Genomic DNA, 55,536 nt, shown 5'->3' with positions numbered 1-55,536 from the left:
GCGGAACGGGCTGACTCCGGTGGAGATCCGTGAGGTCTTCATCCAGGCGGCGGTCTACTGCGGCGTCCCGGCCGCGAACTCGGCGTTCCGCGTGGCCCAGGCAGTGATCCGCGAGGAGACGACCCCGCGCGACTAGCCTCCGCGCCGGGAGGGTGCGGGGGCGCCTGCGGCGGGCTTCCCCTACCCCCGCCCCTTCCCGGACTGGGGGCAAGCCCCCAGTCCCCCGGTCCGGGGCTCCGCCCCGGACCCGCCCCGACGCCCTTCGGGCGTGGGGCCGGCGTCCCCGGGTGCCGGGCACAGCCCGTCCGGCGTTTGAGGACGGACACGCGGGCCGACCCGACGGCACCGCACCGCAGTGTCGCGCCCCGTTGGGCCGCGGCCGCTAGGGTCGCAGGAGGGGGCCGGCCATGGCGGCCCCGAGCGGCCGCGGCACGCGAGAAGGAGGTCACCCAGGTGAGGCTCACAAAGAAGTCGCACGCCTGCATCCGGCTCGAGAAGGACGGGCGCACGCTCGTCATCGACCCCGGAGCCTTCAGCGAGGAGGACGCCGCGGCCGGTGCGGACGTCGTTCTCGTCACGCACGAGCACCCGGACCACTTCGACGAGCGGCGCCTGCGCGTGGCCCTCGACGCCGATCCGGGCGCCGAGATCTGGACCCTGCGAAGCGTCGCCGAACGGCTGTCCGCCGCCTTCCCCGGCAGGGTGCACACCGTCGGCGACGGCGACACCTTCACCGCCGCCGGGTTCGACGTCCAGGTGCACGGCGAACTCCACGCCGTGATCCACCCGGATCTGCCCAGGATCACCAATGTCGGTTTCCTCGTGGACGGTTCGGTCTTCCACCCCGGCGACGCGCTGACCGTCCCCGAGCGGCCGGTGGAGACGCTGATGCTTCCGGTGATGGCCCCCTGGAGCAAGGTCTCCGAGGTCATCGACTACGTACGCGAGGTCAAGCCGCGCCGTGCGATCGACATCCACGACGCCCTGCTGACCGAGCTCGCGCGCCCGATCTACGACACCCACATCGGCAACCTCGGCGGCGCCGAGCACAGCAGGCTCGCCTCCGGGGACTCGGCCGACGTCTGAGGGGCCCGCTGACTGTCACACCCCGCGGTTACGCTTGCGGCATGCGCATCGCCACGTTCAACGTCAATTCGATCACCGCCCGGCTGCCGCGCCTGCTCGCCTGGCTGGAGAGCAGCGGCACCGACGTGCTGTGCATCCAGGAGACCAAGTGCACCGCGGAGCAGTTCCCGGCCGACGCCCTCAAGGAGCTCGGCTACGAGTCCGCGGTCAACGCCGACGGCCGGTGGAACGGGGTGGCGGTGGTCTCCCGGGTCGGGCTCGACGACGTCGTCATGGGCCTGCCCGGCGGCCCGGCGTACGGCGGCGTGCAGGAGCCCCGCGCGCTGAGCGCCACCTGCGGCCCGGTCCGCGTCTGGTCGGTGTACGTGCCGAACGGCCGGGAGGTCGCCCACGAGCACTACGTGTACAAGCTGGCGTGGCTGGAGGCGCTGAAGGACGCCGTCGCCGAGGACGCCGCCGGCGACCGGCCGTTCGCGGTGCTCGGCGACTACAACATCGCGCCGACCGACGACGACGTGTGGGATCCCTCCTTCTTCGAGGGTATGACCCATGTGACCGCGCCGGAGCGGACCGCTCTGGAGCGCCTGCGCGAGGCCGGGCTCGCCGATGTCGTGCCACGGCCGCTCAAGTACGACCACCCGTTCACCTACTGGGACTACCGCCAGCTGTGCTTCCCGAAGAACAGGGGCATGCGCATCGACCTGGTGTACGGCAACGAGCCGTTCGCGAAGGCCGTCAAGGACAGCTATGTCGACCGTGAGGAGCGCAAGGGCAAGGGCGCGTCCGACCACGCCCCGGTCGTGGTCGATCTCGATCTCTGAGGCTCCGGGACCCCGCGGGCTCAGGCCCGCGGGTCCCGTCCCGCGCGCCATGTGGTGCGCCCGTCCATGGGAATGCGAGGCTGATCGGTATGAACATCCCTTTCTTGGACAACTGGCGCAAAAAGCATGGCGGTGAGCGGGGCGGACAGGCGCTTGCCTCCGCCGTCGGCGGCGACCCCGACGGCGTGGCCGAGCTGCTCGCCGAGTGCGAGCTGCTGAGGGTCCGGGTGGGGCAGCAGGGGCTGGAACTGGACGACACGCCCGCCTCGTTGGAGGCGCTCGACCAGCTGCCGCCGCGCTGGCGGGACGATCCGGAGGAACTGCCCTGGCTCGGCAACGACGCGGGGTTGTATCTCGGCACCGTGATCGTGCGGACCGTCCGGGGTGCCTCCTGGCATGTCTGGCCGGGCGGTCATCCGGTGGTGCGGCTCGCGTCGGGGCGCGAGATCAATGTGGTGGAGGCGGGGCTGGACTGGGCGGCGCACGGCTCTCCGGAGCTGTCCCAGGTGTACGCGGAGGCGGCCGAGGCCTGAGGGCCCCACCCGCCCGCGGATCGGTAAATACGGCTTATGCCCTATTTATGCGTGTCGCCTGTGAAGTCCCTTGTTGAGCTGGATAGTTTGCGCTGACCCGACACCGCTGAGAAATGGGGCAGGGCAGCGTATGGGCGTCGATCCGTTGATCGAGCTGCGTGACGTCAACAAGCACCACGGGCAGGTGCACGTCCTCCTGAACTTCAGTCGCAGGATCTGCGACGGCACGCGAGACCCCGGACGACTCGACTACGATGTGCCGTTCATCCCTGTGATGACGGTGGCTTTACCGATCCGCACCGGGATGCGCAGTCCCTGACACCAAGGCCGTGGATGTCGCCCCGGCCGAACCCGGACCGGCAGCAGCCGGAGATCACTTCTCGCGCAGCGGGACCGACACGTACGACGGGTCGGCCGTGGGCGAGGAGAAGGTCAGCTGCGCGCCGGACGGGTTGTGCTCGATGTAGAGCGGGTCGACAGTGTCGACGACCAGGGCAAGTCGATGGCCGGCCGGTACGTCATAGGCGGTGGAGAACAGCTCCAGGTCCACGGCGAACGGCCGGCCCGGGGTCCCGCCGTGGAACGTGTATGGGGCGTTGCTCACCAGCCTGCCGAGGCCGAGCGGGCCCACGTCGTAGAGGTACGCGACGAGGGTGCCGCTCTCCCTGGTGCTGGTGACCGTGGTGTGCAGCTTCACCGTCCCCCGGATGCGCTGCTCGGTGCCGTGTCGCTCGGACTGCCAGACCGCGGCGAACGGCCGCGGCAGCAGAGGAATCGAGGCGATCGGGGGCACCTTCAGGAACTGGTCCAAGGTGCTCGAGAGCATCACGATGCCGCCGTTGGCACCGGAGTCGACGTTCGCGCGGATCGTCTTCGTACCGCCGAGCGCCATCTTGCGGGCGTCCGCGCCGACCGACTTCCAGTCGGGGTACGTCTCGTAGCCGCCGGAGGAGCGGGACTTGATCCGGACGGGCTGCTCGCGGTCCACGCCGTTGTCGGCGCCCTTGAGATGGTGGTCGAACCAGCGCCGGGCACTGGTCCAGGTGTCGTTGGGCAGTCCGAGCAGACCGGCGGCCTCGGCCGTGGCGTGGTCGCCGGGGCGGAACTCCAGACGCTTGGGCACGGTGAGCCGCTCGTAGAACTCCGCGTACTGGTTGGGCGGGAAGATGGTGTCGCCCCACGCGTTGCCGAGCATGACGGCAGCGCCGTTCCGGTTGATGCGGTCGAGATAGGTGGCGGGGGAGCGCTTCTTCCCCCACGCGATCATCTCGTCCTCCTTGGCGAGGTTCGAGCCGAGGAAGTCCTTGGTGAACTGCTGGAGTTCGGGGCTCGGGCGCCCGGTGAGGTAGCCCGTGCCGACGAGCAGCGAGGCGGCCTGCACGTGCTGGGTACGGCCGCTGTAGATGGAGTCGGTGAGGTCGGCCCAGCCGCTGAGTGCCGCGACCACTCTGATCCGCTCGTCGTGCGCGGCGGCGAGCAGACTGATCCCGGCGGCGTACGACATACCGGCCATGCCGACCTTGGAAGGGTCCGCAGGAGTGTTCGCGAGTGTCCAGTCGATGACCTTGGACGCGTCGGCGATGTCCGGGGGCCCCGCCACCTCGATCTGTCCGCCGGACTGCCAGAAGCCGCGCACGTTGTAAGTGACCACGACATAGCCGGAGTCGGCGAGCTTCGTGGCCTGGGCGAGGTACTCGACCTGGGGCGTGGCCCAGCTGGTGGGCAGCACGATGACGGGGTACGTACGCGAGCCGTCGGAGTCCGACGGGGTGACGACATTGGCCTTGAGTACGGTGCCGCCGTCGCCCTGGATGTCGACGAACCGTACACCGGGCAGGTCGGCGGCCGCGGCCGGGACCGCCGGGGCCAGTCCGAAGGCTGCCCCGGCCAGGAGAGCGGCCGAGACGGTGCCGGTCGTGGTCGTGCGCAGGGCCTTGTGGGGGTGGGCCATCGGTCACTCCTGACTCGTGCCAGTCCGAAAGTGACCCGACGGTAACCGGATGCGTTTACCTGAAGTAACCCGTCGGTAAGTTACGCCGTCGTAACGATTGTTGGACATCGTGTCAGCGAGGGGCCGTGGTTGGGCGGCCGGCGGGAGATCGGTGGGAGGGAACAAGCGGTCAGCGAGAGGTCACCGAAGCGCGCTCTTTGCCTGCCACTCCGTCCAGCTCGTATTCCACTCCCCGTAGCCGTTGTTGAGGGCGATCGTGCCCTTCGCGTCGGCACCCGTGATCTCGAACGGATCGCCGGGCCGGACCGCGTCGTGGACCGCCTTCGCATCCGCGTCGCTCATCCCGATGCACCCGGAACCGCGGTTCGCGTGGCCGAAGTACGCGGAGTTCCACGGTGCCGCGTGCGCGTACATCCCGGACCAGGTCAGCCGCATCGAATAGTCGACCATCTTCTGGGCGCGCTGGACGCGGCTGCGGCTCAACTCAGGACCTCCGTTGCGAACTGTTCCGCCCTTACAGAGTCCGGAAAGGGGGTGTGAGGTTGCGTATATGCCGGGTATTTCCGCCGTTGACGGATGTGACATGTCGGACAGCGCGCCGGTTCTGCACTCTGGCGGTTCCGCGAACGGGGAGCCACCGTGGTCTCGTACGCACGCAGCCCGCGAACGGAGACGTCGTGACACCTTTCGTGCTTCCGCACACGCTGCTGGGTGAAGGACCGCACCGCGTCATCGCCGTGCACGGCTGGCTCGCCGACCGCGGCGCCTACGCCCCCGTGCTCCCCGATCTGGATCTGGCCTCGTTCACGTACGCGTTCGTGGACCTGCGCGGCTACGGAGAGGCGATGGGCGTCCCCGGCGCGTACACCACGGGCGAGGGAGCCGCCGATGTGCTGGCGCTCGCCGGGCGGCTCGGCTGGGACCGGTTCTCGCTCGTCGGCCACTCCATGGGCGGATCCGTCGTCCAGCGCGTGTCCGTGCTCGCACCCCACCGCGTGCGGCGGCTGGTGGGGATCTCGCCCGTGCCGGCCGGCGGGCTGCCGATGCCGCCGGACCAGTGGGGCCTCTTCGCCGACGCGGCCGACCACCCGGCGAACCGCCGCACCATCATCGACATCACGACCGGCTCGGTACGGCCCGCCGCCTGGCTGGACCGCATGGTGCAGCGGTCGCTGCGGCGCAGCGACCCCAAGGCCTTCCGCGCCTGGCTCGACTCCTGGGCGGTCGAGGACTTCCACAGCGACGTCGAGGGCTCGCTCGTCCCGGCCCTCGCCGTCGTCGGCGCCCTCGACCCCGCGCTGGGCGCCGGGCTGATGCGGGACACCTGGCTGCGCTGGTACGCGCGGGGCGAGCTCGCCGAGCTGGCGGCCGCCGGGCACTACGCGATGGACGAGACCCCGCTGCAGCTGATCCGTACCGTCGAGGACTTCCTGCGGGCGGACGCATGACCGGCCCGGTGCGATCGGCCGCGATCCCCGATGTGTTCGACCCGCGGATCTATGCGTCCGGGCTGCCCCACGACGCCTTCCGGGAACTGCGCGACCGTCACCCGGTGGCCTGGCAGGACGAGTACGAGGTGCTCGGCTGGCCGGCCGGCCCCGGCTTCTGGGCAGTCACCCGCCATGCCGACGTCGTCCGGGTGCTCAAGGACGCGGAGAGCTTCTCGTCGTGGCTCGGCGCGACGCAGATCCGCGACCCCGACCCGGCGGACCTGCCGTTCATCCGCCGCATGATGCTCAATCAGGATCCCCCGGACCACGGCCGGTTGCGGCGGCTCGTGAGCCGGGCCTTCACCCCCGGCCGGATCGACCGCTTCACGGCCGCCGCGCGGGCACGTGCCCGGGAGTTGCTCGGGGCCGCCCGGGACGCGGGCCCCGTCGTCGATCTGGTCGCCGCCGTCACCGATGACTACGCGCTGCTCAACCTCGCCGATCTGCTCGGCGTACCGGAGAGCGACCGCGGGCTGCTGCTCAAGTGGACCGAACGCGTCATCGCCTATCAGGACCCGGACGAGCCGCCCGTGCTGGACGGCGAAGGCAAGCCGGTCAATCCGCGCTCGCCCGCGATGCTCCGCGAGATGTTCGACTACGCACAGGAACTCGCTGCGTACAAACGACGCCGACCCGCCGACGACGTCATGACCTCGCTCGCGGCGCCTGGACTGTCCGACGCCGAGCTGGAGATGTTCTTCTTCCTGCTCACCGTCGCCGGGAACGACACGGTCCGCAGCGCCGCCCCGGGCGGGCTCCTGGCGCTCGCCGCGCACCCGGACGAGCAGCGGCGGCTCAGGGCGGGGGAGGTGGGCGTGGACACGGCCGTCGACGAGCTGCTCCGCTGGCATCCGCCGGTGCTGTCGTTCCGCCGCACGGCCGCCCGCGACCTGACCCTCGGCGGCCGGGCGGTACGCGCCGGCGACAAGGTCGTCGTCCTCCACGCCTCCGCCAACTACGACGAGCGCGTCTTCGCCGACCCGCACCGGCTCGATCTGTCCCGGTCGCCGAACCCGCACGTGTCCTTCGGGGACGGCCCTCACGTGTGTCTGGGCGCGCACTTCGCGCGCCATCAACTCCGCGTGCTGCACGAGGAGGTGCGGGAGATCCTGCCCTTCCTCACCCTCGCGGAGCCGCCGCGGCGACTCGTGTCCAACTTCATCAACGGAATCAAGTCGCTGCCGGTCGGCCTCAGCGGTTCCGGCACTTCCTAGCTCGTGGCGCGGTGCGAGGTGCGGACGGCGGGCGCCGGGGCCTGTGCCGCCTTGGTGACATCCGCGACGAGCTCGACGACATCGGGCCCGTACGCCTGCGTGTTGACGACCTTCAGCAGCAGGACGAAGGAGTTCGTGCCGTGCTTGCGGGCGAGCTTCTCGTGGTGACGGGCCAGATAGCGGGTCGCGGCCTGGTTCGTGATCGCCCGCTGACCGCAGAAGAGGAAGACGGGCCGCGCGCCCTCGCCCACCGTGAGCCGCGCGAGGAGGACGTACTCCGTGGTGCCCGCCTCCAGGCGGTACCGCTCGGAGCCGATCTGGAACGCGCCTCGGTCCGGACCCGGCTCCACGTCCGTGTTTATCTTCACGCCGGGGAGCAGCGAGGAGAGATGTGCGGCCATCCGGCGGTTCGAGTACGGGCCGCCGACGCAGAACTCCGTGCGCTCGCCGAAGCCCTGCTGGGCGACGTCGTGCTGGATGATCTGGGCATGCGCGCCGCAGTCCTTGACGAGCGCGGAGAGTTCGAGGAGCGCGAACACGTCGTAGCGGTGCACCGCGCCCTCGCTGCCCGCCTCGCGGTTGACGACGAGCAGACACTCGGAATTCCGCGGCAGACCGAAGAAGGCCTGCTTCCGGCGGAGCCTGCGGCGCCAGAGGTAATTACGGGCGAACCAGCCGAACGAGGCGCTGATACCGGCGGCCAAGACGCCGAGCACGATGTTGCGCAGGTCTTCATTCATGGGCGCGCATGCTAGCGGGCCGGGCGGAACGGTGTTCGATGCGGTCCTGACGGGAAGGCTGAGGTGTAGTTACGCTGCGCGGACGTTCTTCGCCTGGAGGTACGGATGCGTCGTAGTACTGCCGCACGTCTTGTCACGATCCCCGCCGTAACGCTGGCGGTTCTGGCGGCGGGAGGTGCGGCCGCGCCACCGGCGGCCCCGCCCTCAGCGTCGAAGGGACCGCTCCCGGTCAAGGAGCCGGTGGCCGTCGGCTACGGGGGAGCGGTCGCGAGCGTCGACGCGGACGCCTCCGCGGCGGGCATCGAGGTGCTGCGGGGCGGCGGAAACGCGGTCGACGCGGCGGTGGCGACGGCCGCGGCGCTCGGGGTGACCGAGCCGTACTCCGCGGGCATCGGGGGAGGCGGCTTCTTCGTCTACTACGACGCGAAGTCGCGGAAGGTCCACACGATCGACGGCCGCGAGACCGCGCCCGGCTCGGCGGACGCGTCCCTCTTCCTCGAGTACGGCAAGCCCATCCCCTTCGAGGAGGGCATGACCAGCGGCCTCGGCGTCGGCACGCCCGGCACTCCGGCGACGTGGGACGCGGCACTCGACGCGTGGGGGAGCCGGCCGCTGCGGCAGTTGCTGAAGCTGGCCGAGCGGCTGGCGAAGGACGGCTTCACCGTGGACGCGACGTTCCGTTCCCAGACCCAGGCGAACGAGGCGCGCTTCCGCGACTTCCCGGCGACGGCCGAGCTGTTCCTGCCGGGCGGGCAGCTGCCGGTGGTCGGTTCCGTGTTCAAGAACCCGGAGCTCGCCCGTACGTACGACGAGATCGGACGCAAGGGCACCGGAACCCTGTACCAGGGCGCGATCGCGCGGGACATCGTGAACACCGTGCGCAAGCCGGTCGTGCGCGAGGGCGCGACGCGGGTCGTGCGGCCCGGCGATCTGACGCTGCGCGACCTGGCGGCGTACGGGACGGAGCAGCGGCGGCCCACGAAGGTGTCGTACCGGGGGCTGGACGTGTACGGCATGGGCCCGGCGTCCTCGGGCGGTACGAGCGTGGGCGAGGCGCTGAACATTCTGGAGCGGACGGATCTGTCCGGCCTCTCGCAGGCGAAGTACCTGCACCGCTTCGTCGAGGCGAGCCGGATCGCGTTCGCGGACCGGGGGCGGTGGGTCGGCGACCCGGCGTTCGAGGACGTGCCGGTGCGGGAGCTGCTGTCGCAGCGGTTCGCCGACTCGCGGGAGTGCCTGATCCGCGACGACGGCGTACTGACGAGCCCGCTCGCCCCCGGTGACCCGTGGAACCCGGCGGCGTGCGCGAGCGGCGGTACGGCGGCGCCGACGACGTACGAGGGCGAGAACACGACGCACCTGACCGCGTCCGACAAGTGGGGCAACGTCGTCGCGTACACCCTCACCATCGAGTCGACCGGCGGCAGCGGAATCACCGTGCCCGGGCGGGGCTTCCTGCTCAACAACGAGCTGACGGACTTCTCGTTCGCGCCGGCCAATCCGGCGGTCCACGACCCGAACCTGCCGGGACCGGGCAAGCGCCCCCGCTCCTCCATCTCCCCGACGATCGTCCTGGACGACCGCGACCTGCCGGTGCTGGCGCTCGGCTCCCCGGGTGGCGCGACGATCATCACCACGGTGCTCCAGACGCTGACGGGCGTCGTCGACCGCGGCCTGCCGCTGGTGGACGCGATCGCCGCGCCGCGCGCGAGCCAGCGCAACCAGCCGACGACGGAGCTGGAACCGGCGCTGTGGAACAGCCCGCTGCGGGCGGAGCTGGAGGCGCTGGGCCACGCGTTCCGTCAGAACCCGGAGATCGGGGCGGCGACGGGCATCCAGCGGCTGCCGGACGGCCGCTGGCTCGCGGCGGCGGAGAAGGTGCGGCGCGGCGGCGGCTCGGCGATGGTGGTGCGCCCGGCGGCGTGACGCCGCCGCGCACGAACAACCCGTTCGGCCGGTCCACCGACAGGGAACGCCCCGGAACTCGATCGGTCCGGGGCGTTCCGCCCGTTCGGGCAAGGAGCCGCACCTCCTGCAGTGGCAGCACCTCCCGGGTGCCCTCCGGCACCGAATCGGCGACTGTCCGCGCCGCCTGTCATGGCCATGTAAGAGAGCGTCGGTGAACTGGGTCACGGGAGTCGATCACGGCCGCGGTCGGCACTGGGCCACGCCCGTCGGCCAGACGCGCACGTTCACGCAGCGCTGCGTGGATCCGGCACCACGCCCGCGCGCAGGTCCACCGGCGGAACAGGGCGTAGACGGTCTGGTGCGGGGGACGTCGGTCGGCAGGGCCCGCCAGGCGATCCCGCCGCGGACCAGGTAGAAGATCGCGTCCAGGACCAGGCGCCGGTCCCACTTCTCGGGCCTGCTCCCGCGCCTGCCGGTGCTTCCCGCCGCCGCGAGCAGCGGCCCCCACTGCCCGTCGGTCATCGTCGAACCGGCTAGAAGTGCCGCCGCGAGGGACGATCACCACCCCGGCTATGAGCAGGGCATGACGAGTACTGGCACTTGGACGATCCGTGCACCCGGACTCCCGGTAGGACTGGCAAGCCCAGAAAGCCCCTCTCCTGGCAGGAGTCCTTCACCTTCCGGGCGAACCGCCCACCGATCGAGCGCGCGGGCGCCGTTCGCATCGTCCGGAGGTTCCGCCCGGCACCTGACTTCTTTTGCCTACGCCGTCGACGAAGGCGCGTCAGTGGTGGTGGCCGTGCCGGCCGAGGGTCTCCACGGGGGTCGCGCCGGGGCGGGTCCACTGCGGCACTGGCCGGCTGGTCGGGCCCCAGGTGGCGACGCCGTCGGCGTCCGAGCGCCAGTACCAGCAGGCCTGGCGGCCCTCGGACGGGTACCCCTCGCGGACATCGCCGATCACGGGCCGGCCCTCCGGGTTGTCCTCCCACGCCTCGCCGCGGCCGTAGGGCGTCATGTCGAGCAGGGCGAGGGACCCGTTGACCGGCTCGTTGCCACGGCCCGTCGTGGAGTAGGTGAGGAACACGCGGTCGCCGTCGCGCAGGAAACAGACGATGTGCCCCATTCCTTCGCCGACCGGCGCCTCCACGCCCCGCACCGAGTACCAGGGCTGGGTGTAACCCATGAATTCGACGTAGGGAGCCACCTCGTCCCACGGGCCCGAGGTCAGGACGGCGAACGAGACGCCCCGGGCGTTGAGGTAGACGGCGTCCTTCACGTGCCAGGCCGTGGTGGTGCAGCCCTCGCACTGCCCCTGGTGCGGCGCGCCGTCGTACCACATGTGCTTGTAGACCACGAGCTCGTCGCGACCCTGGAACAGGTCGAGGAACGGGACCGGCCCGTCAGCGCCGGTGACCTCGACCGCGCCGTCGAGCTCGACCATCGGCAGCCGCCGCCGGGCCGCGGCGATCGCGTCGCCTTCACGGGTGTGCGCCTTCTCGCGGACCAGCAGCTCCTCGCGCGCCGCCTGCCAGGTGGCCAGGTCGACGACTGGCGGCTTGCCGGGGAGGTCGCCGCTCGCGTTGCCGGGCGTGGTCGTCATGGTGTCCTCCGTGGTGTCTCGTGCCGGGCTGCGTCGCACGACGTCCTACGACGCTCACCAGAACAGACTCGCGACCCGGCCGGAACTCATCGCGGCAGGGGGCGCCCTCGGCCGAGCCTGCACGGACCACGTCGGGCTGACACGTTCACAGACGCGCTGTATGAGCCGGTGCGCCCCCCACCCCAGGGCGTGCCGAGCGAGGGTCACCCTCACGCGCCGTCCCGGTGGCGCTCGGCGGGGGTGGGCGGCTTCCTGGGAAGGGAGAGAAAGCGAGCGGTCCATGGAGCCGAAGAGGGAGCGGCTGGAGACGCCGCGTGCCGCGGGGCTTGCGGGGATTGTGTTTGCGCTGCTGCTGGCGTCCGCGATCGTGCTCATGCGGGTGGCGATTCCCGCGAGCGAGGCCGCCGCCGACGACGTGGGCCCCATCAATCCCGGCACCAAATGGGCGGTGAGCGCCGCGCTGGAACTCGTTCCCTTCGCAGGGCTGTTCTTCCTCTGGTTCATGGGTGCCCTGCGCGCTCAGGTCGGGGAGGCGGAGGACAAGTTCGTCGCCACGGTGTTCCTGGGCAGCGGATTCGTCTTCGTGGCCGCGATGTTCGGCGCCGCCGCGGCGGCGGGCACCGTGCTGGACGAGGACGCCCCCTCGGACTTCGGCCGTCAGTTCGCGTACGTGCTGCTCACTACCTATGCGATGAGGATGGCCGCCGTCTTCATCTTCGCGACCTCGACCATCGGTTTCCGGCTCGGCGTCTTTCCGCGCCCACTCGCCCTGCTGGGCTACGCCGCCGGCCTTGTGCTGCTCTTCGCCGGGCCTGCCGTGCCGTGGTGCGAGCTGGTCTTTCCGGCCTGGTCCCTGCTGGTCGGCGTCTACATCCTCAGGGTCGGTCTGCGCGCCGGGCGCCACCCCGCGGAGGCGGTCTGACGCCGGCCCCGACGCTCGTCCGGGCCGCCTCGGCAGGCGCGGCCACGCCTCTTCTCTCATGCTGGTGTGAGGAAAAGACCAGGCCACGGGAAAGGCTGATCCGGGATGAGGCTCGTCGTCGATCTCAACCGCTGTCAGGGGTACGCCCAGTGTGCGTTCCTCGCCCCCGATGTCTTTGCCATGCACGGCGACGAGGGGTTGTTGTACCACCCGGAGCCCGACGAGACACAGCGGGAGTTCGTGGCGCAAGCCGCCGCAGCCTGCCCGGTCCAGGCCATCCTCGTCGATCAATTGGACGAGGTCGCCCCGGGCAAGGAGACGTCCCGTGAACAGTGATGCATACCTGGAATCGTTCAAACGTGAAGGACGAATCGTCGTCGTGGGCGCCTCCCTTGCCGGTCTCAGGGGCGCGGAAACCCTGCGGGAGAAGGGCTTCACCGGTTCACTCACCTTGATCGGCGACGAGCCGTACGAACCGTACGACCGGCCCCCGTTGTCCAAGCAGGTCCTCCTGGACGTGACGTCCGCGGAACGCACCGCCCTGCCCCGCCGCCGGGCGATCGACGCGAAGTGGCGGCTCGGCGTGGCTGCCACGGGGCTGGACATGAGCGCCAAGCGGGTGCGGCTTGCCGACGGCGACGAGGTCGAGTACGACCGGCTGCTCATCGCCACCGGCGTACGGGCGCGGCCGTGGCCGAAAAGGGAGGAAGCCGAGCTCGACGGGGTGTTCCTGCTGCGGACCCGCGACGACGCGGCGGCGCTGCACCGGCGGCTCAGGGCGGGACCGCGTCGGGTGTTCGTGATCGGTGCCGGTTTCACCGGCTCGGAGATCGCCTCCGCCTGCCGTGAGCAGGACATTCCCGTCACCGTCGCCGAACGGGGCAGCGCGCCCCTGGTCGGCGCACTCGGCGGTGTCGTCGGTGAGGTGGCCGCCGCGCTGCAGCGCGAGCACGGCGTGGACCTGCGGACCGGAGTCATGGTCACGGGGCTGGAGGGCGACTCGGCGGGCCGGGTACGCTCGGTGCACCTGTCCGACGGCAGTCCCGTCGAGGCCGATGTCGTGGTCGTGTCACTGGGCGCGACCCGCAACACCGAATGGCTCGAAGGATCCGGCCTTGGTGCAGGTCCCCGGGGAATCGCGTGCGACGCCGGCTGCCGGGCCTTCGACTTCCGGGGCATCGTCACGGACGACGTCTTCGTGGCGGGCGATGTGGCACGGTCTCCGCACCCGCTGTTCAACTACCAGTTCCTGTCCTTGGAACACTGGGGCAACGCGGTCGTCCAGGCCGAGATCGCGGCGCACAACATGCTCAGTCCGAGTACCGAACGCCTCCCGCACATGTGGGTGCCGGCCTTCTGGTCCACGCAGTTCGGGGTGAACATCAAGTCGGTCGGCGTGCCGTCCATGGGCACGGAGATCCTCATTTCGCAGGGCTCGCTCGCCGAGCGCAGATTCGTCGGGGTGTACGGATACCAGGGGCGCGTCATCGCCGCGGTCACGTTCGACCATGCGAAGTGGTTGCCGTTCTACCAGGAGCAGATCGAGACGACCGCGCCGTTCCCGCCGCCGTTCGCCGCGGCCCAGGGGCTGACCCCGGTCCCGTCGGAGTTCCCGGACCCTTCGGTGCCCACTCACGGTCCGACCGTCACCCTCAGCGGTTACGCGCCGGCCGACAAGCGGATCACCTTCACCCCCGCCCGGCACTGACCCCCGCGCCCGCAAGGACTCACTCACCAAGGACCCGTCATGACGCAGACCTCGTTCCTGCGGCAGATCAGTGATCACGCCGTCCGCGCGAACCCGTATCCCCTGTATACGGAGCTCCGCAGGACGCCGGTCACGTACGAGGGGAACAACACGTACATCGTCAGTACGTACTGGGAGATCCTGAGCCTCCTCCACGACCCGCGGATCAGTTCGGACTCCCGCAACATCGAGTCGCCGACGCCTTACGCCGTGGCGGACGCGGGCGAGGACACGGCACTGCCGCGCAACTTCCTGCATCTCGACCCTCCGGAGCACGACCGGTTCCGCCGCATCACCAACCGCCCCTTCGGACCGCCGCACAGCCCGCACCGGATCAGCGACATGCGCGGCGGAATGAGCGAGATGATCTCCGGCCTCATCGACGGCATCGAGAGCACGGACCGGATCGACCTGGTGGACCAGTTCGCCTATCCGCTTCCCGTGAGCGTGATCTGCCGGCTGCTCGGTGTGCCGCGCGAGGACGAAGCGCGCTTCCACGTCTGGGCCGACACCGTCGTCGCCGGCCTGGACACCGACCCCGACACGGACCGCACGGAGCTGATGCGCAAGGTCCACGCAGCGCGGTTGGAGCTGGGCACGTATCTGAACAGCCTGATCGAGGCGCGGCGCGGCAGCCCCGGCGACGACATGCTCTCCCAGCCGGCGACCAGTCATGGACCGGACGGAGCCATGACGACGCCCGAGCTGATGAGCACCTCGGTCCTGCTGCTGATCGCCGGCCATGAGACGACGGTCAATCTGATCACCAACGGGATGCTCACGCTGCTGCGCCACCCGGAAGTTCTCCAGCGGCTGCGGGACGACCCGCACCTGGCCGTCCCCCTGGTGGAGGAGCTGCTGCGCTACGAGCCGCCGGTGCACTTCGTGGTCCCGCGCGCGACTCTCGCGGACATCGAGGTAGGAGGGGTCACGATCCCCAAGGGCGCGACGGTCTTCCTCGCCGTGGCCGCCGGAAGTCGTGACCCCCAGCGCTTCTCCGACCCCGACACGTTCATCCCCGACCGCGAGGACAACCAGCACCTGGGCTTCGGCAGCGGCATCCACAACTGCTTCGGCGCGCCGCTCGCCCGGTTGGACGCAACTCGCTCTCACCGCACTGGTCGACCGGCTCGACAACCCCCGTCTCCTGGAGGATCCGCCTCCGTACCGGCGCAACGCGATCCTGCGCGGCCCCCGCCATCTGTACATCGCCTGCGACGGCATCCGCCCCTGAGACGCCCTGTCGAATCACCGTCACCCCCGGCCGGCACCGACCCGCGCGCGACCCCACAAGGACTCGTCATGACGACCCGAACCACCCTCCTGCGGCAGATCATCGACTACTCCAACCGCGCGAACCCGTACCCCCTGTACGCGGAGCTCCGCAAGACACCGGTGCTCGACGAGGGTGACGGTGCGTACGTCGTGAGCACGTACTGGAAGATCCTGAGTCTCCTGCACGATCCGCGGGTCAGCTCCGACGCCCGCAACCGGACCGCGCAGGGCGGCCCCGAACTGGAGCCGGAGGGGGAGGAGACGGGCCTGCCACCCAGCTTCATCAGGCTCGACCCACCGGAGCACGACCGGCTGCGCCGCATGACGAACGCGTCCTTCGGCCCGCCCCACAAGCCGCGCCGGGTGCATGACATGCGCGGCGAACTCGGCGGGATCGTCTCCGGGCTCATCGACGGCATCGGGAACACGGACCGGATCGACTTGGTCGAGCAGTTCTCGTACCCCTTCCCGGTGACCGTGATCTGCCGGCTGCTCGGCGTGCCGCGCGAGGACGAAGCACGCTTCCACACCTGGGCGGACACCCTTGCCGCCAGCCTCGACCCGACCCCGGGCGAGGACCCGACGGAGCGCAACCGGATCGCCCATGAGGCCAGGACCCAGCTCGGCATGTATCTGGCCGGGCTGATCGAGGAGCGCCGCAAGAGCCCCCGCGACGACATGCTCTCCGAGCTGGCGACCTCCCAGGGCCCGGACGGCTCGATGTCGACCATGGAGCTGCTCAGCACTGCCGCCCTGCTGCTGATCGCCGGTCATGAGACCACCGTCAATCTGATCACCAACGGGATGCTCACCCTGTTGCGCAACCCGGACGTGCTCCAGCGGCTGCGCGAGAACCCGAAGCTGGCGGTCCCCGTCGTGGAGGAGCTGCTGCGCTTCGAGCCGCCGGTGCAGCTGGTGCCGAACCGCACCACGCTCACGGACATCGACATCGACGGCGTCACCATCCCCAAGGGTGCGTCGCTGTGGCTCGTCGTGGCCGCCGGCAATCGCGACCCGAAGCGCTTCGAGAACCCCGACCGCTTCGACCCGGACCGCAAGGACATCCAGCACCTGGGCTTCGGCAGCGGCGTCCACAGCTGCTTCGGTGCGCCGCTCGCCAGGATGGAGGCGCAGCTCGCACTGAGCGAGCTGGCCCGCAGGCTCGTGAACCCCCGGCTGCTGGAGGATCCGCCCGAGTACCGGCAGAACGCGGTCCTGCGCGGCCCCCGCCATCTGCCCATCGCCTGCGACGACATCCGGGCGTGAGCGCCCGGCGCCGAGTGCTCAGAGGGCGGTAAGAATGCGCGGGCCCTCGTCCGTGATCGCCACCGTGTGCTCCGCGTGGGACGCACGGGAGCCGTCCGACGTACGGAGCGTCCAGCCGTCGCGATCGGTGTAGTAGCCGTCGCCGCCGCCCCCGATCAGCATCGGCTCGATCGCGAGCACCATCCCGTGGCGCAGCGGCATTCCGCGGCCCGGGCGGCCCTCGTTCGGGACGCTCGGGTCCTCGTGCATGGTGCGGCCCACGCCGTGGCCGCCGTAGCCGGACGGGATGCCGTACCCCGCGGCCCGGCAGACGCGGCCGATCGCATGGGCGATGTCCCCGATGCGGTTGCCCACGACCGCCGCGGCGATGCCCGCCTCCAGGGCCTCGTACGCGGTGTCGACGAGGCGTACGTCCTCGGGACGGGGGCGGCCGACGGTGAAGCTGACGGCCGAGTCGCCTACCCAGCCGTCCAGGACCGCGCCGCAGTCGATGCTCACGAGGTCGCCGTCGCGGAGCCGGTGGCCGCCCGGGATGCCGTGCACGATCGCGTCGTTGACGGACGCGCAGACGACGGCGGGGAAGGGGGTGGGGGCCCAGTCGGGCCGGTAGTTCAGGAAGGGCGATCCCGCGCCGGCCTCGCGCAGGACGGCCCGGGCGGTCTGGTCCAGGGCCCGGAGCGTGACACCCACGGCCGCGGCCTCCCGCACCGCCGCGAGGGCCTGCGCGACGATCCGGCCGGCGGCCCGCATGGCGTCCAGGGATGCGTCTGTCTTGATCTCCACCATGCCAATTACTATACCGGTTGAAGTGGTATTACAATGACGGCATGGTTCGTACGCCCCTGACCCCCGAAGAGCGCGAACGCGGCGAGCGGCTCGGCCGGTTGCTCCGCGAGGCGCGCGGCTCCCGGAGCATGGTGGAGGTCGCCGCGGCCGCCGGACTCTCCCCCGAGACCCTCCGCAAGATCGAGACGGGCCGCGCCCCGACCCCGGCCTTCTTCACCGTGGCCGCGCTGGCCGGGACGCTCGGCCTGTCCATGGACGACCTCGTGACGCGCTGCGCGCTCGTGCCCATGTGAACGCGTGATCTCGTAGCCGCATAGCTGCGTCGCCCCGCAGCCCCGCAGCCGTGCGCGCGTCACCGCGTGCCTACGCGGCGACCGCCAGCTGCACCCGGCTGTGGCGCGGCGACTCGATCTCGTCCAGCAGCGCGATCGCCAGATCCGCGTGCGAGATACGGCCCGGACCGTCCGGCACCGTGCCGATCGCCGTCCGGTAGCCCCCGGTCCGCGGGGCCTCGGCGTCGAGCTGCATGGGCGGCACGACCATCAGCCAGTCCAGTGCCGCCGGATCCGCCGTGGACAGCACCTCGAACTCGGCGACATGGCCCTGCGAGAACGCCCGGTACTCCGCCGGGAAGTCCGGCGCGTCCATGATCCGTACGCCGGGCGAGGTCTCCAGCGTCGTCGCGATGCCCAGCACCAGCAGGCGCCGGACGCCTGCCTCGCCCAGGCCCGCGACCAGGGCCTTCGCCGCCGCGGTGAAGTACGCGTCGGACGGGATGTCCAGCCGCGCCGATGCGTTGATCGCGGCGTCGTGGCCGGCCGCGAGTGCCGCCACCGACGCCGCATCGGTCGCGTCGCCCCGTACGACCGTGATGCCGTCTCCGCCCAGGGCCGGGTACTTCGCGGGGTCGCGCACCACCGCCGTCACCCGGTGGCCGCGCGCGACCGCCTCCGTCACGGCCGCCCGGCCGACCCGTCCACCTGCTCCGAAGATGATGATGTCGCTCATGTCCCGGACGGTAGAACGGACATGCCTGGTTACTTCAACGGTACTGGGCTAGCGTCTGAGGGCATGTCCCACACCCGCGAGCCCCTGAGCGCAGACATGTTCCCCGGGGCCGACTGCTTCGCCGAGCCCGGTTCGCGGCCGTTCCGGGTGGGCGACAAGTGGTCCGCATGGGTGCTGCGCTGCCTGGAGGACGGGCCGCGCCGCTTCTCCGAACTGCGCGTACCGCTCCACTGGATCACCCCCAAGGTGCTCACCGAGACCCTGCGGTCGATGGAGCGCAACGGCTTCCTCGCGAGGACGGCGTACGACGAGAACCCTCCGCGCGTCGAATACGAACTCACCGCACTCGGCCGCTCGCTGCTCGGCCCGCTCGACACCGCCTGCGCCTGGACACGGGCCCATGCGGCCGCGCTGGCGGAGGCGAGGGCGGCCTTCGATTCCCACTCGGCACGGTGAGGCGTAGTCTCGCGCCCGTGGATCTCCAGGAGCTCGACCGCGCGAAGTACATCAGCCTCACCACCTTCCGGAAGGACGGGACGGGCGTCGCGACACCCGTGTGGTTCGCCGTCGAGGGCCGTGAGCTGTACGTCTGGACCCGCTCCGACTCATGGAAGGTCAAGCGGCTGCGCAGGGACGGCCGTGTCACCGTGGCCGCGTGCGACGTGCGCGGACGGGTCGCGGAGGGCGCCGAGGCCGTGGAGGGAACGGCGCGGCTGCTGGACGACGCGGACCTGAAGAAGGTCCGGAAGCTCCTGGCCCGCAAGTACACCTGGCAGTTCTGGCTCGTCGACCGGCCCGCCGCCGTCGTACGCCTCGGCAGACGCCCGCACACGGGCATCGCAGTGGCGCTCGGCCCGTGTTGAGCCTTCCGCTCCGCCGCCGAAAACTCCGCGTAGCCGTCCCGTAACACGGTTGAGGTCGAATGCCTGCCAACCGGTTGCGGAGGGCGGGCGGAGATGGTGGTGCATCAACTCCCCGTGGAAGTAGGGGTTTTCGCGCGATATCTGAGGCAGCTGGCCGGGCGCCTCGACCGGGGCGGCGGCTGGTACGGCGTCTTCTGGCAGCGCGACCCCGACGGACTGGCCGCCTGTCTGCAGGGCGCGGAGATCCCGCCCTGGGACGTGGTGGAGTCGCTCCTCCAGGACCTCCCGGCCGACGGCGGCGAGACGGTCCGCGCCCGGGCCCTGCACTCGGCCGCGGCCGCCGCGCACGACCGGCTGTCCGGGGGGCCGGAGGCCCTCCAGGAGCGCCTGGAGCTGATGCGCCGCGAGCAGGCGTACGCGGAGGACCGCGCCCAGGAACTCCTGCACCGGCTTGCCGCCCTGCCCGAGGGCACCCCCCAGTACCAGCACCTCGCCAACGAACTGTCCTGGACGAACGACGACCACACCCGTGCGACGGCTCGCTGTGCGGAGCTGTCCGCCCGCCTCGCGGCCCTGACGCCGGCCGCCGCGGCGGGGGAGCGGGCCGAAGGGGCGGCGCACGCCCCGGGCGGGCGGCCTGCGTCGGCCCTGCCTGCCGCATGGTTCCGGCTGGAGGACGCAGACACAGGTGCTCCCGCGGCGTCCCCGGTCGGAGCCCCCGGGGTCGCGCACGGCCCTTCCGGCGGCGGCCGTGGCGAAGAGCGGAAGCGGCCAGGAAGGAAGCGGCGGCCGCGAGGGGCCCGGTACGCGTGGCTGGACGAGGGCGGCGACGGGGATGAGGGCGAGGACGAGGCCGTCGGCCTCCCCGGACTGCCCGTCGCCGAAGAGCGGCCGCGGGGGGCGCGGTTCGGCGGGGGCGAGGACCGGCAGGAGCTGCCGCCCCAGCGCGTCGCACGCGGGCGCCCGGGAGCGGAGGCGGTGGACGCCGAGTCGCGACGCGCCGCCGCCGAGACCGTCGTCGCCCTTGTGCAGCTGCGCGCCGAGGGGCGGGGCGGCGAGGCGCACGCCGTGCTGTGCGAAGCCGCGGCCCGCCCCGCCGCCTGGCTGCCAGTGCTGGCGTCGGAGCTGCACCGGGCGGGTCTCGGAGCCGACTGGGCCACCCTGCTCTGGGAGGCCGCGTCGCTGCCGCCGGGGCAGCTCGCCGCCGCCGCGGGTGCCCTCGCCGCGGCCGGGAGGGCTGAGGACTGCGGTCATCTGCTGCGCCAGGGCGTCGCCCGCCCCGCCGCCGAGATCGCCGACGCCGTGCTCGCCCTCGGCGAGGCGGGCGGCCACAGCGAGGCGGAGGCCCTGCTCAGGGCCTTCGTCCGGGCCCGTAGTCCGGAGGACGCCGCACAGCTCGCCGCCCCCGACCCCCGCAGGCTCGTACCGCAACTGCTCCTCGCCGCCCGCGCCGTGTCCCCCGAGCGGGAGCGCGATCTGGTGCACGCCCTGCGTGTCGCAGGGATCATGAACGGCTGAAAAAGTACGGTATACGCTGTTTGTCGACCGCTCAGGTGCGAAACATGATCGACACTGCGGGTTGACGACGATGGTCTTGCCCCAGTGTGTGACGGGGCTTACTTTCTCCTCCTACGCATCGTGTCTACGTGCGTAGAGGCTCTCTGACGTCCTGTCGAAGGAGCAGCTCATGACCAACGTCGTACGCGCCGCACTCGTCCAGGCGACCTGGACGGGCGACACGGAATCCATGATCGCCAAGCATGAGGAGCACGCCCGCGAGGCGGCCCGGCAGGGCGCCGAGGTCATCGGATTCCAGGAGGTCTTCAACGCGCCGTACTTCTGCCAGGTGCAGGAGCCGGAGCACTACCGCTGGGCCGAGCCGGTCCCGGACGGTCCGACGGTCCTGCGCATGCGCGACCTCGCCCGGGAGACCGGCATGGTGATCGTCGTCCCCGTCTTCGAGGTCGAGGGCTCGGGCTTCTACTACAACACGGCCGCGGTCATCGACGCCGACGGCACCTACCTCGGGAAGTACCGCAAGCACCACATCCCGCAGGTCAAGGGCTTCTGGGAGAAGTACTACTTCAAGCCGGGCAACGCCGGCTGGCCCGTCTTCGACACCGCCGTCGGCAAGGTCGGCGTATACATCTGCTACGACCGCCACTTCCCCGAGGGCTGGCGCCAGCTCGGCCTCAACGGCGCCCAGTTGGTGTACAACCCGTCCGCCACCTCGCGCGGTCTCTCCTCCTACCTCTGGCAGCTGGAGCAGCCCGCGGCGGCCGTCGCCAACGAGTACTTCATCGCCGCGATCAACCGCGTCGGCCAGGAGGAGTACGGCGACAACGACTTCTACGGCACCAGCTACTTCGTCGACCCGCGCGGCCAGTTCGTCGGCGACGTGGCCAGCGACAAGGAGGAGGAACTGATCGTCAGGGACCTCGACTTCGGACTCATCGAGCAGGTCCGCCAGCAGTGGGCCTTCTACCGCGATCGCAGGCCCGACGCCTACGAGGGGCTGGTGCAGCCGTGAGCGATCTGTACGACCGGCACCGGGCCGTCATCCCCGACTGGGTCGCCCTCTACTACCAGCAGCCCATCGAGATCACCCACGGCGAGGGCCGCCACGTCTGGGACGCGGTCGGCAACCGCTACCTCGACTTCTTCGGCGGCATCCTCACCACCATGACCGCCCACGCGCTTCCCGAGGTCACCAAGGCGGTGAGCGAACAGGCCGGGCGGATCATCCACTCCTCCACGCTCTACCTCAACCGCCCCATGGTCGAGCTCGCCGAGCGCATCGCCTCCCTCTCCGGAATCCCCGACGCCCGCGTCTTCTTCACCACCTCCGGCACCGAGGCCAACGACACCGCCCTGCTCCTGGCCACCGCGTACCGCAGGTCGGGGCAGATCCTCGCGATGCGCAACAGCTACCACGGTCGCTCCTTCTCGGCCGTGTCCATCACCGGCAACCGGGCCTGGTCCCCGACCGGCCTGTCCCCGCTGCAGACGCTGTACGTGCACGGCGGCGTCCGCACCCGGGGCCCGTACGCCCACCTGTCGGACGCGCAGTTCATCGAGGCCTGCGTCGCCGACCTGGAGGATCTGCTCGGCCACACCCACGACGTCGCCGCGCTGATCGCCGAGCCCATCCAGGGCGTCGGCGGTTTCACCTCCCCGCCCGAGGGGCTGTACGCCGCGTTCCGCGAGGTGCTGAACCGGCGCGGCATCCTGTGGATCTCCGACGAGGTGCAGACCGGCTGGGGCAGGACCGGCGACCACTTCTGGGGCTGGCAGGCCCACGCCGCGAGCGGCCCGCCGGACATCCTCACGTTCGCCAAGGGCATCGGCAACGGCATGTCCGTCGGCGGAGTCGTCGCCCGCGCCGAGGTCATGAACTGCATCGACGCCAACTCCATCTCCACCTTCGGCGGTTCGCCCGTCACCATGGCGGCGGGCCTCGCGAACCTCACCTACCTCCTCGAGCACGACCTGCAGGGCAACGCGCGCCGGGTCGGCGGACTGCTGATCGAGCGGCTGCGGGCCATCACCGCCGCCGTCCCGGCCGTCCGCGAAGTGCGCGGCCGCGGACTGATGATCGGCGTGGAGCTCGTGAAGCCCGGCACGGACGAGGCGAGCCCCGAAGCCGCTGCCGCCGTACTGGAAGCGGCCCGCGAAGGCGGCCTGCTCATCGGCAAGGGCGGCGCGCACAACACCAGCGTGCTGCGGATCGCACCGCCGCTGTCGCTCACCGTCGCGGAGGCCGAGGAAGGGGCCGCGATCCTCGAAGGGGCCCTGCGCAGCGTCTAGTCCGTCCCATGCGTTCGTCCCATGCGAGGGAGACCGGGAAACCATGAGCAACCGCACCCTGATCCGCGGCGGACTCGTCATCACCGCCGCCGACGAGACCCACGCCGACGTACTCATCGAGGACGGACGCGTCGCCGCACTGGCGGCCCACGGCTCCACCGTGGCCGAGAGCTGGACCGCCGACCGCACCATCGACGCCACCGGGAAGTACGTCGTCCCGGGCGGCGTCGACGCCCACACGCACATGGAGCTGCCGTTCGGCGGCACGTTCGCCTCCGACACCTTCGAGACCGGCACCCGGGCCGCCGCCTGGGGCGGCACCACCACCATCGTGGACTTCGCCGTCCAGTCGGTCGGCCACGGCCTGCGCGAAGGACTCGACGCCTGGTACGCGAAGGCCGACGGCAACTGCGCCATCGACTACGCCTTCCACATGATCCTCTCCGACGTCAACGAGTCGTCGCTCAAGGAGATGGACCTGCTCGTCGAGGAGGGCGTCACGTCCTTCAAGCTCTTCATGGCCTACCCCGGCGTCTTCTACAGCGACGACGGACAGATCCTGCGGGCCATGCAGCGCGGCACCGCCAACGGCGGGCTGATCATGATGCACGCCGAGAACGGCATCGCGATCGACGTCCTCGTCGAACAGGCCCTGGCCCGCGGCGAGACCGACCCCCGCTACCACGGCGAAGTACGGAAGGTGCTGCTGGAGGCCGAGGCCACGCACCGGGCCATCCAGCTCGCCCGCGTCGCCGGCGCGCCGCTGTACGTCGTCCATGTCTCCGCCGAGGAGGCCGTCGCCGAGCTCGCCGCCGCCCGCGACAAGGGGCTCAACGTCTTCGGCGAGACCTGCCCGCAGTACCTCTTCCTCTCGACCGACAACCTTGCCGAGCCCGACTTCGAAGGCGCGAAGTACGTGTGCAGTACGCCGCTGAGGCCCAAGGAGCACCAGGCGGCGCTCTGGCGCGGGCTGCGCACCAACGACCTCCAGGTCGTCTCCACCGACCACTGCCCCTTCTGCTTCGTCGGCCAGAAGGAGCTCGGCCGGGGCGACTTCTCCAAGATCCCCAACGGGCTGCCGGGCGTGGAGAACCGCATGGACCTGCTCCACCAGGCGGTGCTCGACGGGCACATCAGCAGGCGGAGGTGGATCGAGATCGCCTGCGCGACGCCCGCCCGGATGTTCGGGCTCTACCCGAAGAAGGGCACGATCGCGCCCGGAGCCGACGCCGACGTCGTCGTCTACGACCCCCACGCCGAGCAGACCCTGTCGGCCGCGACCCACCACATGAACGTCGACTACTCGGCCTACGAGGGCAAACGGATCACCGGACAGGTCGAGACCGTCCTCTCGCGCGGCGAAGTCGTCATCGACCAGCGGGAGTTCACCGGCCGGGCCGGCCACGGCGTGTACACCCCCCGCTCCACCTGTCAGTACCTGAACTAGGAGGTCCCGGTGGACTTCGGACTCGTCCTGCAGACCGATCCGCCCGCCTCGGCGGTCGTCGGCCTGATGCGGCGCGCGGAACGCAACGGCTTCCGTTACGGCTGGACCTTCGACTCCGTGGTGCTCTGGCAGGAGCCGTTCGTCATCTACAGCCAGATCCTGGAACACACCCGGAAGATGCACGTCGGCCCCATGGTCACCAACCCCGGCACCAGGACGTGGGAGGTCACCGCGTCGACCTTCGCCACGCTCAACGACATGTACGGCAACCGGACGGTGTGCGGCATCGGACGCGGCGACTCCGCGATGCGCGTCGCCGGCCGCAAGCCCAACACCCTGGCACGTCTGGGCGAGGCCATCCCCGCCATCCGCGACCTGGCCGAGGGCCGGGAAGCCGTCGTCGACGGACAGCCGGTGCGGATCCCCTGGGTGCGGGACGGAAAGCTGCCGGTGTGGATGGCGGCGTACGGACCGAAGGCGCTGGCACTCGCCGGGCAGAAGGCCGACGGGTTCATCCTGCAGCTCGCCGACCTCTACCTGACCGAATGGATGGTGAAGGCGGTACGCGACGCGGCGGCACAGGCCGGGCGCGACCCGGACGCGGTCACGATCTGCGTCGCGGCGCCCGCGTACGTCGGCGACGACCTGGCACACGCGCGGGAACAGTGCCGCTGGTTCGGCGGGATGGTCGGCAACCACGTCGCCGATCTCGTCGCCCGGTACGGCGAGCACTCGGACATGGTGCCCGAGGCGCTCACCGCGTACATCAAGGAGCGCCACGGGTACGACTACAGCCACCACGGGCGCGCCGGGAACCCGTCGACTGACTTCGTGCCCGACGAGATCGTGGACCGCTTCTGCCTGCTCGGGCCCGCGTCCGCGCACATCGAGAAGCTGAAGGCGCTGCGCGAGCTGGGCGTGGACCAGTTCGCGGTGTACGCGATGCACGACGCGAAGGAAGCGACGATCGACGCGTACGGGGAGCACGTCATCCCTGCCCTTGGCTGACCCCGTGGGGGCTTCGCCCCAGGCCCCGCGTGCCCTTCGGGCGGGCTTCGAAGCGCACCGGTTCCGTCCGGTCGGCCCGCGTGTCCGTCCTCGAACGCCGGACGGGCTCCACAGGAGCCCGTCCGCACACGCAACCCCCAGCGAAAGGTCCGCCCGTGACCGACACCACCGCCATACCGCCGACCCCCGCCCACATCACCCACGCCGACGGCCGCGTCGAGCCGGCGCCCGGTGCCGTGCCCGACGACAGCCCGTTCGTCAACGCCGACCTGCTCCCCGTCCCCGTCGCGCGCCGCCGCTGGACGACCTACAACTTCGCCGCGCTCTGGGTCGGCATGGCCCACAACATCCCGTCCTGGCTGCTCGCCTCCGGACTCATCGCACTCGGCATGGACTGGAAGCAGGCCGTCTTCACGATCGGCCTGGCCAATGTGATCGTGCTGCTGCCGATGCTGCTCACGGGGCATGCCGGGCCGAAGTACGGCATCCCCTTCCCGGTGCTCGCCCGCGCCTCCTTCGGACTGCGCGGGGCCAACCTTCCCGCACTGATCAGGGCCGGCGTGGCCTGCGCCTGGTTCGGCATCCAGACATGGATCGGCGGGCAGGGGATCTTCGTCCTGCTCGGCAAGATCTTCGGCGGCTGGACGGACGTGGCGGTCGTCGGCGGCCAGCCGTGGACCCTCTGGCTCTGCTTCGTGGTCTTCTGGGTGCTCGAACTGGCCATCATCTACCGGGGGATGGAGACCCTGCGGCGGTTCGAGAACTGGGCGGCGCCGTTCGTCATCGTCGGCGCTGTGGTGCTGCTCGTGTGGATCGCGATCAAGGCGGGCGGTTTCGGCCCGCTGCTCGACCAGCCGTCCAAGCTGGGCTGGGGGGCCGACTTCTGGACGGTCTTCTTCCCCTCCCTCATGGGCATGATCGCCTTCTGGTCCACGCTCTCGCTGAACATCCCGGACTTCACCCGCTTCGGTGCCGGCCAGCGGGCCCAGATCTGGGGCCAGACGCTCGGGCTGCCGACGACCATGACGCTGTTCGCCCTGCTGTCCGTGTTCGTCACCTCCGGATCCCAGGCGGTGTACGGGGCGCCGATCTGGGACCCGGTCCAGCTCGCCGCCAAGACCGACAACGTCTTCGGGCTGCTGTTCGCCCTCGTCACCGTGCTGATCGCGACGATCTCGGTGAACATCGCGGCGAACGTCGTGTCGCCCGCGTACGACCTCGCGAACCTCGCCCCGCGCTTCATCAACTTCCGCAGGGGCGCGCTGATCACGGGAGTCGTCGGCGTCCTCATCATGCCGTGGAAGCTGACCGAGACCCCCGAGCTCTACATCTTCACCTGGCTGGGCCTGGTCGGCGGCCTCCTCGGCACGGTCGCCGGCATCCTCATCGCCGACTACTGGGTCGTCCGCCGCACCCGGCTCGAGCCTGCGGACCTCTACCACCCGGGCGGCCGCTACTGGTACGCGTCCGGCTGGAACTGGCGGGCCGTGGCCGCCTTCGTGGTCGGCGGCGTCCTGGCCGTGGGCGGCTCCCACTCCCAGCCGGGCAAGGGGCCGTTCCCGGAGGACGGGCTGATCCCCTTCCTGAAGCCGCTGGCGGACTACGGATGGGCGGTGGGGCTCGCGGCGTCACTGCTGCTGTACACGCTGCTGATGCTGCCCGAGCGCAGAGGTCTCACCGACCGCTGAACACCGGCCCGACGCCGGTCGACGGTTCGACATCGACAGGTCCGCTCCGCCCATGCCCGGCGGAGCGGACCTGTCGGTCTGTGCGCCCGGCCCCGACCACCTCACCCACCTCACCGCCGGCCTCGCGTCCCGGCATGGTGCGCGACGGCGTCGACACCGGGGCGCCGCATCCCATGTGACGGACGTCACCATGGATTCAACGTGCATCCTCAGGTCATCATATGACCCGATCGCCGCAGGGATCACGAGCCGGGCAGTGCCCGGACGGCAGAGCGAGACGAGGATGGGCATGAACGACCAGGACAGGCCGGCATGGCCGCGCGTGGGCGTGGTGGGACTCGGGGCCATGGGCCTCGGTATGGCCCGCAGCCTGCGCAACGCCGGCCACGACGTGGACGTCCACGACCTGCGGCCGGAGGTGGCCGCGGCTTTCGCCCGTGACGGCGGTACGGCGTACGCCTCGGCCGGCGAACTGGCGGCCGCGGTGGACGTTCTGGTCGGCGTCGTGGTCAACGCGGCGCAGGTCGAGTCGGTGCTGTTCGGTACCGGCGGGGCGGCCGAGCGGCTCCGCCCGGGCGCCGTCTTCGTGATGTGCTCCACGGTCGATCCCGCCTGGTCCGCCGGGCTCGAGGAGCGCCTGGCCGAGAAGGGCGTGCTCTACCTGGACGCCCCCGTCTCCGGCGGCGCCGTACGTGCCGCGGCCGGGGAGCTCACCATGATGACCTCGGGCTCCGCCGCCGCGTACGCGGTCGCCGACCCGGTGCTGGAGGCCATGAGCAGTACCGTCTACCGCCTGGGTGATCGCGCGGGACTCGGCTCGAAGGTCAAGATCGTGAACCAGCTGCTCGCGGGCGTGCACATCGCGGCGGCGGCCGAGGCGATGGCCCTGGGCATCAAGGCCGGGGTTCCGGCCGAGGCGCTCTACGAGGTCATCACGCACAGCGCCGGGAACTCGTGGATGTTCGAGAACCGCATGGCGCACGTGCTCGCCGGTGACTACACGCCCCTCTCCGCGGTCGACATCTTCGTGAAGGACCTGGGCATCGTGCTCGACTCGGCCCGGCCGGAGCGGTTCCCGCTTCCCCTCGCCGCCACCGCGCACCAGATGTTCCTCCAGGCATCGGCGTCCGGTCTGGGGGCCGAGGACGACAGCGCGGTCATCAAGATCTTCCCGGGGATCGACCTGCCCCACTCGGCGGAGGCCTGACATGGGAATCCGACTCGGCTGCATCGCCGACGACTTCACCGGCGCCACGGACCTGGCCAGCAACCTGGTGCGCGCGGGCATGCGCGTGGTCCAGCTGATCGACGTGCCGCAGGCCGGCGCCGCGCAGGAGGTGGACGCGGACGCCGTGGTCATCGCGCTCAAGTCGCGGACCGTCCCGGCCGCCGACGCCGTCGAGGCGTCGCTGCGGGCACTCGCCTGGCTGCGGTCCGCGGGCGCGGAGCAGCTCTACTTCAAGTACTGCTCCACCTTCGACTCGACGCCGGCCGGCAACATCGGGCCGGTCACCGAGGCCCTGATGGACGCGCTGGGCGCCGACTTCACGATCGCGACGCCGGCGTTTCCCGACAACGGACGCACGGTCTTCAAGGGTCACCTCTTCGTCGGCGACGTGCTGCTCAGCGACAGCGGCATGCGTCAACACCCCCTCACCCCGATGACCGACCCCAACCTGGTCTCCGTCCTCGGCGCGCAGACCACACGACCGGTCGGGCTCATCGACCACACGGTCGTCGCCGCCGGCGCGGAGGCGATCGGGGCCCGCATCGACGCCCTGCGCGAGGAGGGCGTCGCCATCGCCATCGCCGACGCCGTCACCAATGGCGACCTCGTGCGCCTGGGGGCCGCGGTCCAGGGGCTGTCCCTGGTGACCGCCGGCTCGGGCCTGGCGATCGGTCTGCCCGCGAACTGGGGCTTCGAGCCGTCCCCTGCCGCGGCACAGCTGCCGCCGGCCGGTGGCCACCGGGCGATCGTGTCCGGATCGGTCTCCGTCGCCACGAACGGCCAGGTCCAGCATTTCCTGCGCAGCGGCCGGCCCGCGTTCAGCGTGGACCCGTTGCGCATCGCGGCCGGCGAGGACATGGCCGGCCAGGCCCTGGCCTTCGCCGAGTCGCACCTGGCCGACGGCCCGGTCCTCATCTACTCCACCGAGTCGCCCGACACGGTGCGGACCGTCCAGGGCCGGCTCGGCGCCGCCGAGGCCGGTGAGCTCGTGGAGCGGACCCTGGCCCGCGTTGCGCAGGGGCTCGTGGAGCGTGGTGTCCGCCGGCTCGTCGTCGCGGGCGGCGAGACCTCGGGAGCGGTCGTCCAGGCGCTCGGCATCACCGGGCTCCGGATCGGACCGCAGATCGACCCCGGTGTGCCCTGGTGCGCCGCGGCCCTTCCCGACGGGGACACACTCCACATCACGCTCAAGTCCGGCAATTTCGGGAGTCCCGGCTTCTTCACGGACTCCTTCGCCCTCCTGGACGGGGAGGCCTCGTGACCGGGCTCCTCGACACCGCCGTCGACAGGGCACGCAAGGAGATCGTCCGGGTGGGCACGAGCCTGTTCGCCCGGGGCTACGTCCACGCCAGCGCCGGAAACATCAGCGCCAGGGTCGGCGAATCCCACCTGATCACCCCCACCGACGCCGCTCTGGGCTTCCTCGAACCCGACCGCCTCGCGCTGGTCGACGCCCGTGGCGAACAGATCGCGGGCGACCGTGCCAGCAAGACCCTGACGCTCCACCGACGCATCTACGAGGCCGACCCCACGGCCCGGTTCGTCGTCCACACCCACTCCACACACCTGGTCGCGCTCACCCTGGCCGGCGTGTGGAGCCGGGACGACGTGCTCCCGCCCCTCACTCCCTACTACGTGATGAAGGTCGGGCACGTCCCGCTCGTCCCCTACCACCGGCCCGGCGACCCGCGCGTGGCCGACCTGGTGACCGCCCGTATCGCCGACCGCCGGGCGAGCCGCACGCCGATCAGGGCCGTCCTGCTCGACCGGCTGGGCCCCGTGGTCTGGGGCCCCGACGCGGCCACCGCCCTCGCCGTCCTCGAAGAACTCGAGGAGACGGCACGACTCTGGCTCCTGACCGACCGTCGCCCCGAGCCGCTCCCCGCCCACGCCATCGACGAACTGAGGTCCGCGTTCGGCGCCGCGTGGTGACCAGCACGTCCCCTGTCGGAGAATCCCCTGAGCCGCAAGAAGGATTCCGCCATGTCTCTGCCCATATCAACGGCCGAGGTCCCCGGCCTCGCCCGTGAGAACGCCGTCTTCCGCAAGGTCGTGCGACGTATCGTTCCCTTTCTGATCCTCTGCTACGTCGTCTCCTACCTCGACCGGGTCAACGTCGGCTTCGCGAAGCTGCAGATGTCCGACGACCTCGGGTTCAGCGAGGCGGCGTACGGCCTCGGCGCCGGCCTGTTCTTCATCGGCTACTTCATCTTCGAGGTCCCCTCGAACCTCGTACTGCAGCGTGTCGGCGCCCGCACCTGGATCGCCCGGATCATGATCACCTGGGGTCTGGTCTCGGCCTCGTTCATGTTCGTCACCAACGAGGCCACGTTCTACGTGCTCAGGTTCCTCCTCGGTGCCGCGGAGGCGGGCTTCTACCCGGGTGTGATCCTCTACTGCACCTACTGGTTCCCCTCGCACCGCCGTGCCCGGGTGATCGCGATGTTCATGTCGGCCATCCCGGTGGCCGGCATCTTCGGAAACCCGCTCTCCGGCTGGATCATGGACCGGTTCCAGGGCGTGAACGGCTGGCAGGGCTGGCAGTGGATGTTCCTGCTCGAGGCGATCCCCGCGCTGGCCATCGGTGTGGCCACGCTGTTCTACCTCGACAACGACGTGCGCAGCGCGAAGTGGCTCACCGACGACGAGAAGGCCGTCGTCGAGCGGGCGATAGCCGACGACGCCACGCACCAGACCGTGCACGGCCGGGTCTGGGACGCCTTCCGCGAGCCCAAGGTGTGGCTGATGTGCCTCATCTACTTCTGCTTCGTGATGGGCCAGTACGCCCTGACCTTCTGGATGCCCACCTTCGTCGAGTCCACCGGCATCACGGGCAATCTCATGATCGGCGTGCTCAGCGCCGTCCCGTACCTGGCCGCACTCGTCGCGATGAACCTGTTCGGGTACTCGGCGGACAAGCGCCGCGAGCGCCGCTGGCACCTGGTCGTCCCGTCCCTCATGGGCGCCGTCGGGTTCTCGCTGGCCGCCGGCTGGTCCGGGTCGACCGCGCTGTCCCTGGTCGCGCTGTCCTTCGCCGCGGCCGGTGTGCTGACCTGCGCGCCGCTGTTCTGGTCGCTGCCCACCGCCTTCCTCGGCGGCACCGCCGCCGCGGCCGGCCTCGCCGCGATCAACTCGGTGGGCAACCTCGCCGGCTTCGTCAGTCCGTACATGATCGGCTCGCTCAAGGACGCCACCGGCTCGACGGCCATCCCCATGTACGTCCTGGCGCTCAGCCTCGTCATCGGCGCCGGCGCGGTGCTCGCCACCAACAAGCAGGTCGTCAACCGCTGACCGGGTCCGGCCCGGGTCCGATCACAGGAGCCAGCATGCCGAGGTTCGCCGCGAACCTGTCCATGATGTACACGGAGCACGACTTCCTCGACCGCTTCGCAGCGGCCTCGGCAGACGGCTTCGAGGCCGTCGAGTACCTCTTTCCCTACGAGTACGACGCCGCCGAGCTGCGCCGCCGGCTCGACGACCACGGCCTGAGGCAGGTGCTCTTCAACGCGCCTCCCGGAGCGTGGGAGTCCGGGGAGCGCGGGATCGCGGCGCTGCCCGGACGCGAGGCGGAGGTGCGCTCCGCGATCGACCGGGCCCTTGAGTACGCCGCGGCGCTGGGCTGCCCGCGCGTGCACATGATGGCCGGGCTGGTGCGGCCGGACGCGACTCCGGAGGACCTGGCCGAACACCGCGGCACCTACCTGGCCACCCTCGCCCGGGCCGCGGAGCGGGCCGCCGCGGTGGGTGTCGACATCCTGGTCGAGCCCATCAACGGCCGCGACATGCCGGGCTACTTCCTGAACCGGCAGGCCGACGCCCACGCCGTGGTGCAGGAGGTGGGAGCGCCGAATCTCAAGGTGCAGCTCGACGTCTACCACTGCCAGATCGTCGAGGGCGACCTCACCGTGACCCTGCGCCGCGACCTGCCGACCGGCCGGGTCGGTCATCTGCAGATCGCGGGCGTGCCCGACCGCCACGAGCCCGACCGGGGCGAGCTCGACTACCGCCACCTGTTCGACGTCGTCGACGAGCTGGACTTCGACGGGTGGATCGGCTGCGAGTACCGCCCCCGCGCCGGCACGAGCGAGGGTCTCGGCTGGCTGAAGAACTACCAAGGAGAAGACGCATGAGGATCGTCATCACGGGCGGCTTCGGCTTCCTCGGCCGGCAGGTCGCCGGCGCACTGCTGGAGGCGCGGACGTTTCGCGGTGTGCCCATCGACCGGCTGGTGCTCGCCGACCGGTTCGTGCCGTCCGGGTCGCCGGTGTCGCACGACCCGCTCGTGGACATCGTGCAGGGCGATCTGACCGACCGCCTCGACGAGCTGTTCGCGGAGCAAGTGGATGTGCTGATCCACCTCGCCTCCGCCGTCTCGGCCGAGTGCGAGGCCGACTTCGACCTCGGCATGAGCGCCAACGTCGACACGACCCGCGCGCTGCTGGAAGCCGCCCGGGCACAGTCGGCGACCGGCGGGCCGGCCCCGAGGATGGTGTTCTCCAGCAGCGTCGCCGTCTACGGCAGCGACCCGGCGCTGCCGCTCCCGCCGGTGGTCAGCGAGTCGACGCTGCCCACACCGCGGTCGAGCTACGGGGCCCAGAAACTCGTCTGTGAGCAGCTGGTCGCGGAGTACACCCGCCGGGGCTTCGTCGACGGACGCGTCGCCCGCCTGATGACCGTGTCGGTGCGGCCGGGCAAGCCGAACGCGGCCGCCTCCGGCTTCCTGTCCGGCATCATCCGCGAGCCGCTCGCGGGCCTCCCGGCGGTCTGCCCCGTCAGTCCCGACCTGCGGGTGGCCCTGGCCTCGCCGAGGCGCACGGTCGAGGGAATCCTCCGCGTCGCCGGGGCCGAGCGGGGCTCCGGACCGGGCCGGATCGACGGCGGTGTGCCGGTCAATCTCCCGGCACTCACCGTCTCGGTCGCCGAGATGCTGGCCACGCTGCGGCGGGTGGCGGGTGACGAAGTCGCCGACCTGGTCACGATCGCGCCGGATCCCGCTGTCGAGGCCATCGTGGGCTCGTGGCCCGCCGTCTTCGACAACGCGCGCGCCGCCGCGCTCGGACTGGAGCCCGACCCGAGCTTCGAATCGGTGGTGCGGGACTACGTTGCCGACCACACCGACGCGGTCGTGGCCGGCGCGCGCCTCGCAGCCGCGGCAGCCGGGCCTGCACCGATAGACTGAAAATCATGTTTTCCAAGGTGAGCGGTCCCGTCCGGCTCGCGGATCAGGTCGCCGCGATCCTCGCGGAGGAGATCGAGTCCGGGCGGCTGGCCGAGGGCGACAAGCTGCCGACCGAGGTCGCGCTGGTCAAGCAGCTGGGCGTCAGCCGCACGGTGGTGCGCGAGGCCGTGTCGCGGCTCCGCAACGCGGGCCTGGTCGAACCGCGCCAGGGTCTCGGGGTGTTCGTCATGCCCCGGCGAACGCGGCCGCTCGACCTCGAGGCCGAGAGCGCCGACACCAAGGCCAAGGTCCTGCAGATCGTCGAGGTTCGCCGCGCCATGGAGGGTGAGGCCGCCAGTCTCGCCGCCGCCCGCGCCACGCAGGACGACCTCGCCCGGATGCGACAGACCCTGGACGCGATCGACGCAGCGGTCGCGTCCGGCGGTGACGGCGTGGACGAGGACCTCGCCTTCCACCGGTCCATCGCCGAGTCGACCGGGAACGCGGTGCTGGTCTCGACGCTGCGGTACCTCGGCGAGGTGCTGCGCAGCGGCATCCGCGTAACGCGCGCGAACGAGGCGCGACGGGGCGACTTCATCGAAGCGGTCCGGCAGGAGCACCACGCCATCCTGGCCGCCGTCGAGGCGGGCGACGCCGAGGCGGCACGCACCGCCGCGCGCCTCCACCTGAAGCACGCCGCCTCCCGGCTCCAGGACGCGGACGACGGGTTCTGGACCGAGACCGAGGACCTCGACGTGGATCTCGACGCCGCTCCCTGACGCGCTCGTCACGGAAGTCGTCGGCGTCCTCGTCATGCCGTGGAAGCTGCGGGGCACGCTCCTGACGCTGCCCGAAACGGAGCGGTGTCACCGCCCGCCGAACACCGGCCCGAGCGCCCGGGCCAGCCGCTCCCGCAGCTGGTCCGGGTCGCCCGGGCAGGACGCGCCGTCGACCCGCCAGCCCCGTACCGTGCCGGGCCCGAAGTCCGCAGCGTGCTCGCCGAGCACCCGGCGCAGCAGGCGCGGGCTGAGCCGGGTCCCGGAGCACTCGGCGAGCAGGACGGCGTCGTACAGATCCTTGCCGCGGCCGACGCGGTCCTTCGCGCAATCGGTGCACAGCCACAGCAGCTTCCAGGCGAGGGACAGTTCCCGGCTCGCGGTGCGCACCGGAGTGGGCGGGCCGCCGTCGCCGCGGGGGACTGCCGTCCACACCGGCGGGTCGGGTACGGCCTCGTCGAGCGTGAAGTCCAGCTGGATCTCGCCCCGCACTCCACCGCGCTCGTCCCCGGACGCGCGCCACGGGAGAAAGATCCGCAGCCCGGGCAGTTCGTACTCCCAGGTGCTCAGGGTCTCGTCATCGTCGTAGCGATCGTCGTCGTAGTCGCCGAACCGTTCCTGCCGGACGGAGTCCGGGTCGAAGGTGACGCCGCCGGGAGCCGTGGGGCTGCTGCGGATCTCCTCGACCAGATCGTCCAGGGACGCCAGGCTCTCGAAGGACCGGCCGTCCAGCCAGCGCAGCCCCTCGGGCGGGAGCACGGGCCGCGCCCCGAACGTCGAGAACTCCTCCTCGCCCCAGATCTCGTACCGCGCCGCGCCCTCCGCCGCCTCCGGCCACTGCTGCACCGCTTCGATGCCGTCGACGTACGGATACGGGCTGAGCCAGTCCGGGAACGAGCCCGGACCGGGGGCGTGGACGATCCAGTCCAGGTCGGCGGGCTCGCGCGCCTCGGGTCCGAGCCAGGCCTGCAGGGGCATGCTGCCGCGCAGCACCAGTCCGTCGCTCCACGGCGCTTCGGCGATCAGCCGCAGCACATGGTCGAGTGCGGCCCTCCGCAGCGGCGGCTCCACGCCCGTCATCGCCCCGCGCCGACGATCCAGCCCGCGTCGACCGACGGACGGTCGTCGTGGACGACGAACTCCTCCTCCACCTCCACGTACCGGAAACCGGCGGCCGAGAGCGCCGCGAGGAGCGCCTCGAGCCTGCGGCGCGCCTCGGGGCGGCCGACGCCGTGGCAGCGCTGCGTGACGAACCGCTCGTGCCGGCCGTTCCGGGGCCCGCGGCGGGCGTTGCGGGAGACATGGGCGTCGTGTGCCTCGGCCACGCTCCGGACGGCCGCGACCGCTTCCTCTTCGTCCAGCAGCAGCTTCACATGGTGCTCGAAGCCGCAGTGCGGCGGCAGTTGAAGGGCCTCGGCCGCGGTGCGTGGCACGTCCTCGTTCCAGGGAGCCGCCTCGATCTTGGTGCGTATCACCGGGAAGCCCGCCGCATCCAGCTGCCGGGCCGTACGGCGTGCGGCAGCCAGTTGACCGCCGAGCCCGCCGCTGCCCCTGCCGGTGAGCATCGGCTGGTCGGGGGCCGCACCCCGGTCGAGGACGATGCGGGTCAGCTTCAGCCCGTGGTCGGCGGCCCACGCGCCGAGCCGCTCGTCCTCGGCCCGCGTTCCGGGCGGGCGCACCGTCAGATGCGTCTCGAAGTCCCCGGTGAATTCCCGTACTGCGAACATGCGGCCGACCGTAGCAAGGGCCTCCGACACTCCCGCCCGGCGGGACGAGACGGTCAGCGGCTGCCGCGCTGGGCCTCCACGATGCGGCGGAGCGTGCGCTCGGCGCCGCTCGCGCGGCGCTGGACGCGCTCGGAGAAGCCCGGGAACTGGCCGCCGATCGCGGTGAGGACCTTCATCTCGACGGGGGCCACGTTGATCTCGGCGCGATCGCGCTCGACGGCCCGGACGACGCCCGCGACGACCTGGCGGGGCGAGACCGTGCGCAGTCCGGCCGGTGCCTCGGCACCCGTCGCCGCGAACATGCCCGCGTCGCGCACGAAACCGGGCTGGACGAGGGAGACCCCGACGCCGTGCTCGTGGAGGTCCTGGCGCAGCGAGAGCGCGAAGCCCCGCAGCCCGAACTTGGTGGCGTCGTACAGCGCGGAGTACTTGGTCGCCGTCTTGCCGGACATCGAGCCGACGAAGGCCAGATGACCGCGGCCCGCCTCGACCATGGCCGGCGCCAGCAGGCGGGCCAGCATGGCGGGGGCGCGGAGGTTGACCGCGAGGGCGCGGTCGATCTGGTCCGGGGTGTAGTCGAGGAGTTCGCCGCTGGAGGGCAGGGCCGCGTTGGCGACGAGGATCTCGGTGCCGGCCGCCTCGTGGACGAGCCGTTCGACATCGTCGGGGTCGGCCAGGTCGGCGACGACGCCCCGGGCGTCGTAGCGCGCCACGAAAGGTTCGAGAGCCTCGGCGCGTCGCCCGGTGAGGATCAACTTCGCGCCGCGTGCGGCGAGTTCGGCGGCCAGGGCCGCGCCGATACCACCGGTGACACCGGTGAGCAGAACAGTTGATCCGGTGATGCGCATCTGGTTACCCTCCAGTTCTGTTCGTTCGAACGAACAATAAGGAGCGCAGGGTGGGCATGTCCACAGCAGATTTCTCGGGACTCGCCGAGCAGGCGAGGAAGTTGAGGGAGGGCCAGGTCACCGCGCGCGAGCTCGTCGCCGCGTCGCTCGAGCGGATCGAGGCGAGCGGGCCGGTGCTCAATGCCTTCCGCCACGTACGCACCGAGGCCGCGCTCGCCGAGGCCGAGGCCGCCGACCTGCGGCTCGCCGCGGGGGAGCGAATGCCCCTGCTCGGGGTCCCCCTCGCCGTCAAGGATGACACCGATGTGGCCGGGCTGCCCACGCTGTTCGGCTGCCGGGGCGAGCTCGCCCCGGCGCCCGCCGACGGCGAATCCGTACGGCGACTTCGCGCAGCAGGGGCCGTCATCGTCGGCAAGACCAACGCCTGCGAGCTGGGCCAGTGGCCGTTCACCGAGGGACCAGCCTTCGGGGCCACGCGCAACCCCTGGTCGCCCGGACACACTCCCGGCGGCTCGTCCGGCGGCTCGGCGGCCGCCGTCGCCGCCGGGCTCGTGCCCGCCGCGCTCGGCTCCGACGGAGCCGGCTCCATCCGGATCCCCGCCGCCTGGACGCATCTCGTCGGCATCAAACCCCAGCGCGGCCGGGTCTCGCTCCACCCGCACCTCGACGCGTTCCAGGGCCTCGCCGTCAACGGCCCCCTGGCCCGCACCGTCGCCGACGCCGCCCTGCTCCTCGACGTCGTCCAGGGCGCGCACCCGGAGGACCTCCACCGGCCCGACGCCATCGACGCCTCAGCCGCCGCCCGCCGCGACCCCGGCAGGCTGCGCATCGCCCTCGCCTGGCGGCCCCCGCTCACCCTCACCGGAGCCAGGCCCCACCCGGACGTACGCCGCGCCGTGACCGAGCTCGCCGAGGCCCTCGCCCGCCTCGGCCACCACGTCGAAGAGGCCAGGCCGCGCTACGGCCTCATCGGGCTCGGATTCGTCCCCCGCGGCACGGCGGGCGTCGCCGAGGTCGCCGCCCTGCACCCCGAGCCCGCACTCCTCGACCCGCGCACCCGCACCGCCATGCGCAACGGCCGCCTCCTCGGCGGCCGGATCGTGCGCGCCGCCCGCGCCCGCGAAGCCCGCCAGCACCTGCGCATCGGCGCCATCTTCGACACGTACGACGTCGTCCTCACCCCGACCACCGCGGCGCCCCCGCCCGCCATCGGCACCTTCGACGGGCTCAGCACCTGGCGCACCAACGCCACGATGGCGGCGGCCTGTCCGTACGCCTGGCCGTGGAACGTCCTCGGCTGGCCCGGCGTGAACGTCCCCGCCGGATTCACCGCCGACGGACTGCCCGTCGGCGCGCAGCTCCTCGGCCCCGCGGGCGGTGAGGAGCGGCTGATCTCCCTGGCCGCCCAGCTCGAGGCCGACCGCCGCTGGTACGAGAAGTGCCCCGACCCCCTGATCACCTGGAGCGCGCCGGTGGAACAATGACGCGCATGTCCAGCGAGCCCGCCGCGCCCGTCATATCCCCAGCCGCGATATCCCCGGCCGCCACCTCCGCCGCCGTCACCTCCCCGCTCCCGACCCGGCAGCGCATCATCGGTGCCGTCCTGCGCATCATCGGCCGGGACGGCATCGCCGCGGTCACCAACCGGCGGATCGCCAAGGAGGCCGGGGTCTCGCTCGGTTCGGTCACCTACCACTTCGCCAGCCAGCACGAGCTGCTGCGCGAATCGCTGCTCCACTTCGTCCGCGAGGAGACCCGGCGGCTGACCGAACTCGCCGACGCGGGCCAGGCCGACGGCGTCGACATCGACGGCGCGGCCGCCCTCGCGGCACAGGTCGCCGGCGGCACCGCCTTCGACAGCGAGCACATCGCGCCCTTCGAGCTGTACGTCCAGGCGGGCCGCGACGAGCGGCTGCGCGAGGCCGCGGCGGAGTGCTTCGCGGCGTACGACCGGCTGGCCGCGCAGATCCTCATCGCCCTCGGCGTCCCGGACGCCGAGCGTCTCGCCGCGACGACCGTCGCCCTCGTCACGGGCCTCCAACTCCGCCGCCTGGCGACGGGTTCCCCGGCGGAGGACCTCACGGATGCACTGCTGCTGCTCGTACGCGGCTCGGCCTGATCACCGGCCGGCCGATCGGCGCACGGTCCGGGCCCGTGGCCGTCACGACGACATCGCCGCGATCCTTACGGAGATCACCGGCCGCCCGGTGGCCCACCGCCGGCTGACCTACGAGCAGATGCGTGACCGCCTGACGGCACAGGTGCCGCTGGAGTTCGCCGCGATGCCGGCCGGCATGGACCGCGCCATCGCCGCAGGAGTCGAGGACCGTACCACCGACACCGTGGCTGCCAGGCCCGCCCATTCCGGGTCCCGTCGGCCTGCCCCGCAGGGCGGCGGCCCCACCCCGGCGAGCATCACCCGGCATCTCGCAGCGGATGCTCACACTGGCCCTGCGCAACCTTGAACGGGACGGGCTCGTCTCCCGCACCGCCTACGCGGAGGTTCCGCCGCGTGTCGAGTACGCGCTCATTGCCATGGGGAAAAGCGTCATACCGCCCGCCCTGGCGCTCGCGGGCCGGGCCATCGAGCACAACGCACAGATCCAGGCCGGCAGAGCTGTGTACGTACGCCCCGGCAGAGTGACCGTTTCCCCGCTGCCGGGTGGGAGCCGGTCCGGTCCTGCACGGCATGCGGAAACTGAACTGCGCCGCTACGGAACGCGTGCGGTCCACTCCTGGGTCGCGAACTTCGTCGCCACCAACTCCCGTGCCCGCGCCATCTCCTCGTCCGTCACCTTGCCCTCCGCCAGTCCGTACCGGCCCCGGAACGAGTCGATCATCCGCTCGATGACGGCCTCGCGCGGCAGACCGGTCTGCCGGCGCAGCGGATCCACCCGTTTCTTCGCGCTCTTCGTGCCCTTGTCGGAGAGCTTCTCGCGGCCGATGCGCAGCACGTCGAGCATCTTGTCGGCATCGATGTCGTACGCCATCGTCACGTGGTGGAGCACCGCCTCGCCGTCCACCACCCGCTTCTGCGCCGCACCGGCGATCTTGCCGGCCTCGGTGGCGATGTCGTTGAGCGGCTGGTACCAGGCCTTGATGCCCATGTCGCCGAGCGCGCCGAGCACCCAGTCGTCCAGACAGGCGTAACTGTCCGCGAAGGACAGCCCGGAGACGAGCGATCCGGGCACGGACAGGGAGTACGTGATGGTGTTGCCCGGCTCGATGAACATCGCGCCGCCGCCGGAGATCCGCCGCACCACCGTGATCCCGTGACGCTCGGCCGCGGCCGGGTCGACCTCGTTGCGCAGCGACTGGAAGCTGCCGATGACCACGGCCGGGGCGCCCCACTCCCACACCCGCAGCGTCGGCGGGCGCCGCCCGGCCGCGACCTCCGCGGTGAGGACCTCGTCGAGGGCCATGTGGAGCGCGGGCGGCTGCGGATCGTCGTGGATGAGCTGCCAGGCGTGGTCGGTCCAGTCGGTGGCGTGCGCGACGGCGCGGCGCACGGCGACGCCGATGCCCTCGGTCGTCAGTCCGTACATCTCGGTGCCGGGCGGCAGCGCCGCGTCGACACGCAGCGCGAGCCCGGCCGCGTCGGTGTCGGCCGGGGCGCCCTCCAGGGCGCGGTCGATGGCGAGGAGCGCGTCGTCGGGTTCGAGGAAGAAGTCGCCCGAGACCCGGACGTCGCGCAGGGCGCCGTCCACGACGTCGAGATCGACGACGACGAGCTTGCCGCCCGGAACCTTGTACTCACCGTGCACCGCGCCGCCTCCAGCCTCTGCGTACCGTCAGCAGAACGCCGGCCGAGCGGTCGGCGATTCCCTCGCATCCTCGCGTATTCCACGGCACACGAGTACACCCCTTACACAGGCGCGGCACGCGCGCGTACGCTGCCCGGAGGCGCCGCATCCGCTTCCGCGAGCCGAGGGAGTCCCCGCACATGTTCACCACCCGGCCGACCCTTCAGGGCACCTTCGGCATGGAGGCCCCGAGGCCGGGCCGCTGACCTGGGCTTTTGGCACCGGTTGAGTCCCTGACCTGCGGCAACGTGTCTTTCTGTGTCTTTCGGCGGGGTACCGGCTTATGCTGCCCGAACTCCCCAGAGCCTCCCCCGGCGACGAGAAACTCCCCAGCCACTCCCCAGGGGAAGCGGCTGGGGAAGACCCAGCGGAATGCCGCTCGCCTGCGGCTTTGGGGTGTCGAGGGGTGGACGTGGGGGCGGAGCCCACGGGGCCACGGCAGACTCCGATGGCGACGGCGTGACTGTCGCTAGGCAAGTGAGGAAGCCGCCAGCAGGTTTTTCGTCCGCGGCCCGGATCTTGGTCTGAGGGCTGCCGAGGGGACGGTGAGCGAGACCGTGCTGCTCTGTCGCGAATGAGACGGCCGCTGAGGCAATGCTGCGGGTTTGCGGACGAAGCGGCATCCGCCGAGAAGGCGCTTGCAGCTCCGACATCACCTGTTCCCGATGACGCATCATGTGGAGTGCGTTGCCATCCTTGAGCCGGTGGCTAAGGGTTCCTGACCTGCGGTTTTGCGCATGCGCGTTATGTGCGGTGTGGGCGTTACGGGCGATATCTTGACGCTGAAATGACGCTCAAATGACGCTCGTTCTGACGGGGCGTCACCTGACTGATCGTGCAGGTCACGTTGGCTGGGAGGCGCGCTCCCGAGGGCTGGTTTTGCGGGAACTTGAAGAAAATTCGGCTGGGATCCGGCGCCGCTGATTGCGGTGGCAGGCGCGCTGCCGCCGTACTTCGGCGGGCCGGACGTTTGGCGGAGCGGGCGTCAGCAGGTGGGACCGTAGGGGCTCCAGTGCCCGAGGAAGGGCTTCAGGTCGTCGGGGCGTGGCTCGGGAATGTCGGTCAGCCGGGGCGGTGTGTTCAGTGGGTCGAGGCGCTCCACGGTGGCCGCTGCCCAGCTGATCCATGCTTCGGCGTCGGTTCTGGCCTGGCCCGGCGGCATGGCGTCGACTCGCGTGCGCACAGTGCTCACGTACTCGGTCAATCGGGTGGCGTGGCGCCAAGCCGCTTCCTGCGCTTCGAAGTGCCTGACGCGGTACGCCTCGGCATACCGGATGCGGGCTTCTTCCATGGCGGCTTCCCAGCGGATGCGCTTCTGGCGTGCGGCTTCGATCTCGTCGAGGCGTCTGCGTTCGGCGGCTTCGCCGCGGAGGGTGACCTCTTGGGCGATCTCGGCGAGCTGGTCTTCCAGGGGGCGGCCGGGGGTGTCGGACCATTCGCTCGCCCGGTGCGGTTGGCCGCCGCTGAGGACGAAGCGGAGACGCTCGGACGGGGTGTAGTCGAAGCGGGGGATCCTGATCCAGGAGTTCTTCTTGGCGTCGGCGAGTTCCTTCTCGGTGGCGACGTGCTCGGTCCGGTCTTGCTCCTGGAGGACGAGGAACCCCACGGTCTGGCCCTGTGCGGTGGTGGTGAAGTGGGGAGATGCCCTGCGGCGGCGATGAGACGGGGGTGCGAAGCCGGTCTGTCCTGCCGAACTGGAGTGTCCTTCGGTCTCGGCAGCGGTGATCAGCGCCTGGATGAGCCGGAGGGCACGTCCTTGGACGGGCTTTGTGAGGCCCAGTGGCTGTTGTTCGTTCTGCATGGCCCGGACCACGGTGTGCGGCCGCGTGAGCCGGGAGGGAACGGGGACGGGTTCGAGGACGGCGAGGCGCCAGGCGGGGATGTCGACGAGCTTGATCTCGTACCCGCCATGGCACCAATCCCCGTACAGTTCCTTCGTCTCCGGGACCCTTCCGGACCTGCGTGCCGCGGCGACGCGGGATCGGCCACTTCTCCAGGTCCGGACCGTTGCCGCTCTTGACGATCCTGCCGCTGGCCTCCGCGAGCTCTTGCAGCAGCTGTTCCGTGAACGTCACGCGAGGCTGTGATGGAGGGCTTGGCTTTCGCGCGGAGGTCGGAGTTTCCTGCGCTCGGGTGGACTGGGGTCGTGGAGCGGCGGCTTGGGTCTTCCGCGGGCGTGACCCGCGGGGAGGGTATGTGCCGTGCGCCAGGTAGTGCCGGCCTGCGCTCGTCAGGGCGACGCTCCACTGCCCGGCCTTCCGGGAGACCGTGACCAGGCCCCGGTTCTGCAGTGCCTGACAGGTGGTCTTGTAAGAGCTGGTCTCCCAGACACCGGCAGGACACCCGGCTCCCACCCACTTCAGCACCGAGAGTTGCCGCTCATTGACCTGCCGCTCCAATGGCCCGCCTTCGACTCGAGGTTGACGTACGACGGCGGCATGCTGTCAGTTCCGTTTGTCAGCGACGGGTGGTTCGAGGCAATGCGCTCAAACCAGCGGGCTGACGTGGCCGGAGGTCGCGCCCAGGTGCGCTTCGGCCCCGGGACCGGCGGCTTCCAAGGCCGAACTCACCACCGACTAGGTTAGCGATGTCGCCCGCATCGCCACCGAGACCGCCCGCCGTACTGCCGAACGCTTCCACTGCGAAGGGACCTTGGGGCCTCCGACAGGATCGATGCGACCAGAGCCGCGAAACGGCCGGTAGCCGAGGCATGCAAGACCTGCCGCGGAGTGCGACGTGAACCTGCGGCAAGGCGGGCCACGTACGTATCAACGGCTACTACGGCCCCTCCGCCCAGCAGGAGATGTACCTGGACACACGCTACCCCGGCAGCATCGTCGGCATCGTCACCCGCTCCCAAGCCTGCCCCGGCGCCCTCGGCGCGGCGTACGCCAAAGTCACACCACCCACGCTGTCCTGCGGCCGGCGCGCCCCGCTCGACGCCTCGAAGCGCAAGGCCCTGAACGAACTCCTCACGGCCTTCGCCACGACCTCAGGAACGCGCCACGGCTGCTCCATCCGCTGACAGGCGAGCCCGGACGGCAGCCGCCCAGGAACCGAGGCAACGGAAGACGCCTCCAGACGCAGGCCCATTCGCCGTCCCGGTATGGTCAGCTGCCGCTGAGTACTCTGCGGAACCGATCGGGCGCTGTGTAGTTGAAGCGGGGGATTCTGCCTCCAGAAGGACTTCTTGGCCTCGGTGAGTTGCTTCTCGGCGGCGGTGTGCTCTTTCCGGCGCCCCGGCCGTGAAGGGGATTGGGCTCTGCCCGCCAGCCCCTTCCGCGAGGACGAGTGAAGCTGTCGATTCGCCGGCGACGAAGGTGCCGAGCATCGAGCCCGCTTCTACGGACGACGGCTCTGTTCCGGACGAGCACCCCACCTTCTTCAAAACGACAGACCAGTCGAACAGCTCCGGACGACCGCTCGGTGGCACTCCATCTGCCGCGCACTCTTGTGACGGCCGCGCACCCGTGGGACATTCGTCCACGCTCCAAGGCCGCCCATCACGCCTCTCGTCAACGAGAGTGTGCGGGGGATGCGGCGGTCTTGCTGTGCACGGCGCGGACTGACCAGCCGTCACCGGCGTCCACTCGGCGACCCCGAGGGACCGCAGCATCCGCACGGCCCGAATTGCCCGTACCACGGACAACGAAAGGTCTGGTTACCGAGAATGAGATCCCCCGCGCGTCGGATACGTGCGCTCATCCCCGCCGCTGTCCTCGCCGCCGGCTTGTTGGCGGCCTCCCCCGCCCACGGGGCCGATCGTCCCGACGTCCGCCTCGCGCCCGCTGAAACGGCGATCGCGGGGAGCTGGATCGTCGTCCTCAAGGACACCGCTCCCACCTCGGTCCGCCCGGCCGCCGAGAGCCTGGCCGGCCGGTACGACGTCCTGACCCATGTGTACAGCTCGTCGCTGCGCGGCTTCTCCGTGAAGGCGTCGGCTGCCCAGGCTCGCAGCCTGGCCTCCGATCCCAGGGTCGCCTACGTCGAGCAGGACGCCCGCGTCGCGCTCAACGCCACCCAGTCCAACGCGACCTGGGGCCTGGACCGCATCGACCAGCGCCAGCTGCCGCTGGACACCTCGTACACGTACAACACCACGGCCTCCAACGTCAGCATCTACGTCATCGACACCGGAGTCCGCACCGCCCACCAGGAGTTCGGGGGCCGCGCCGTCATCGGCACCGACACCATCGGCGACGGGCAGAACGGCAACGACTGCAACGGCCACGGCACCCACGTCTCGGGGACCACGGCCGGATCGACGTACGGCGTCGCCAAGGGCGCCACGATCGTCGGCGTACGCGTCCTGAACTGCCAGGGCTCGGGCACGACCTCCGGTGTCGTCGCCGGCATCGACTGGGTGACCGCCAACGCCGTCAAGCCGGCCGTGGCCAACATGAGCCTCGGCGGCGGCGCCAGCACCTCCCTCGACGACGCGGTCAAGCGCTCGGTCGCCTCCGGCGTGAGCTACGCCGTGGCCGCCGGCAACGGCAACCAGGGAGGCAGGGCCCAGGACGCCTGCAACTACTCCCCCGCCCGAGTGCCCGAAGCGATCACCGTCGGTGCCACGGACAAGACCGACACCAAGGCGTCCTGGTCCAACTACGGCACCTGCGTCGACCTCTTCGCGCCGGGCGTGGGCATCACCTCGTCCTGGAACACCAGCAACACCGCCACTAACACCATCAGCGGCACCTCGATGGCCACCCCGCACGTGGCGGGCGTCGCGGCGCTCTACCTCTCGGGGCACCCCTCCGCCACTCCCGCGCAGGTCAGGGACGCGATGGTGGCCGCCACGACGAGCGGCGTGGTGAAGAGCGCGGGTACCGGTTCGCCGAACCGGCTGCTCTACTCCCTCTTCTGATCCGGTTGATCTGGTGAACGCCGGTGGCCGTCCCGCCCCGTGGGGGAACGGCCACCGGCGGTCGTCTGCGCGAAGCGTCAGGCGGTCCAGCGGGCGAAGCCGGTGCTCTGCCAGGTGGCGCCGGTGGCGGTCGTCGCCAGGCCCTCGGCGTCCGGCTGCTGCTCCAGCCAGGAGCGGGCGGCATCGCCCATGGCGTAGGCGGCGGTGGCGAAGGCGTCGGCGATCGTGAGCGAGGACCCGACGACCGTCATCGCCGCGAGCGCGTGCCCAGGCGGCTCGCCCGTGTGCGGGTCGAGGATGTGGCAGCCGCGTTCCGCGGGGCCCGAGGTGGCCACGGCCGCCTCCGGCACGTCGGCGCCCACCTCCACCACCGTGGCCAGAGCGCCCGGGGCCAGGGGGTCGGCGAGGCCGATGCGCCAGGGCCCGCCGAGCAGTTGGATGTCACCGCCGCCGTTGACGCACACGGCGTCGACGCCGGCCGCCGAGGCCAGCATGCGCGCCGCGCGCTCCGTCGCCCAGCCCTTCACCAGCCCGGTCGGATCCCATCCGCCGACGCTTCCCGCGTACCAGGGGGAGAACCAGCCCTCGGTGCGCCGCACCATGTCCTCGCACAGGCGCGTCACCTCCTGGACGTCCGGACCGCACTGCTCACGGGTGAGCTCTCCGCGCGCCAGGCGGCTGACCTCGCTGTCCTCGCGGTACGGGGAGAAGACCCGGTCCACGTGGTGCAGGAAGTCCACCGCCTCGGCGAGTGCCTCGCGCGTACGGGAGAGGTCGGAGCACCCGCGGACGTCGAAGGAGAACACCGTGCCCATCACGTGTTCCACATGCCGTACGCGCGGCTCAGACACCCGCCCTGTCCAGGGCGCTCTGGAGCGACTGGCGGTAGCCGGCGCTGGTGTAGGTGGCTCCCGAGACGGAGTCGATGTTCGCGCTCTGCGCCGCCAGTGTCCGCTGGTTGAGCTGGGGGATGGCGTCGGCGGATATCTCCCTGCTCCGGGGTGTGGAGGACGGCGACTTCACGGCGGTGGCCCCGGTGATCGTGCTCCCCTTGAGCGTGATCTGCACCTGGACGGCGCCGTATTGCGTACTGATCGTGGCTCCGGCGACGGACCGGGTGGTGGACCCGCCAGAAGTGCTGCCCGAGGTGCTGGTGGTGCCCGACGGGGTCCGGGACGCGGTGGGGGCACTCGTCTTCGCCGGAGCGGTGGTCGTACGAGACGCCGACGGAACGGCCGACGGCGACGCGCTCTCGGAGGCGGCGGAGGCCGAGGCGCTCACCGAGGCCGACGGCGAAGTGGTGGCGGAGGAAGCGGCGCCGGTGCCGGCCGGAACCGCGGACGCGATGGGAGTGCCCAGGCCCGCCGCGTCCTGGGCGAGCGACGGATCCGTGGTCGGCTTGAGCGCGAGCAGCAGCACGACGGCGGAAACGGTGCCCGCGCCGGCGAGCACCGCGCGGCGGAGCGGGTGTGTCTTCCTCATACCCGGCTCAGCGTCACGGAGCCCCCAGGCGTCACACCCCGGACCAGACGGCCGGCGGTCCGGCGGCTCAGAAGGCGAAGGACTCGTGGTGGATCCGCCGGTCCGGTACGCCCGCCTCACGCAGTGCGGCGTACGACTCCTCCGCGAGCCCCTGCGGCCCGCACACGAACACGTCGTGCCGGGCGATGTCCGGCAGGATCCGGCGGAGCATCTCGGCGCTGATCGCCGGCCGTCTGCCGTCCGGCCCGTTGACCGCGTACAGCAGCTGCGCCCCGCGGTCGTCCGCGATCGCCTCCAGTTCCGCGCGCAGCGCGAGGTCGTCCGCCGTACGGGCCCGGTACAGCAGCGTCAGATCGCTCCCGGCGCCCGGGAGGGTCTCGAACAGTGCGCGCAGCGGAGTTATGCCCGCGCCTCCCGCGATCAGCAGCACCTTGCCGCGGCTGCGGCGGGCCGCGGTCAGCGACCCGTACGGGCCCTCGGCCCACACGCGGGTCCCCGGCCTCAGCCCGACGAGGGCCGCGCTGTGCCCGCCGACGGCCTTGACCGTGATCCGCAGCAGGTCGGGCCGGGGCGGCGCGGAGAGCGAGTACGGGTTCGCCGTCCAGCGCAGCCCCTTCGTGAGGAACCGCCAGCGGAAGAACTGTCCCGCCTCCGCCCCGAGACGGTGCAGCCGGCGCCCGCGGACGAGCACGGACACCACACCCGGGGCCTCGGGCACCACCTCCTCCACCCTCATGCGGTGGACGAGGTTGAGCCGTACCGGAGTCAGCACCCGGTACCAGACGAGCAGCGCGCCGACCGCTCCGTACAGCACGTACCAGACCGTGCGCGCACCCCGGTCGGCGATGAACTCCGCCCCTGTGGCGAGCTGATGCCAGAAGGCGAGGTAGACGGCGAGGTAGGTGAGCAGATGCAGGTAGTACCAGACCTCGTAGCGCACCCGGCGCCGTATCGCGCCGGCCGACACGAGCCCGACGAGCAGCAGGAGCAGCGTGCCGATCGTCGCCTTGCCCATCTCCGGGTACTCGGTCACCAGCGACACCGTCTGCTCCACGACGCCGATCCGGCCCTGCAGCGCGTACCCGTACACCGTCAGCACCACGTGCGCCAGGGTGAGGGAGAGCGTGTACCGGCCGGTCGTCGCGTGCCAGCGCGACACGCGATCGGAGCCGACCCGCCGCTCCAGGGCAGGGACCCGTGCCATCTGCACCACGACCAGGGCGATCACGTATCCGGCGAGCAGGCCGGTGATCCGTCCCGCGTGGATCAGCCGGTCCCCGGCGTCGGCGAGCACGGCCGGCGTGTTGAGCCACCACATCCACACGACGGCAGCCGCGCCGGCCCAGGCGAGGACGATCAAGGGGACGGCGGGGGAACGCCTGGGGCGGATACGGCGCTGGGCCTGCCGTCTGCCCGCCCTGCTGTGCTGGATCGTCGTCACGTGCTGAGCCCTCCGGTCGGCCTGGTGCCCGCGCACCTTACCGGTCTTGGAGAGGGGCAAGGAGAGCACCGAGGCGGTTCCCGCACCGGGAGCGCTGTCGAAATCGGCAGTCATGCAGCGGCGACCACGCCATCGGTTCCTCTTCTCCCATGGGACCGTTCCTGGCTGCAACGGTCCCGGATGTCGTACCGCGTCGGTGAGCGTGCATTCGATGATCGGTGGCGCGGGTAGGCGGACGCGGTGCGGCCCTCCGGAGGGTTCGTCTTCCGAGGCCGGTGCGGCGGAGTGAATCAGACCTTCTCTGCGGTCACGCGGGGGTGGTCCGCGGTGAGCATGGTGATGTCCTCGACGTCGGACGTCAGGATCGTGACGCGGCCGGGCTGGGCGAGGGCGGTGGCGCAGAGCATGGCGTCGATGGCGTACTTGTGGCCGTGCAGTCCCGCCGCTCGCAGCAGAGCGGCGGCGGACTGGGCGAGGAGCTGGGTGACCGGTTCGACGCGCAGCCGGGACAGCGTCCACTTCAATGCGGCGTCGCTGATGCGGGGGTGGATCACCTCGACGAGGACCGCGGCCGAGGTGATCACGGGAAGGTCGGCGTCGCGTGCGGCGGTGAGCCACTCGTGGACGTCGCGGTCGCGTCGCACGGCCTTGGCCAGGCCCTCGCTGTCCAGGATGAGGGCGCCGCTCACGCGGCCGCCCCCGTATCGGAGGTGGTGCCGCCGGTGAGCTTGGCCCGCTTGGTGGCGACGGCTTCCGGGTCGGCGGGGCCGTGGGTCTTGTCGAAGTCGGCGATCAGCTCGTCCAGGTTGTCGCGCTCGATCTGCCGCTGGGCGGCCTTCTCCAGGTACGCGGACACACCCCGCTTGCCGACCCGCTCACGGATCGCTTGCAGGGTGCCGGCCGTGAGGGAGACGGAGATGCCGCTGCTGGGGCCGTCGCCGGGAGGGAAGTCGGTGTCGTCGTCAACCATGAGACGACTATAGCATTTCGAATGCTATACAGCGAGATCCTTGCCGGTGGCGGTGCCTCGGGGCCCCTGGAGCGGGCCGCGGCGTGCGTCGAGAGACCCCACGTAGCGCCCATAGTGCCCACAATGCATATTGATCCTGAGTCCGATTTGCGTTACGCATGCCCCTGACCTGCGGTTTCCTTCGACATGTTTTGCATAGACCTGTTTCTTGTGACGCATCATGTGGAGTGCGTTGCCATCCTTGAGCCGGTGGCTAAGGGTTCCTGACCTGCGGTTTTGTGTGTGCGCGTTATGTGCGGTGTGGGCGTTACGGGCGATATCTTGACGCTGAAATGACGCTCGTGACGCTCAAATGACGCTCGTTCTGACGGGGCGTCACCTGACTGATCGTGCAGGTCACGTTGGCTGGGAGGCGCGCTCCCGAGGGCTGGTTTTGCGGGAACTTGAAGAAAATTCGGCTGGGATCCGGCGCCGCTGATTGCGGTGGCAGGCGCGCTGCCGCCGTACTTCGGCGGGCCGGACGTTTGGCGGAGCGGGCGTCAGCAGGTGGGACCGTAGGGGCTCCAGTGCCCGAGGAAGGGCTTCAGGTCGTCGGCGCGTGGCTCGGGAATGTCGGTCAGCCGGGGCGGTGTGTTCAGTGGGCCGAGGCGCTCCACGGTGGCCGCTGCCCAGCTGATCCATGCTTCGGCGTCGGTTCTGGCCTGCCCCGGCGGCATGGCGTCGACTCGCGTGCGCACAGCGCTCACGTACTCGGTCAATCGGGTGGCGTGGCGCCAAGCCGCTTCCTGCGCTTCGAAGTGCCTGACGCGGTACGCCTCGGCATACCGGATGCGGGCTCCTTCCATGGCGGCTTCCCAGCGGATGCGCTTCTGGCGTGCCGCTTCGATCTCGTCGAGGCGTCTGCGTTCGGCGGCTTCGCCGCGGAGGGTGACCTCTTGGGCGATCTCGGCGAGCTGGTCCTCCAGGGGGTGGCTGTGAACGACTTCTCTGGCTCCAGCGGAACGAACCTTTGGGCCCCAGGAGCTTGATCGCAGTTTGAGTGTTCGTTAGAAGTGGCCCCAGGGGCGGTCTTGCAGTGGGAGCATCGATGTGCTTCCGACAGTCAGGGGGCCCGCATGGATGGCCCGAGAACCAAGGTTGAGCTCTTCGCGGCGATCCGCCGCGACTCCCGTACCGAGAAGCTGTCGATCCACGAACTCTCGCGCCGCTACGGCGTCCACCGGCGTCTGGTGCGCGAAGCTCTGACGTCCCCGTGGCCAGCGCCCCGCAAGCCGATGCCTCCGCGGCCTTCGGTGATCGACCCCTACAAGCCTCTGATCGACGCGATTCTGCGTGCTGATCTGGATGCCCCGCGCAAGCAGCGCCATACGGCCAAGCGGGTCTTCGACCGGCTGGTGGACGAGCAGGGGATGGACAACGTCTCCTACGGCCGGGTCCGCGACTACATCAGGCGCCGCAAGCCCGAGATCTGGGTCGAGGAGGGCCGCGGACCACCCAGCGTGTTCATCCCGCAGACGCACCGCCCCGGCGAGGAGGCCGAGGTCGACTTCGGAGACGTCTACATCACGCTCGACGGCGTGCGCACCCTGTGCTACCTGTTCGTTTTCCGGCTCTCGTTCTCCGGGAAGGCCGTGCACCACGTGTCGGCCTCGCAGGGGCAGGAAGCCTTCTTCGAGGGCCATGTCCACGCCTTCCAGGTGCTGGGCGGCATACCCAGGGGCAAGGTCCGCTATGACAACCTCACCTCCGCGGTGGCCCGGGTGCTCGGCTTCACCCGGGCCCGGGTGGAGACAGACCGCTGGACCGCGTTCCGCTCCTGGGCGGGCCTGGACGCCTTCTACTGCCAACCGGGCATCGACGGCGCCCATGAGAAGGGCGGCGTCGAGGGCGAAGTCGGCCGCTTCCGCCGCAACCACCTGGTCCCCGTCCCCGATGTCACCACCCTGGCCGAGCTCAACGCCCGGATCGACGAGTGGGACCGGCAGGACGACCAGCGCCGGATCGGCGAGCGCCCGCGCACCGTCGGCGAGTACTTCGCCATCGAAAGACCCCTGCTCCAACCGCTGCCCGAGGACCACTTCGAGACCGGGCGGCTCCTGACCCCGAGGGTGGACCGCTACGCGCAGATCACCGTGCGGCAGAACCACTACTCGGTGCCGGTACGGCTGATCGGCCGCCAGGTCCGCGTCCTGCTGCACGCCTCCGAGGTAGTGGTCTACGACGGCCGCACCGAAGTCGCCCGGCACGAGCGCCTCGTCACACGCGGCGGGAGCCGCCTGGATCTGGACCACTACCTGGAAGGGCTGCTGCGCAAGCCGGGCGCGCTGCCTGGGGCGACCGCGCTGGACCAGGCCCGCGCGGCGGGGAAGTTCACCCCGGTGCACGACGCCTGGTGGGAGGCCGCCAGCCGCGCACACGGCGACGCGGCCGGCACCCGTGCGCTGATCGAGGTTCTGCTGTTGCACCGGCACATGAGCCACGACCACGTCGTCGCCGGGATCGCCGCCGCACTGCGGGCCGGGGCCCTGACCTCGGACGCAGTGGCCCTGGAAGCCCGCCTGGCCGCCGAACGCGAAACTCCCGCCGAGGCGGGCCCGGACACGGCGCTGGGCCGTATCGCCTCTCCGGTGGTGTCGCTGACCGCGCGCAGGCTCGCCGCGCTGCCCCCGGACCCCAGGCCGCTGCCCTCGGTGGCCGCCTACGACCAGCTCCTTCGCCATACCCGGCCGTCGGCCGGACGTCCCCCCAGCCAAGGGAGTCCCCTGCCATGAACGCCACTCGTCCCCGTGGTCTGACCGAGCCCGCCGCCGACGCGGCCATCGACGCGGCCTGCCGCAACCTGCGCCTGCCCACCATGCGGGGCCAGTTCTCCGAACTCGCCGACGCCGCAGCCCGCGACCAGATGACCTACCGCGGGTTCCTGGCCGAGCTGCTGATGGCCGAATGCGACGACCGCAACCGCCGCCGCTCCGAACGCCGGATCAAGGCCGCGGGCTTTCCCCGCGAGAAGGCGCTTCGCACGTTCGACTTCGACGCGAACTCTGCCATCGACCCGGCGGCCATCCATACCCTGGCCTCGTGCGACTGGGTGCGCAAAGGGCTGCCGCTGTGTCTGATCGGCGACAGCGGCACCGGCAAGTCACACCTGCTGATCGCGCTGGGCACCGAGGCCGCGATGGCCGGCTTCCGGGTCAAGTACGTCCTGGCCACCAAACTCGTCAACGAGCTCGTCGAGGCGGCCGACGAGAAGCTGCTGACCAAGACTATCGCTCGCTACGGACGGGTCGATCTTCTCTGTATTGACGAGCTGGGCTATATGGAGCTGGACCGGCGCGGCGCTGAGCTGCTGTTCCAGGTTCTGACCGAGCGCGAGGAGAAGAACAGCATGGCCATCGCCTCGAACGAGTCCTTCTCTTCGTGGACCAAGACGTTCACCGACCCCAGGCTCTGCGCGGCCATCGTGGACCGCCTCACTTTCGGAGGCAACATCATCGAAACCGGCAGCGACTCCTACCGCCTCGCCCACACCAAAGCCCAGCAGAGCGGTGGCTGACCGATGACGAACAGAGGAATCACCGGAGCGCGAACGACGCCCGCTGCTGCCACCTTGTTCCGTCGTGGACGATCAGATCGACCGACGACACGCGGGCAGTGACGGGAAGCCGGCCGCGAAGGTCGGCCTCGGTCTCCTCCAGCACGGCATCGTCTTGCCCCTGGGCGATGGTCAGATGCGGGACGACCTCGTCAAACTGCCCGCCGAACGGCGGGGCCTCTGGCCACCGGTCCGCTATCGCCTCGGTGAGCCGACGGAACGGGAGGTCCGGTTCGGGGACGAGATACAAGATCCCCGGGAATCGCCCGCAGTGCTCGAACCGGGCCTCGAAGGGCCGGTGACGCCCGATCACTTCTCCGATGGCAGCACAAGCACCGTCGTCGATGCGGCTCTCGTCGAGAAACGGGAAAAGGACAGTGACATGGGCCGGAACACCCGCACGGGCTGAGGGATCCAGCCGGTCACGCCACGCTCGAACAGCAGGTTCTGCCTCGGGGACCCTCACGATGAGCCCCGACTGCCCTGCCTGAAACTCACCGGAATCGTCGCCTGCCATCGCACATATGTATCAGCGAGCCCAGAACAACAGCGACCCGATTACGATCGCGGGCGGTTGAACCGGCGGTCGACACCCAACGCGATCGCTCAGGTGGGGCCAATCGACTCGTTCACGACGAGCGCCCAAGATCGCTAATTGGGGCCAGCGAACTCGTTCCCCTGGGGCCAATGGACTCGTTCGAAGCCAAGGGGGCGGCCGGGGGTGTCGGACCATTCGCTCGCCCGGTGCGGTTGGCCGCCGCTGAGGACGAAGCGGAGCCGTTCGGACGGGGTGTAGTCGTAGCGGGGGATCCTGATCCAGGAGTTCTTCTTGGCGTCGGCGAGTTCCTTCTCGGTGGCGACGTGCTCGGTCCGGTCTTGCTCCTGGAGGACGAGGAACCCCACGGTCTGGCCCTGTGCGGTGGTGGTGAAGTGGGGAGATGCCCTGCGGCGGCGATGAGACGGGGGTGCGAAGCCGGTCTGTCCTGCCGAACTGGAGTGTCCTTCGGTCTCGGCAGCGGTGATCAGCGCCTGGATGAGCCGGAGGGCACGTCCTTGGACGGGCTTTGTGAGGCCCAGTGGCTGTTGTTCGTTCTGCATGGCCCGGACCACGGTGTGCGGCCGCGTGAGCCGGGAGGGAACGGGGATGGGTTCGAGGACGGCGAGGCGCCAGGCGGGGATGTCGACGAGCTTGATCTCGTACCCGCCATGGCACCAATCCCCGTACAGTTCCTTCGTCTCCGGGACCCTTCCGGACCTGCGTGCCGCGGCGACGCGGGATCGGCCACTTCTCCAGGTCCGGACCGTTGCCGCTCTTGACGATCTGGCCGCTGGCCTCCGCGAGCTCTTGCAGCAGCTGTTCCGTGAACGTCACGCGAGGCTGTGATGGAGGGCTTGGCTTTCGCGCGGAGGTCGGAGTTTCCTGTGCTCGGGTGGACGGGGGTTGTGTAGCGGCGGCTTGGGTCTTCCGCGGGCGCGATCCACGGGGAGGGTATGTGCCGTGCGCCAGGTAGTGCCGGCCTGCACTCGTCAGGGCGACGCTTCACTGCCCGGCCTTCCGGGAGACCGTGACCAGGCCCCGGTTCTGCAGTGCCTGACAGGTGGTCTTGTAGGAGTTGGTCTCTCAAACGCCGGCAGGAGGTCCGTCTTCCACCCACTGCAGAACCGAGAGTTGCCGCTCATTGACCTGCCGGTCCAATGGCCCGCCTTCGACTCGAGGTTGACGTGCGACGGCGGCATGTTGTCAGTTCCGTTTGTCAGCGACGGGTGGTTCGAGGCAATGCGCTCGAACGAGTGGGGAGTGACGTGGACCGCGTCTACGCGGCGATGGCGCGTAACGCCGACCGGTGCGCGGCCGGCTCTTCGCCGAAGGGAGTGATGAGCTGCCATTGTGCGGGCGAACTGGGTGTCCCGCGCGGGCGGAGTCTTCGCCGGTGCCGTCGCTCGGCCGATGGTGTCCCGCCGAGTGGTGTAGCAGCGATCACTGCATAGGCCCTGGTCATGGGGCGGCCATCGCGCAACTCTCCGAGTAGCGAAGCTCGTTGAGAGAGGTGCCACGATGGCCTTGTCCCAGCATGACTTACTCCGGCTGATGGAGTCACTGCGTACGGCGGACGGAATCGAGTTGGTCCGGGTCCTGGCCCAGCGGATCCTGCAGGAACTGATCGAGGCCGAGGCCACCACGTTCATCGGGGCGGAGCCCGGCGAGCACACCGAGGCCCGCACCAACATGCGCAACGGCCACCGCGGCAAGACGCTGACCACGCAGGCCGGGGATCTGGACCTGGCGATCCCCAAGGTCCGCACCGGCAGCTTCTTCCCCAGCCTGCTGGAACGCCGCCGCCGGATCGACCGGGCCCTCTACGCGGTCATCGTCGAGGCATACGTCCATGGGGTGTCCACCCGTAGCGTGGACGACCTGGTCAGGGCCCTGGGAGCGGACACCGGGATCTCCAAGAGCGAGGTCTCGCGGCTCTGCGCCGGGCT

At 70.8% G+C, this 55,536-nt stretch carries 54 protein-coding genes and 4 pseudogenes (1 of these 58 only partly in view); 38 read left to right on the top strand and 20 right to left on the bottom strand.

The window, feature by feature from the left end:
* The 5 genes from pcaC to ACFV9O_RS22220 form a co-directional block, all read left to right on the top strand.
* A protein-coding gene (gene pcaC, locus ACFV9O_RS22240; RefSeq protein WP_385420455.1) for a 4-carboxymuconolactone decarboxylase crosses the window boundary here: on the top strand, positions 1 to 136 show its final stretch. Its footprint begins 1,142 nt before the window's first position; the window shows 136 of its 1,278 coding nt (coding positions 1,143-1,278); the start codon falls outside the window, past its left edge; it ends in the stop codon at positions 134 to 136.
* A 317-nt stretch (positions 137 to 453) separates the two neighbouring features.
* Positions 454 to 1,086 (top strand): MBL fold metallo-hydrolase, encoded by a 633-nt coding sequence (locus ACFV9O_RS22235; RefSeq protein ID WP_385420453.1) that lies wholly within the window; start codon positions 454 to 456, stop codon positions 1,084 to 1,086.
* Between the two features lie 41 nt (positions 1,087 to 1,127).
* Positions 1,128 to 1,907 carry an exodeoxyribonuclease III gene (locus ACFV9O_RS22230; RefSeq protein WP_385420451.1) on the top strand — a complete coding sequence of 260 codons (780 nt, stop codon included), beginning with the start codon at positions 1,128 to 1,130 and terminating at the stop codon, positions 1,905 to 1,907.
* Positions 1,908 to 1,996: 89 nt separating this feature from the next.
* Positions 1,997 to 2,440: a DUF6278 family protein gene (locus tag ACFV9O_RS22225; protein WP_385420449.1), complete on the top strand. Its 444-nt coding sequence runs from the start codon at positions 1,997 to 1,999 to the stop codon at positions 2,438 to 2,440.
* A gap of 130 nt (positions 2,441 to 2,570) precedes the next feature.
* Positions 2,571 to 2,759: a hypothetical protein gene (locus ACFV9O_RS22220; RefSeq protein ID WP_385420447.1), complete on the top strand. Its 189-nt coding sequence runs from the start codon at positions 2,571 to 2,573 to the stop codon at positions 2,757 to 2,759.
* Positions 2,760 to 2,813: 54 nt separating this feature from the next.
* On the opposite strand, the gene ACFV9O_RS22215 is transcribed toward ACFV9O_RS22220, so the two are convergent.
* Positions 2,814 to 4,391 (bottom strand): CocE/NonD family hydrolase, encoded by a 1,578-nt coding sequence (locus ACFV9O_RS22215; protein WP_385420445.1) that lies wholly within the window; start codon positions 4,389 to 4,391, stop codon positions 2,814 to 2,816.
* A gap of 180 nt (positions 4,392 to 4,571) precedes the next feature.
* A pseudogene (locus tag ACFV9O_RS22210) lies at positions 4,572 to 4,844 on the bottom strand (L,D-transpeptidase); the annotation flags it as partial.
* A gap of 224 nt (positions 4,845 to 5,068) precedes the next feature.
* On the opposite strand from ACFV9O_RS22210, the gene ACFV9O_RS22205 reads away from it, so the two are divergent.
* On the top strand, positions 5,069 to 5,839 hold the full coding sequence (locus ACFV9O_RS22205) for an alpha/beta fold hydrolase (RefSeq protein ID WP_385420442.1): 771 nt from the start codon (positions 5,069 to 5,071) through the stop codon (positions 5,837 to 5,839).
* Complete coding sequence (locus tag ACFV9O_RS22200) at positions 5,836 to 7,095, top strand: cytochrome P450 (protein ID WP_385420440.1); 1,260 nt, start codon at positions 5,836 to 5,838, stop codon at positions 7,093 to 7,095. The genes ACFV9O_RS22205 and ACFV9O_RS22200 overlap by 4 nt, the downstream gene beginning before the upstream one ends.
* Here the strand turns inward: ACFV9O_RS22200 and ACFV9O_RS22195 are convergent.
* Positions 7,092 to 7,835 (bottom strand): hypothetical protein, encoded by a 744-nt coding sequence (locus tag ACFV9O_RS22195; RefSeq protein ID WP_385420438.1) that lies wholly within the window; start codon positions 7,833 to 7,835, stop codon positions 7,092 to 7,094. The two genes, ACFV9O_RS22200 and ACFV9O_RS22195, sit on opposite strands and share 4 nt — an antisense overlap.
* Positions 7,836 to 7,940: 105 nt before the next feature.
* Between ACFV9O_RS22195 and ggt the strand changes: the two genes are divergently transcribed.
* The gene (gene ggt / locus ACFV9O_RS22190; protein WP_385420436.1) at positions 7,941 to 9,761 is read left to right on the top strand and encodes a gamma-glutamyltransferase; all 1,821 of its coding nucleotides are present in this window, start codon (positions 7,941 to 7,943) and stop codon (positions 9,759 to 9,761) included.
* 216 nt (positions 9,762 to 9,977) lie between these two features.
* On the opposite strand, the gene ACFV9O_RS22185 is transcribed toward ggt, so the two are convergent.
* The gene (locus ACFV9O_RS22185; RefSeq protein ID WP_385420434.1) at positions 9,978 to 10,265 is read right to left on the bottom strand and encodes a transposase; all 288 of its coding nucleotides are present in this window, start codon (positions 10,263 to 10,265) and stop codon (positions 9,978 to 9,980) included.
* A 262-nt stretch (positions 10,266 to 10,527) separates the two neighbouring features.
* Positions 10,528 to 11,343 (bottom strand): DUF899 domain-containing protein, encoded by an 816-nt coding sequence (locus ACFV9O_RS22180; RefSeq protein WP_385420432.1) that lies wholly within the window; start codon positions 11,341 to 11,343, stop codon positions 10,528 to 10,530.
* Between the two features lie 280 nt (positions 11,344 to 11,623).
* On the opposite strand from ACFV9O_RS22180, the gene ACFV9O_RS22175 reads away from it, so the two are divergent.
* From ACFV9O_RS22175 to ACFV9O_RS22155, 5 genes and pseudogenes are all read left to right on the top strand, one after another.
* Positions 11,624 to 12,265 carry a hypothetical protein gene (locus ACFV9O_RS22175; protein WP_385420430.1) on the top strand — a complete coding sequence of 214 codons (642 nt, stop codon included), beginning with the start codon at positions 11,624 to 11,626 and terminating at the stop codon, positions 12,263 to 12,265.
* Between the two features lie 105 nt (positions 12,266 to 12,370).
* The gene (locus ACFV9O_RS22170) at positions 12,371 to 12,601 is read left to right on the top strand and encodes a ferredoxin (protein WP_385420428.1); all 231 of its coding nucleotides are present in this window, start codon (positions 12,371 to 12,373) and stop codon (positions 12,599 to 12,601) included.
* Complete coding sequence (locus ACFV9O_RS22165; protein WP_385420426.1) at positions 12,591 to 13,973, top strand: NAD(P)/FAD-dependent oxidoreductase; 1,383 nt, start codon at positions 12,591 to 12,593, stop codon at positions 13,971 to 13,973. Before ACFV9O_RS22170 ends, ACFV9O_RS22165 begins: the two co-directional genes overlap by 11 nt.
* Positions 13,974 to 14,012: 39 nt before the next feature.
* Positions 14,013 to 15,246 (top strand): annotated as a pseudogene (locus ACFV9O_RS22160) (cytochrome P450).
* A gap of 68 nt (positions 15,247 to 15,314) precedes the next feature.
* Positions 15,315 to 16,553: a cytochrome P450 gene (locus tag ACFV9O_RS22155; protein WP_385420424.1), complete on the top strand. Its 1,239-nt coding sequence runs from the start codon at positions 15,315 to 15,317 to the stop codon at positions 16,551 to 16,553.
* An 18-nt stretch (positions 16,554 to 16,571) separates the two neighbouring features.
* Here the strand turns inward: ACFV9O_RS22155 and map are convergent, their stop codons facing one another.
* Complete coding sequence (gene map, locus ACFV9O_RS22150) at positions 16,572 to 17,339, bottom strand: type I methionyl aminopeptidase (protein WP_385420422.1); 768 nt, start codon at positions 17,337 to 17,339, stop codon at positions 16,572 to 16,574.
* A 41-nt stretch (positions 17,340 to 17,380) separates the two neighbouring features.
* Between map and ACFV9O_RS22145 the strand changes: the two genes are divergently transcribed.
* The gene (locus tag ACFV9O_RS22145; RefSeq protein ID WP_385420420.1) at positions 17,381 to 17,632 is read left to right on the top strand and encodes a helix-turn-helix domain-containing protein; all 252 of its coding nucleotides are present in this window, start codon (positions 17,381 to 17,383) and stop codon (positions 17,630 to 17,632) included.
* Between the two features lie 70 nt (positions 17,633 to 17,702).
* Here the strand turns inward: ACFV9O_RS22145 and ACFV9O_RS22140 are convergent, their stop codons facing one another.
* Positions 17,703 to 18,347, bottom strand: a complete 645-nt coding sequence (locus tag ACFV9O_RS22140; protein ID WP_385420418.1) for an NAD(P)-dependent oxidoreductase — start codon at positions 18,345 to 18,347, stop codon at positions 17,703 to 17,705.
* Between the two features lie 63 nt (positions 18,348 to 18,410).
* Here ACFV9O_RS22140 and ACFV9O_RS22135 point away from each other — a divergent pair, with 63 nt between their 5' ends.
* The 15 genes from ACFV9O_RS22135 to ACFV9O_RS22065 all read left to right on the top strand — a co-directional run bounded on the left by ACFV9O_RS22135 (position 18,411) and on the right by ACFV9O_RS22065 (position 34,325).
* Entirely contained in the window at positions 18,411 to 18,803 is a 393-nt protein-coding gene (locus ACFV9O_RS22135; protein ID WP_385420416.1) for a winged helix-turn-helix transcriptional regulator, read from the top strand.
* 17 nt (positions 18,804 to 18,820) lie between these two features.
* Positions 18,821 to 19,210 carry a PPOX class F420-dependent oxidoreductase gene (locus ACFV9O_RS22130; protein ID WP_385420414.1) on the top strand — a complete coding sequence of 130 codons (390 nt, stop codon included), beginning with the start codon at positions 18,821 to 18,823 and terminating at the stop codon, positions 19,208 to 19,210.
* Between the two features lie 114 nt (positions 19,211 to 19,324).
* Positions 19,325 to 20,728: a UL36 very large tegument protein gene (locus tag ACFV9O_RS22125; RefSeq protein WP_385420412.1), complete on the top strand. Its 1,404-nt coding sequence runs from the start codon at positions 19,325 to 19,327 to the stop codon at positions 20,726 to 20,728.
* 169 nt (positions 20,729 to 20,897) lie between these two features.
* Positions 20,898 to 21,740, top strand: a complete 843-nt coding sequence (locus ACFV9O_RS22120) for a nitrilase-related carbon-nitrogen hydrolase (protein ID WP_385420410.1) — start codon at positions 20,898 to 20,900, stop codon at positions 21,738 to 21,740.
* On the top strand, positions 21,737 to 23,017 hold the full coding sequence (locus ACFV9O_RS22115; protein ID WP_385420408.1) for an aspartate aminotransferase family protein: 1,281 nt from the start codon (positions 21,737 to 21,739) through the stop codon (positions 23,015 to 23,017). The genes ACFV9O_RS22120 and ACFV9O_RS22115 overlap by 4 nt, the downstream gene beginning before the upstream one ends.
* 43 nt (positions 23,018 to 23,060) lie before the next feature.
* Positions 23,061 to 24,464: a dihydropyrimidinase gene (gene hydA, locus ACFV9O_RS22110; protein ID WP_385420406.1), complete on the top strand. Its 1,404-nt coding sequence runs from the start codon at positions 23,061 to 23,063 to the stop codon at positions 24,462 to 24,464.
* Positions 24,465 to 24,473: 9 nt separating this feature from the next.
* Positions 24,474 to 25,472, top strand: coding sequence for a TIGR03842 family LLM class F420-dependent oxidoreductase (locus ACFV9O_RS22105; RefSeq protein WP_385420404.1), 999 nt, complete (start codon positions 24,474 to 24,476; stop codon positions 25,470 to 25,472).
* 155 nt (positions 25,473 to 25,627) lie between these two features.
* Positions 25,628 to 27,160: an NCS1 family nucleobase:cation symporter-1 gene (locus ACFV9O_RS22100; protein WP_385420402.1), complete on the top strand. Its 1,533-nt coding sequence runs from the start codon at positions 25,628 to 25,630 to the stop codon at positions 27,158 to 27,160.
* A gap of 289 nt (positions 27,161 to 27,449) precedes the next feature.
* A complete protein-coding gene (ltnD, locus tag ACFV9O_RS22095) occupies positions 27,450 to 28,367 on the top strand; it encodes an L-threonate dehydrogenase (protein WP_385420400.1) in 918 nt (305 codons plus the stop codon).
* A gap of 1 nt (position 28,368) precedes the next feature.
* Complete coding sequence (gene otnK / locus ACFV9O_RS22090) at positions 28,369 to 29,649, top strand: 3-oxo-tetronate kinase (protein ID WP_385420398.1); 1,281 nt, start codon at positions 28,369 to 28,371, stop codon at positions 29,647 to 29,649.
* On the top strand, positions 29,646 to 30,320 hold the full coding sequence (locus tag ACFV9O_RS22085) for an aldolase (protein WP_385420396.1): 675 nt from the start codon (positions 29,646 to 29,648) through the stop codon (positions 30,318 to 30,320). Before otnK ends, ACFV9O_RS22085 begins: the two co-directional genes overlap by 4 nt.
* Before the next feature lie 51 nt (positions 30,321 to 30,371).
* Positions 30,372 to 31,679, top strand: coding sequence for an MFS transporter (locus tag ACFV9O_RS22080; protein WP_385420395.1), 1,308 nt, complete (start codon positions 30,372 to 30,374; stop codon positions 31,677 to 31,679).
* Between the two features lie 35 nt (positions 31,680 to 31,714).
* Positions 31,715 to 32,518 carry a 2-oxo-tetronate isomerase gene (gene otnI / locus ACFV9O_RS22075; protein WP_385420393.1) on the top strand — a complete coding sequence of 268 codons (804 nt, stop codon included), beginning with the start codon at positions 31,715 to 31,717 and terminating at the stop codon, positions 32,516 to 32,518.
* Positions 32,515 to 33,567, top strand: a complete 1,053-nt coding sequence (gene denD, locus ACFV9O_RS22070; RefSeq protein ID WP_385420391.1) for a D-erythronate dehydrogenase — start codon at positions 32,515 to 32,517, stop codon at positions 33,565 to 33,567. Before otnI ends, denD begins: the two co-directional genes overlap by 4 nt.
* Positions 33,568 to 33,572: 5 nt before the next feature.
* Positions 33,573 to 34,325 carry a FadR/GntR family transcriptional regulator gene (locus ACFV9O_RS22065; protein WP_385420389.1) on the top strand — a complete coding sequence of 251 codons (753 nt, stop codon included), beginning with the start codon at positions 33,573 to 33,575 and terminating at the stop codon, positions 34,323 to 34,325.
* A gap of 87 nt (positions 34,326 to 34,412) precedes the next feature.
* On the opposite strand, the gene ACFV9O_RS22060 is transcribed toward ACFV9O_RS22065, so the two are convergent.
* From ACFV9O_RS22060 to ACFV9O_RS22050, 3 genes are read right to left on the bottom strand one after another with little or no spacing between them, the layout of a single operon-like run.
* Positions 34,413 to 35,402, bottom strand: coding sequence for a nucleotidyl transferase AbiEii/AbiGii toxin family protein (locus ACFV9O_RS22060; protein WP_385420387.1), 990 nt, complete (start codon positions 35,400 to 35,402; stop codon positions 34,413 to 34,415).
* Positions 35,399 to 36,049, bottom strand: coding sequence for a hypothetical protein (locus tag ACFV9O_RS22055; RefSeq protein WP_385420385.1), 651 nt, complete (start codon positions 36,047 to 36,049; stop codon positions 35,399 to 35,401). Before ACFV9O_RS22055 ends, ACFV9O_RS22060 begins: the two co-directional genes overlap by 4 nt.
* 53 nt (positions 36,050 to 36,102) lie before the next feature.
* On the bottom strand, positions 36,103 to 36,897 hold the full coding sequence (locus ACFV9O_RS22050; protein ID WP_385420383.1) for an SDR family NAD(P)-dependent oxidoreductase: 795 nt from the start codon (positions 36,895 to 36,897) through the stop codon (positions 36,103 to 36,105).
* A gap of 56 nt (positions 36,898 to 36,953) precedes the next feature.
* Between ACFV9O_RS22050 and ACFV9O_RS22045 the strand changes: the two genes are divergently transcribed.
* The 4 genes and pseudogenes from ACFV9O_RS22045 to ACFV9O_RS22030 all read left to right on the top strand — a co-directional run.
* Complete coding sequence (locus ACFV9O_RS22045) at positions 36,954 to 38,381, top strand: amidase (RefSeq protein ID WP_385420381.1); 1,428 nt, start codon at positions 36,954 to 36,956, stop codon at positions 38,379 to 38,381.
* Positions 38,378 to 39,016 (top strand): TetR/AcrR family transcriptional regulator, encoded by a 639-nt coding sequence (locus tag ACFV9O_RS22040; protein WP_385420379.1) that lies wholly within the window; start codon positions 38,378 to 38,380, stop codon positions 39,014 to 39,016. The genes ACFV9O_RS22045 and ACFV9O_RS22040 overlap by 4 nt, the downstream gene beginning before the upstream one ends.
* A gap of 43 nt (positions 39,017 to 39,059) precedes the next feature.
* A pseudogene (locus ACFV9O_RS22035) lies at positions 39,060 to 39,362 on the top strand (hypothetical protein); the annotation flags it as partial.
* A pseudogene (locus tag ACFV9O_RS22030) lies at positions 39,334 to 39,402 on the top strand (transcriptional regulator); the annotation flags it as partial. The pseudogenes ACFV9O_RS22035 and ACFV9O_RS22030, both read left to right, overlap by 29 nt.
* A gap of 206 nt (positions 39,403 to 39,608) precedes the next feature.
* On the opposite strand, the gene ACFV9O_RS22025 reads toward ACFV9O_RS22030, so the two are convergent.
* On the bottom strand, positions 39,609 to 40,661 hold the full coding sequence (locus ACFV9O_RS22025) for a biotin/lipoate A/B protein ligase family protein (RefSeq protein ID WP_385420377.1): 1,053 nt from the start codon (positions 40,659 to 40,661) through the stop codon (positions 39,609 to 39,611).
* Positions 40,662 to 41,685: 1,024 nt separating this feature from the next.
* Entirely contained in the window at positions 41,686 to 42,501 is an 816-nt protein-coding gene (locus tag ACFV9O_RS22020) for a hypothetical protein (RefSeq protein ID WP_385420375.1), read from the bottom strand.
* Positions 42,502 to 43,503: 1,002 nt separating this feature from the next.
* On the opposite strand from ACFV9O_RS22020, the gene ACFV9O_RS22015 reads away from it, so the two are divergent.
* Positions 43,504 to 43,725 carry a hypothetical protein gene (locus tag ACFV9O_RS22015; protein ID WP_385420373.1) on the top strand — a complete coding sequence of 74 codons (222 nt, stop codon included), beginning with the start codon at positions 43,504 to 43,506 and terminating at the stop codon, positions 43,723 to 43,725.
* 645 nt (positions 43,726 to 44,370) lie between these two features.
* Entirely contained in the window at positions 44,371 to 45,567 is a 1,197-nt protein-coding gene (locus ACFV9O_RS22010) for a S8 family peptidase (RefSeq protein ID WP_385420371.1), read from the top strand.
* 77 nt (positions 45,568 to 45,644) lie between these two features.
* Here the strand turns inward: ACFV9O_RS22010 and ACFV9O_RS22005 are convergent, their stop codons facing one another.
* The 6 genes from ACFV9O_RS22005 to ACFV9O_RS21980 all read right to left on the bottom strand — a co-directional run bounded on the left by ACFV9O_RS22005 (position 45,645) and on the right by ACFV9O_RS21980 (position 50,305).
* Positions 45,645 to 46,382, bottom strand: coding sequence for an FAD:protein FMN transferase (locus ACFV9O_RS22005; protein ID WP_385420507.1), 738 nt, complete (start codon positions 46,380 to 46,382; stop codon positions 45,645 to 45,647).
* Between the two features lie 28 nt (positions 46,383 to 46,410).
* Positions 46,411 to 47,049 (bottom strand): FMN-binding protein, encoded by a 639-nt coding sequence (locus ACFV9O_RS22000; RefSeq protein WP_385420369.1) that lies wholly within the window; start codon positions 47,047 to 47,049, stop codon positions 46,411 to 46,413.
* 67 nt (positions 47,050 to 47,116) lie between these two features.
* Entirely contained in the window at positions 47,117 to 48,490 is a 1,374-nt protein-coding gene (locus tag ACFV9O_RS21995; RefSeq protein ID WP_385420506.1) for a ferric reductase-like transmembrane domain-containing protein, read from the bottom strand.
* A gap of 290 nt (positions 48,491 to 48,780) precedes the next feature.
* Positions 48,781 to 49,179: a DNA-binding protein gene (locus ACFV9O_RS21990; protein ID WP_385420367.1), complete on the bottom strand. Its 399-nt coding sequence runs from the start codon at positions 49,177 to 49,179 to the stop codon at positions 48,781 to 48,783.
* Positions 49,176 to 49,460 (bottom strand): hypothetical protein, encoded by a 285-nt coding sequence (locus ACFV9O_RS21985; protein WP_385420365.1) that lies wholly within the window; start codon positions 49,458 to 49,460, stop codon positions 49,176 to 49,178. The genes ACFV9O_RS21990 and ACFV9O_RS21985 overlap by 4 nt, the downstream gene beginning before the upstream one ends.
* Before the next feature lie 539 nt (positions 49,461 to 49,999).
* Positions 50,000 to 50,305 carry a hypothetical protein gene (locus tag ACFV9O_RS21980; protein ID WP_385420364.1) on the bottom strand — a complete coding sequence of 102 codons (306 nt, stop codon included), beginning with the start codon at positions 50,303 to 50,305 and terminating at the stop codon, positions 50,000 to 50,002.
* 270 nt (positions 50,306 to 50,575) lie between these two features.
* Here ACFV9O_RS21980 and istA point away from each other — a divergent pair, with 270 nt between their 5' ends.
* Together istA and istB are read left to right on the top strand one after the other, a co-directional pair.
* Positions 50,576 to 52,231: an IS21 family transposase gene (istA, locus tag ACFV9O_RS21975; RefSeq protein ID WP_385420363.1), complete on the top strand. Its 1,656-nt coding sequence runs from the start codon at positions 50,576 to 50,578 to the stop codon at positions 52,229 to 52,231.
* Positions 52,228 to 53,013, top strand: coding sequence for an IS21-like element helper ATPase IstB (gene istB / locus ACFV9O_RS21970; RefSeq protein WP_385420361.1), 786 nt, complete (start codon positions 52,228 to 52,230; stop codon positions 53,011 to 53,013). Before istA ends, istB begins: the two co-directional genes overlap by 4 nt.
* Before the next feature lie 19 nt (positions 53,014 to 53,032).
* Here istB and ACFV9O_RS21965 read toward each other — a convergent pair whose 3' ends face one another.
* Positions 53,033 to 53,569, bottom strand: coding sequence for a 2'-5' RNA ligase family protein (locus tag ACFV9O_RS21965; RefSeq protein ID WP_385420360.1), 537 nt, complete (start codon positions 53,567 to 53,569; stop codon positions 53,033 to 53,035).
* A 134-nt stretch (positions 53,570 to 53,703) separates the two neighbouring features.
* A complete protein-coding gene (locus ACFV9O_RS21960) occupies positions 53,704 to 54,150 on the bottom strand; it encodes a hypothetical protein (RefSeq protein WP_385420358.1) in 447 nt (148 codons plus the stop codon).
* 991 nt (positions 54,151 to 55,141) lie between these two features.
* Here ACFV9O_RS21960 and ACFV9O_RS21955 point away from each other — a divergent pair.
* Positions 55,142 to 55,536 (top strand): transposase (locus ACFV9O_RS21955; protein ID WP_385420504.1); only part of this gene is annotated, 395 nt, incomplete at its 3' end.

The organism is Streptomyces sp. NPDC059909 (genome assembly GCF_042730885.1).
GTDB lineage: Bacteria > Actinomycetota > Actinomycetes > Streptomycetales > Streptomycetaceae > Streptomyces.
This window is presented reverse-complemented; position numbering and strand designations above follow the sequence as displayed.

Excerpts from the sequence above, each read along its gene's own strand:
- ACFV9O_RS22050 (WP_385420383.1), bottom strand. The coding sequence starts at position 36,897 with ATGCGCATCACCGGATCAACTGTTCTGCTCACCGGTGTCACCGGTGGT.
- otnI (WP_385420393.1), top strand. The coding sequence starts at position 31,715 with ATGCCGAGGTTCGCCGCGAACCTGTCCATGATGTACACGGAGCACGAC.
- ACFV9O_RS21980 (WP_385420364.1), bottom strand. The coding sequence starts at position 50,305 with ATGGAAGGAGCCCGCATCCGGTATGCCGAGGCGTACCGCGTCAGGCAC.
- ACFV9O_RS22060 (WP_385420387.1), bottom strand. The coding sequence starts at position 35,402 with ATGACGGGCGTGGAGCCGCCGCTGCGGAGGGCCGCACTCGACCATGTG.
- ACFV9O_RS22000 (WP_385420369.1), bottom strand. The coding sequence starts at position 47,049 with ATGAGGAAGACACACCCGCTCCGCCGCGCGGTGCTCGCCGGCGCGGGC.
- ACFV9O_RS22010 (WP_385420371.1), top strand. The coding sequence starts at position 44,371 with ATGAGATCCCCCGCGCGTCGGATACGTGCGCTCATCCCCGCCGCTGTC.
- ACFV9O_RS22015 (WP_385420373.1), top strand. The coding sequence starts at position 43,504 with ATGTACCTGGACACACGCTACCCCGGCAGCATCGTCGGCATCGTCACC.
- ACFV9O_RS22155 (WP_385420424.1), top strand. The coding sequence starts at position 15,315 with ATGACGACCCGAACCACCCTCCTGCGGCAGATCATCGACTACTCCAAC.
- ACFV9O_RS22180 (WP_385420432.1), bottom strand. The coding sequence starts at position 11,343 with ATGACGACCACGCCCGGCAACGCGAGCGGCGACCTCCCCGGCAAGCCG.
- ACFV9O_RS22195 (WP_385420438.1), bottom strand. The coding sequence starts at position 7,835 with ATGAATGAAGACCTGCGCAACATCGTGCTCGGCGTCTTGGCCGCCGGT.
- istA (WP_385420363.1), top strand. The coding sequence starts at position 50,576 with ATGGATGGCCCGAGAACCAAGGTTGAGCTCTTCGCGGCGATCCGCCGC.
- ACFV9O_RS22055 (WP_385420385.1), bottom strand. The coding sequence starts at position 36,049 with ATGTTCGCAGTACGGGAATTCACCGGGGACTTCGAGACGCATCTGACG.
- ACFV9O_RS22135 (WP_385420416.1), top strand. The coding sequence starts at position 18,411 with ATGTCCCACACCCGCGAGCCCCTGAGCGCAGACATGTTCCCCGGGGCC.
- ACFV9O_RS22225 (WP_385420449.1), top strand. The coding sequence starts at position 1,997 with ATGAACATCCCTTTCTTGGACAACTGGCGCAAAAAGCATGGCGGTGAG.
- ACFV9O_RS21965 (WP_385420360.1), bottom strand. The coding sequence starts at position 53,569 with ATGGCAGGCGACGATTCCGGTGAGTTTCAGGCAGGGCAGTCGGGGCTC.
- ACFV9O_RS21985 (WP_385420365.1), bottom strand. The coding sequence starts at position 49,460 with ATGGTTGACGACGACACCGACTTCCCTCCCGGCGACGGCCCCAGCAGC.
- ggt (WP_385420436.1), top strand. The coding sequence starts at position 7,941 with ATGCGTCGTAGTACTGCCGCACGTCTTGTCACGATCCCCGCCGTAACG.
- ACFV9O_RS22080 (WP_385420395.1), top strand. The coding sequence starts at position 30,372 with ATGTCTCTGCCCATATCAACGGCCGAGGTCCCCGGCCTCGCCCGTGAG.
- ACFV9O_RS22005 (WP_385420507.1), bottom strand. The coding sequence starts at position 46,382 with ATGGGCACGGTGTTCTCCTTCGACGTCCGCGGGTGCTCCGACCTCTCC.
- ACFV9O_RS22200 (WP_385420440.1), top strand. The coding sequence starts at position 5,836 with ATGACCGGCCCGGTGCGATCGGCCGCGATCCCCGATGTGTTCGACCCG.
- istB (WP_385420361.1), top strand. The coding sequence starts at position 52,228 with ATGAACGCCACTCGTCCCCGTGGTCTGACCGAGCCCGCCGCCGACGCG.
- ACFV9O_RS22185 (WP_385420434.1), bottom strand. The coding sequence starts at position 10,265 with ATGACCGACGGGCAGTGGGGGCCGCTGCTCGCGGCGGCGGGAAGCACC.
- ACFV9O_RS22045 (WP_385420381.1), top strand. The coding sequence starts at position 36,954 with ATGTCCACAGCAGATTTCTCGGGACTCGCCGAGCAGGCGAGGAAGTTG.
- ACFV9O_RS22230 (WP_385420451.1), top strand. The coding sequence starts at position 1,128 with ATGCGCATCGCCACGTTCAACGTCAATTCGATCACCGCCCGGCTGCCG.
- ACFV9O_RS21960 (WP_385420358.1), bottom strand. The coding sequence starts at position 54,150 with ATGCAGAACGAACAACAGCCACTGGGCCTCACAAAGCCCGTCCAAGGA.
- otnK (WP_385420398.1), top strand. The coding sequence starts at position 28,369 with ATGGGAATCCGACTCGGCTGCATCGCCGACGACTTCACCGGCGCCACG.
- ACFV9O_RS22140 (WP_385420418.1), bottom strand. The coding sequence starts at position 18,347 with ATGAGCGACATCATCATCTTCGGAGCAGGTGGACGGGTCGGCCGGGCG.
- ACFV9O_RS22170 (WP_385420428.1), top strand. The coding sequence starts at position 12,371 with ATGAGGCTCGTCGTCGATCTCAACCGCTGTCAGGGGTACGCCCAGTGT.
- ACFV9O_RS22040 (WP_385420379.1), top strand. The coding sequence starts at position 38,378 with ATGACGCGCATGTCCAGCGAGCCCGCCGCGCCCGTCATATCCCCAGCC.
- ltnD (WP_385420400.1), top strand. The coding sequence starts at position 27,450 with ATGAACGACCAGGACAGGCCGGCATGGCCGCGCGTGGGCGTGGTGGGA.
- ACFV9O_RS22065 (WP_385420389.1), top strand. The coding sequence starts at position 33,573 with ATGTTTTCCAAGGTGAGCGGTCCCGTCCGGCTCGCGGATCAGGTCGCC.
- ACFV9O_RS22145 (WP_385420420.1), top strand. The coding sequence starts at position 17,381 with ATGGTTCGTACGCCCCTGACCCCCGAAGAGCGCGAACGCGGCGAGCGG.
- denD (WP_385420391.1), top strand. The coding sequence starts at position 32,515 with ATGAGGATCGTCATCACGGGCGGCTTCGGCTTCCTCGGCCGGCAGGTC.
- ACFV9O_RS22020 (WP_385420375.1), bottom strand. The coding sequence starts at position 42,501 with ATGCAGAACGAACAACAGCCACTGGGCCTCACAAAGCCCGTCCAAGGA.
- hydA (WP_385420406.1), top strand. The coding sequence starts at position 23,061 with ATGAGCAACCGCACCCTGATCCGCGGCGGACTCGTCATCACCGCCGCC.
- ACFV9O_RS22175 (WP_385420430.1), top strand. The coding sequence starts at position 11,624 with ATGGAGCCGAAGAGGGAGCGGCTGGAGACGCCGCGTGCCGCGGGGCTT.
- ACFV9O_RS22220 (WP_385420447.1), top strand. The coding sequence starts at position 2,571 with ATGGGCGTCGATCCGTTGATCGAGCTGCGTGACGTCAACAAGCACCAC.
- ACFV9O_RS22120 (WP_385420410.1), top strand. The coding sequence starts at position 20,898 with ATGACCAACGTCGTACGCGCCGCACTCGTCCAGGCGACCTGGACGGGC.
- map (WP_385420422.1), bottom strand. The coding sequence starts at position 17,339 with ATGGTGGAGATCAAGACAGACGCATCCCTGGACGCCATGCGGGCCGCC.
- ACFV9O_RS22215 (WP_385420445.1), bottom strand. The coding sequence starts at position 4,391 with ATGGCCCACCCCCACAAGGCCCTGCGCACGACCACGACCGGCACCGTC.